Below are 40,424 nucleotides of genomic sequence, written 5' to 3' on the forward strand. Positions count from 1 at the left end.
TGCTGCGGTCGTATTTTGGCCGGTTCTCGGGCGTCCACATGGACGCCCTTCTTCCCGCACCCGCCGCCGGCAGCCAATCACAACCGATTCAAATCACTCGATCTGTTCCCGGATGGACACTTAGAACGAGAGGAACTACAAGCGGTGTGTGGCTTTGTTCCTCAATCTCCGAGCGACATCCTCCCTGGTCCGGTCGACGGCATTGCTACTCGGTCGCTACAGCAGACCGCAGATGCCGCGTTTATTGCATGTGACACCGAAAACCGTAACAGGGTTTGACCGTCGCGCATCCCTCGAGCTGCCAAGCAGAAGGTGTCGACAAGCTCAATTCCGCAACAGGAGCATTCAAAAGATGGCCGATGAATTTCCCGATGTACCAGGCGGCCCGCATCTTCGAACAATTGCGATGCCACGTGACACCAATGCCGGCGGCAGCATCTTTGGCGGCTGGACGTTGTCCCAGATGGACTTGGCAGGCGGCACCTTCGCCGCCGAGCACGCGCATGGCCGCGTCGCTACCGTGGCAATCGAGGCTATGCGGTTCCTTCGTCCCGTCTCAGTTGGCGACGAAGTGAGTTGCTACTGCTCTGTAGTGAAAGCCGGTGACACCTCAGTTGCGGTCAAGGTTGAAACTTGGGCGCGCGGACGCGGGCACGGCAAGGACCCACAAAAGGTGACCGAAGGTGTCTTCACCTTCGTCGCCCTTGACGAGGGCGGGCAGCCCCGAACCTTGACGGTAGGAGATCCAGGCTGACGCGAACCGCTCAAACATTGCTAGGTCTGAAAAGATAAAGGACGCGTGCCGCGACGCACTCGCATCACGCACGGTCCAAGAAGCACGCTTTGGCAAATTGGGTGAGGCGGTAGGAAATGGCTTGCTCCCGATTGGCTGGCCTAGCGCCAACGAAGGCAGGTTTTGGCGCTTGGCTGCCCGACTAGGCAGGCCGATCGGGACGGTGCCCGCGCAGTTCGATGCCTCCCTTCTGAACCTCGCCCTTGTGGCATTTTCCAATGCCGGCGGCGTTCAAACAGTAGGAGCGAGCATTTGAACCGCGGCGGGCAACCCGAACCCGACGGGCGTCGCTTGGTGCACCCGGAGGCGACAAGCAGCCTGGGTTTAATTACGATCGTTCCCACCGTAAGATCCTGCCAGCCTAATTTGGGCGATCGGGCAAAGAGGTACTCGGAATTCAAGAACGGAACGATGCTCCCGCATCGGTTCGATCCGCGGCGCTATCGGTCAGACCCATGCACTAACGCCACCTTCGGCTGCGAGGACGCAGCGCGGATAACAGCGCCACGTGTTCGGAGCACCCATCGTGTCAGACCTGCCTACTCAAGATCATGCCGACCAGCAGCAACTGCGGCTCATTCTGGCAGCGCTACAGGACGGCGTCATCCTCATCGAACCTAACCAGCGTATCTCCTGGGCCAACAAAGCTGCCCTTGAGATGCACGGTGTGCGTGAGATTGAAGAGCTTGGTGCCACCGTTTCGGAATATCGGAAACGTTTCGAGTTACGCTATCGCAACCGGCACCACCTGCCGGACGGTCATTACCCGATGGAGCGGGTACTGGCCGGCGAGGCCTTCGATGAGGTCGTGGTTCAGGTGGCGCCAGCTGGACAGAACGAGGCGCAGTGGACCCATTGCATCCGTAGCCTGGTGCTCAACGACGCCGCAGGCATGCCAGACTGCCTGGTGCTGATACTGAACGACGAAAGTGAGCGCTTCGACGCCGAGGAGCGCTTCGAAGCGACTTTCGGCGCTAATCCGGCACCTGCCGTAATCATGCGCCTGTCGGATCACCGCTATGTCAAAGTCAACCGTGGCTTTCTGGAGATGACAGGCTACTTGGAGGAGCAGGTGCTTGGCCGCTCGGCCTATGAGATAGACGTGCTCGAAGGTGCTGCCCGGCGGGAGCTTGCCATTGAACGCCTGCAGGACGGGCGCACCATCCCGCAGATGGAGGCGGTGCTGCAGCTGCCCGGAGGTGGTGAGAAGCAGATCATCGTTGCCGGGCAGCCGATCGAGATTGGTGACTCGGCCTGCATGCTGTTCAGCTTCGTCGACCTAGAACGCCACAAGCTGACAGAGGTCGCCCTGCGGCAAAGCGAAGCGAACTTCACTACGGCTTTCCGTCTTACTCCCGTGCCGACCTTCGTTGCCGCCCGCGCCGGCTGTCGCCTGATGCTGGCCAACGACGCTTTCGCCCAAGCAAGCGGCTACACGGAAGCGGAACTGGCTGGGAAGAGCGCTGACGAGATCGAGTTGTGGTTTGATAAGACAGCAGGGAAGGAGCTGGAACGGCAACTTCATCAAAATGGCTCCGTGCACAACGTCAGCATGAAGTTGCGCACCAGGGAGGGCGGCGTGCTCGACTGCCTTTTGTCGGCCGAGGCGATAACCCTTGGGAGTCACTTCTGTGTTCTGGTGGCAGTGCAGGATGTCGCAGAGCACCGCCGCACGGAATCCGAGGTCGTGGCCGCCATCGAAGCGGTGATGCAAGACACCTCGTGGTTCAGCCAGGTTGTGCTGGAGAAATTGGCCAAGCTACGGCGGTTTGATGCTCCAGATGGTGCCGCGGCGGAGCTGACCGATCTACCGCAGCGAGCGCGGGAGGTGCTGACGCTGGTGTGCCGCGGAATGGCGGACCCCTCCATCGCTCGCAAGCTTGGGATCTCTCAAAATACCGTGCGCAACCACATTGCTGCGCTCTACCGTCGCACCGGGGTGAACAGCCGGACAGCCCTTGTCATCTGGGCCCGTGAGCGAGGCTTCGACGGCGGTCCCCCGCGGAAAACGGCGAAACCGCTCGATCCGCTGGATTAGGAATGGCGTGTCGTATCGTTTTACAAAAAAAGAAGGCGGTGAGGCAGCTTGGTCGATGGGTAGTAGTGCTTATCCCTCATCCAGCTAGTGCAGATGGACTACCTGGCCCTGGCGATTACCTAGCCGTTCGCTGAACTCTGCACGACGGATCGCAGTTATGCCGACAGCGCTGCGGCGAACCACTTTTGGCTTCGCTAAAGGCGTTTTGGGGAAGCCCAGATGGACAGCGATCGTATCTCCGGTGCGGCCAAGCAGGTGAAGGGCTCCATCAAGGAGGCTATCGGTAAGCTCACCGGTGACACCAAGACCCAGGCTGAGGGCGCCGCCGAGAAGGTTGGGGGCAAGGCTCAAAGCGCCACCAACGATGCCAAGGACGCCGTACGGGACGCCACTAACAAGTAGCATCTCAGAACGATGCAAGGAATGCATCAGCGGTCCGGTATATTCCAGACCGATCCTATGCGCGCGTCTTGTCGAGATGCGCCGTGCGTTGATGAACAGCGGCAACTTCTACAACTCATGCATTAGATTTAGGGGAACTTCGAATATGCAGACACGAACCACAGCTGGCGCTTATGACGGCGCGGCCGCCGCGGTGCTTCCGGAGGGTGCTCCGTCATTGCCCTCGCGCGTGTCATGGGGTGCGGTGTTCGCTGGTGCCGTGGTGGCGGTCACCATCGGCCTGATGCTGAACGCTTTGGGCGCCGGCGTGGGCGCCACGACGATCGATGCCGCAGCGCGTGGGACACCGTCCGCGTCATCCTTCGGCGCCGGTGCAGCCATCTGGTTGCTGGTATCGAATTTGATCGGCCTCGCCGTCGGCGGGTACGTTGCCGCGCGCCTGTCCGGCACTGCCGACAACACCGACGGCACACTGCACGGCTTGGCCGTGTGGGGAACAACCTTCCTGATCTCCGCCGTGTTGCTGGGTAACCTCGTCTCCGGCATCGCCTCCACCGCCACTTCCGGAGCGTCCGGCCTGCTGGGTAGCGTGGCTTCCGGTGCTGGCTCTGCCGTCTCGGCTGCCGGCCAACAGGCAGCCAATCGTACGAGTACCGATACGTTACAGTCGGTTGCCCAGAGCGTTACCGACCGCGTACAGAATGCGCTGAGCGGGACCGGTGGCAATCCAGCCGCGATGACGTCGGATCAGCGTAAAGCGGAGATGAGCCAGCTTGCCACCAAGCGGGTGACGGACGGCCAACTGCCGCAAGCGGATCGCGAGCGGCTGAACCAACTAGTGGCAGCCGAGTACAACATCAGCCCGCAAGATGCTCAGGCGCGCGTCGCTCAAGCCGAGCAGCAAGCCACCCAAGCCGCACGTCAAGCAGAAGAGACGGCCCGCCGCGCTGCCGACGCTGCCGCCGCCGGTACGTCGGTAGCCGCCTTCTCGGTCTTCGGCATCATGCTGCTCGGCGCCATCGCTTCAGTGCTCGGCGCCCGTCGTGGCACGCGTGATCTGCTGACATTGCGGAACAGCCAGCGTGTCGCCTGATCGCAGTAGCCGCAGGGAAGCCGCGATGCTGCCGTAACCTCGAAAGACCGTGTCGCAGGGACTACGTCCCGCCTGCTGAGCAAGACACTCGAACTGATACCAACAGGAGAGATCAACCATGTCGCGAACCATCACCGCCATGTTCGACGATCGTGCCCACGCGGACGCCGCCGTCCAGCAACTGACGCAGCAGCTCAACATCCTCCGCAGTGACGTCCAGCTGCATGCGGCGGACACCGCATCGACGACCGACGGAACCGCCACCACGTCCGGCGACACTGGCTTCTGGGCCTCGCTGAAGGATCTCTTCGTTCCCGACGAGGACCGGACTACCTATGCCGAGGGAGTGCGCCGTGGTTCCGTCGTGCTGTCAGCGAGGGTCGAGGACGGCATGCTCGAGCATGCCATGGATGTCCTGGAGAGCCACGGCGCGGTGGACCTCGACACCCGCGAAGCTGAGTGGCGGCAGGATGGCTGGACGGGTACGCAGGCTGTCGCATCGGACACCAAGGTGGCCACTGTTCCGACCGCAACCGGGCTCGGTGTTGCCGCCACGGACACGGCCATGAATTCCACGACGCCCGCAGTTGCCTCCACTCATACAGCAGCGGCTGCTTCCAATACGGCCACAGGAGGCGTTACGACCGCTCGCGTCGGCGGCGAGGAGGTGATCCCCATCGTTGAGGAAAGCCTGCGGGTGGGCAAGCGCGACGTCGAGCGCGGGCGGGTTCGGGTGCGCTCCTATGTGGTCGAGACGCCGGTGAGCGAGCAGGTGATGCTGCATAAGGAGCATGTGGACGTGCAGCGCCGGACGGTCGACCGCCCGGTGACCGGCGCCGAGGCCGTGTTCCAGGATCGCACGATTGAGGCCACTGAGACCGCCGAGGAGGCAGTGATCGCCAAGGAAGCCCGGGTCACCGGCGAGGTTGTCATCCGCAAGGAGGCAAGCGAGCGGACTGAAACGGTGCAGGACACTGTCCGCCGTACTGAGGTCGATATCGACGACACAACCGGTGACACGGGCCGTGTGACAACTGGCAGTGGTGTTGCCGGCGTTGCTCCTGATGACGCGCCGGGTAACCCGCCCGGTACGATGGCCAGCCGTGCCGTCGACAAGACGCTGGGAACCAACGTCAGCGGCGCCAACCCCGACAAGCGCTGACGAATGCCTGGCGGGGTAGCGGCGGAGAGATCTGCCTCTACCCCGCTCATCAATGCCACCGCCCAGCATGGACGACGAATGCCGGCCGCAACTCCAAGGCCATGTTTCCTTTAAGCCTTCCAACCTCGGAGAATCATTCCAATGTCCATTATCGCCTGGCTCATCCTGGGACTTATCGCTGGTTTCATCGCCAGCAAGCTGTATGCCGGTAGCGGCCAAGGGGTCGTCATAGATATCGTGCTCGGCATCGTTGGTGCCTTCGTCGGCGGGTTCCTGTTCAACATGCTGGGCGGAGCCGGCGTTACCGGCTTCAACCTCTACAGCATGATTGTCGCCGTGATCGGTGCGGTTGTTGTCCTGTGGATCTACCATGCCGTCACAGGCCGGCGGAACGTCTAGAACGATTCGAGGGCAAAGGGCACCGACGCCGCTATGCCGGGAGGCGGCGGCCGGTTCCTGCAAGCCCAACAGCAGTTGAGCGCCATGGCGTTCCCGCGGTGTGAGCGGGCGCGATCATCGGCGAAACGCACCACTATGCCAATGCTGCAGGCAGAACTGGCCTCCGCATGTTCGGAATGCTCCTCGGCAGCTTTTCCGAGGAGGAACTGCGGTCAGCCAAGTGCGTCGCATCCGCCGTGGCTTGGCCATCTGCTTAGGGGGGATAGGAAACCTCGACGTCAGCCGCTGACAACCTGTCCTCCTAAGCAAGCTTCGATCGCAAAGACCTATCAGCCTTTCTGAGGGATGCCTGGCCATGGTGAACGAGCGGATGAACAAGACACCAGCGCCAAAGGATCGGTCAGCACCGGTTCACGGGCTGATCAGCCCAGCCGGCATGTTAGGGCTATCCTGGCCTGTACTGGGTGCCGCGGGGGCAGTGGTTATCCTACTGGTCTTTGGGTGGTCCATCGCCGTGTCCCGTGGCAGTCGGCTGGAGGCCGCCGAGCAGGCGGGCCAAGCCCGCGCAGCACGCGTGGCGGAGTTGGAAGGCAGCCTGGCGCAGGAGCGGCAGGCATCGGGCGATCTCGCCGCCCTGACGCAACGGATCGCCGCGGCGGAGGGGCGGAGCCGCGAGCTTGCGGCTGGCGCAGCGCAGGCGGAGACGCGCCTTGCGGAACTTGGACAGCAGCGCGCAACAGGGGAAGCCCGGGCCGCCGAACTCAAGGCCGCTGCCGACGCGGGGGAAGCTCGGGTTACAGAGCTGCGGCAGGCTGGCGAGGCCGCTACGGCTGCTCTGGCTGGCACACGCGTGGAGGCAGCGGCGGCTGATGCTGCGTTGGCCGAGCGCCGGGGGGAGGTTGAGCGGCTGACCGGGCAACACGCCATCGCTGTCACTGCCCTGCGCGAGGCTGAGGGCCGTGCAACTGATCTGTCCGCCCAGGCCGAAGCGGCGCAGGGGCGCGTGGCAGCCCTGATCGCAGAGGCCGGCCGCGCCCAGGAGACTTTGACGGCCCGGCAGGCCATGATCGCCGGTGCCGAGAGCCGAGCCCAAGTCCTGCGGGAGGGAATAGCGGCCGCCGAGGCCAACCTCGCTGCGCGGCAAGGGGCACTGGCCGGGCTGGAGGCGAGCCTGACCGAGGCCGGTCGTGGCGCTGATGCCGCCGCCGAGCGGGTCCGAGCCAGCGAGGCCCGCGCAGCTGAACTGCTCAATGCGGCAACTACCGCGGAGGGCCGCCTGGCTGAGCTGCGCAATGCATCTGAAGCGGCAGCGATGGCTCTGACCGAGCGTCAGGCCGCGATCGGAGCGGCAGAGACCGAGCGCGCCCGCCTGGCGGCAGCGGTTGAGGCCAATGGCGCCGCACTTGCCGCGGCGGAGGCGCGCCTTGTTGAGGCGAACGCGGCGGTTGGGACGGCGGAGCAGCGTGTCGCTGCCCTGCGGGCTCAGGGCAGTGAGGCCGAGGCGGCACTCGCCGGCAAGCAGCAGGCTCTGACGGAGGCCGAGCAGCGGCTGGCTACATTACGCGACGAGGTTGGCGCGGGCGAGCGGGCCCTTGCCGACCGGCGGGCCGAAGCCGAGGCTGCCACGCAGCGCGCCGCAGCAGCGGATCGTGGTGTGGCGGAAACGGCTGCCCGGGTTCAGTCGCTGGAAGGCCGTGCGACGGCGCTGGAAACGGACCTTAATGCGGGAAGCTCGACGCTTGACCGTTCGCGGGCGGAGGCGGCGGAACTGGAACGTCAGATCGCCCAGCGACGCCAGGAACTCTTGGCTCTCGAGGCCGCGGCTCAAGGAGCGGGCGCTGCGCCCGGTACGCCGGCAACGCGTACTCCGTAGAGCGCTTTCTTCCTGACATGATCACGCCGGCCGCTCTTCGCAGCGGCCGGCATGCTCCTATAGACGAAGGGCGGCCTGGGCCAGCCACGCCGCATGGTGGTCCCATGCATGTCTTCGAGCTTTTACTGGTCCTTCTTGCGGTCTGTGTGGCCCTCGCGGTGCTTGCAGACCGGCTGAACCTTCCTGTCGCCGTCACCCTCGTGCTCGGTGGCATGGGGCTGGCCTTCGTCCCGGGGCTGCCGCCCCTCGTGCTTGATCCTGAACTCGTTCTGGCGCTTTTCTTGCCACCGCTCCTGCAGGTCAGTGCCTACCGGACGGACTGGCCTTCCTTCCGCAATCATCTTCGGCCGATCCTGTTGCTGGCGATCGGGGCTGTGTTTTTCACGGCCGGGCTGGTGGCGATCGTCGCAAAGCTGTTTGTGCCATCCCTGCCCTGGTGGGCTGCGATCACCCTCGGCGCCATCGTGGCCCCGCCGGATGCCGTCGCTGCCGCATCTGTCCTGAGCCGCTTCAAGCTGCCGAAGCGGATCGTGACGGTGCTGGAAGGCGAGAGCCTGATCAACGATGCCTCGTCTCTTGTGCTGTATAAGTTCGCGGTCGCGGCTGTCAGCGTCGGGACCGTCAGCTACGGGCAGGGTGCGCTGCAATTCTTTGCCGTTGGGTTAGGGGGAGCACTGGTAGGCTGGCTCACGGGCCGGGCCGCGATGTGGATTTTCTCCCAACTCGAAAACACTTTGCTCGACATCACGATCACTATCCTTGCCGGCTTCGCCGCGTACCTCGCTGCCGAGGAGATCCACGCCTCCGGCGTACTTGCGGCCGTCGCCTGCGGCCTCGTACTCGGACGGCAGCAGCACACGGAGTTCACCGCGCGTACGCGAATCGAATTGGTGGCGGTCTGGGGCTTTGTGGAGTTTGCCCTTACCAGCCTTGTCTTCATTCTTATCGGGCTGCAGTTGCGCGGCATCGTCGCGCGCTTGGCTGATGATGATTTCTGGCAGCTCGCCCTGTTGGCGGCGGCCATGTCGGCGACCCTGATCGTGAGCCGCTTCGTTTGGGTTTTCGTAGCTGCCTGGCTCCCTCGCGCCCTGTCGCGAGAACTGCGGAACCGGGATCCGATGCCGCCCTGGAGCCACTCGGTCGTCGTTTCCTGGACGGGGATGCGGGGCGTGGTCAGCCTAGCCGCGGCACTCGCGCTGCCGGAGCCGTTCCCGGGCCGCGATATCATCCTGTTTCTCGCCTTCTGCTCGATCTTTGTCACGCTGGTGGTTCAAGGAACGACCCTGGGCGTGGTCGTCAGGCGGCTCGGCGTGACCGAGGAAGAGAGCGTGCTCCCCGAACCCGAGACGGCCCAGGCCCGGGCCGAAATCGCAACGGCCGCGCTTGAGGCCGTCCGGCAACATCTGGACGGCCCGGAGACTACCGAGCACACCGATGCAGCGGCAGAGCTGGTGCAGGAGTACGAGGTCCGTGCCGACCGGGCGAGCATCGAGGGGCAGGATCTCGAGACCAAAAGCAGCCAACTGGAGGCTCAGCAGCGCCTGCGGCTCGTAGCCATTGCCGCGGCACGTGAGAAGTTGGCGGACCGTACCGAGACGATGGACAATGAGGCCCATAGGGCATTAGGCGAAGAGCTGGATCTCGAGGAGCAACAAATCAGGCGTGCCCTCGAAGGAGGATGAAAGGCGGTGGCAAGCAGATTTTGCCGCGTGACAAGTTTTGCCACGCTGATCGGGATATGGCTAAATACCGGCCTTGATGGCAGGTTTACGTCATCAACGGGCCGCTTGCCGCAATAGCCTCTTTGATGTGGCGGTAGGATGCCTAGCCTGTTTCCTGCGCCTTACGCAGCGCATCGAGCACCGCCTCATGCGTCGCCAGGATCCGCCGCAAAGTCGGTTTCCCTTTGTCGCTCGCCTCAGCGATGCCCTCGTGCATTTCCTCGATCCCCGTGGTCATCTGCTCGGCCAAGCCGGATAGCCGCTCCTGTAACTGCTCGTTGTCGTCCTTGAGCTCAGCTGTCCAGATCCCCAGAATACGAGAGAATTCGGCGGCAGCGCGAGCGGGTGGAACGCCCGCTTGCAGGAGCTTGATAAGGGGGGCCAAATCGGCAGCAGGTGAGCGAGACATGTGTGATAAGATAGGTAGTCTGACGGTGGGTAGCTAGACAACGAGGAGCTGCTTTGTATCGACTACAGCAGTAGGTATAAGCCCCCTGAGAGCGGGCTGCCGCTGATAGGTCTGGCTCGAGTGAGCCGTATCGCGGGTAAGAGCCACTACGATTAAGCCCCAGCAGCTATCAAGGATAGATCGCTACCTGTTCGGTCGCTCCCGATGTATGCGCACGAGATCACCGACGTGGATCTGCCCAGGGTGGGCTGTAGCACAGTAAGAGCCGACATTGTTGTCGAAGCGTTGAGCCACGGTGCGGAGGACGGAGACGTCCCGCGACGCGGCGTCGGGGTCCACGGTGACCATCGAGCAGCGCGGGATGGCGTCGCTGACCAGGACGCGCGCGCCTTCTTCGCGGTCGCCAAAGGTGAGTATCTCACCGCGCCAAGTGGCGTCGGATGCTTCGCTTTGGATGACAATGTTGATCCGGAAGCGTCGCGGATCGAGCGGTGCGCCGTGCGCTGCGTCTACCGCTGCGAGAAACGCCGTCGTGGTGAGGGAAACGGGCATGCTGTCGAAGATGCCACGGCCGACCTGGATCAGATCGACGGTAGTGCCGGCGGCCTCCGAAAGGCTGGCGGCGAGTGCCGAATGATCAAGGGGAAGGCACTCGCCTGCGGGAGTTACCACGTCGAGCGGGGAGTGCCGCGGGTCAGCAGGGTTGCGATAGGAAGGACGATGGAGAACAAGCGACGGCATCTCTCGCGCTGTCAGCCATGGAAAGCGCGACCGATTACCGCGCCGCATAAACGCATACTGGCGGTCCCCGTGAGCGCCTGTCCAACCGAGGTCCAATTCCGCCAATGCCTCGCCCGCCATGGACTTCACAGGATAACGGGCAAGGTGCGCGACCCGGCCGACAGTAACGGCTTGCATCATGATAACTTGCCCTCCCTTTTATTGGCGCACTGGTAAACGCAGCTCGCGCCAAGCCAAACAGGTGCGCGGCGTTACCGCTGGTGAGGGCGCGCGGCCCGAATGTCTGCTCCACCCTTCGGGAACGCTTTGGCGCTTCTTCGACCGGTGCCGGATGACATGGGTAAAAGTCTGCCCATGCCGTGGCAGGGCCGCACGGACATCTTGAAGCGGCCCTAGGCCTGGTTCAAGGCGCAGCCCGATCTCGACCCCGACCGTTTTGGTATCTCTCGCTGAAACCTGGGCCTCGATCAACATGGCCTCTGGCTGACCACCACCTTCGTCGCCGGCCTGCGCAACACCGGCATGATCGCGCCTATGGTGCTCGATGGGCCAATCAACGGCTCCCTCTTTCAGAACTGCGTGGAACAGGTGCCGGTGCACCAGCTTTGCCCTAGCGCCATCGTCGTCATGGACAACCTTGACAGCTACAAGGGCGCAGGCGTCGGGGCGGCCATCGAGGCCGTAGGTGCGAGCCTGCTCTACCCCCCCACCCTACAGTCCTGACCTTCGAGGCAGTGCCTCGAAGCCTATCGAGCAGGCCTTTGCCAAGCCGAAGGCTTTGCTGCGCAAGGCGGCCGAGCGCACCCTTGATGATTTCTGGCGCATCATCGACACCTTCACACCAGCCGAATGTGTCGACGGCTTCGCAGCGGCCGGTTACGACGCAGACCCGTGGGAAACGCTTTGAACCTTTGTTCCTCAATCCTGCCGCTTGCCGAACTCCGGCACATTGCTGGACGAAGCCGCTAGCATCTGTGACTTGGTGACCTTCAGCGCCTCGGCAGCAGTCGCGTTCTCGCTGATCTTCGCCATCACCGCTTCCCGTGCTCGGTCGAAATACTCGCGGTTGCTGGCCACGAACTCGCGTGACTTGCGCAATCCGGAGAGGTAGCCGTTGATCTCCGGTACCACGTAGCGTGCCACCATGTCCCAGCTGCGGAAGGTATTCTCTGGGTTCGCCCAATCATGAACGAAACCAACCACGGTGCCAAAACCGCCGCTGATGGCCAACACTTCCTTGATGCGGGCAATGAGGTCGTCCGGTGTCCCGATCGTCGCCACCGCACCCTGGCCGAAGGCGGACTTGTCTACCGCCTCATCCGGGTCGGTGAATGGCTTGGCACCAGGACGCTGCAGGGTGCCGGTGATGTATTCGTTGTGATGTCGCAGCAGGCCATCACGGGCCTCGGTACGGGCCCGCTCGCGTGTCTCGGCAATATGCCAGCTCAGCAGCACGCGCCAGTTCTTCCGGCTCACCACGGTCTGGTGCTTCGCCGCAGCAGCCTCGGCGAAACCCCATTGCGTCGGCAGTGCGTTCAACCCCTCGTTCGAGAGTGAGCCGATCGAGATGATGCCGATGCCATGCTTGCCCGCAAGCGTCATGCCGGATGGGCTGATCTGGGACGCTACCGCGAATGGCATCTCTTCCTGCAGCGGCAGAAGCTGCAGTGCAGCGTCGTTCAAATTGAACCACTCGCTGCGATAGGTGACGCGCTCGCCATGGAATAACCGGCGGATGACGCCGATGGCCTCGTCCTGCCGGTCGCGGAGCAGCATCGGGTCGATGCCGAGCGTGTGAGCATCCGAAGCGAGCGCGCCAGGACCGGAGCCGAAGATTGCTCGGCCGCCTGTCATATGATCGAGTTGCACCATTCGCTGCGCTACATGAAAGGGATGGTGGTACGGCAGCGACACCACACCGGTTGCCAGCTTGATGCGCTTGGTGCGCTCGCCTGCGGCAGCTAGGAACATCTCCGGCGACGCAATCATCTCCCATCCGCTGGAATGGTGTTCGCCGCACCAAAATTCGTCGTAGCCAAGCCGATCCAGGTGCTCCACCAGATCGAGATCGCGGCGGAACTGCAGCATGGGATGCTCGCCAATCGGATGATGGGGAGCGAGGAAGGCACCGAAACCAAGCCGGGGCATGCGGACGTCTCCTGGATGTGGATGCCGGCGGCACACATTTGGCTACCAAGCCGTCATGGCGGATGCGCGTGTGGCGGGGACAGCCCATTCACACGACACATCCAGGCATCGGATGAGAACGATAGGAGGCATACCCTGCCGTCGACAAGATGGGCCGGATCATTTGGAGGCCATGCCGGCATCTAGATGTTCGGCCGCAGCAGTTGTCGTAAAACGCTGCCATCGGCCAGCCGGTCGAATGCGGAATTGATGTCAGCCAAGGGCAAGGTACCCGATTTAAGCCGCTCCACAGGCAGCTTGCCGCGCTTATAGAGGCCGATAAAACGCGGTATATCCCGCTCCGGCACGCAACTGCCCATGTAGCTGCCGAGGATGCTCTTCTCATCCGACACTAGCCCGGCGTGCATATAAGAAAAGTTCGCTCCCTGGGCTGGCAGCCCGGCACTGACGACGCTGCCGCCTCTGGCCGTAATCGCATAGGCCAGTTCCATCGCCTGGATGTTCCCGGCCGTTTCGATGACCGTATCGACGCCGCCATCAGTCGCCGTCCTGATCCGCTCGACACAATCCGCATCGGTGGCAAGGAAAGTGTCGGTCGCGCCCCATTGTCGGGCGAGGCCGAGTTTCTCGACGCTGGTATCAATAGCGATAATGCGTTCCGCGCCACCGGCAACCGCCGCGAACAACGCATTCATGCCGACGCCGCCGAGGCCCAGCACCGCAATCGTATCGCCAGCCTGCATACCCGCCGTGTTCAGAACTGCACCGGCGCCGGTCATCACGGCACAGCCGAAGATAGCGAGGTCGTCCAGCGGAATCGTCGAGTCGACTTTCACCATCGACCGCCGAGCCACAACCGCATACTGGGCAAACAGCGACAAGCCGCTACCGTGGTTGACCGCCTCTCCATTGAGGCGCCGGATGCGCTTCCCTCCCGATATCAGAGTGCCAGCCGCCCGCGCTGCCGAACCGCTTGGGCAGATATTCGGCCGGCCGCGCACGCAGAACCGGCACCCCCCACAGGACGAGACGAATACGGTGACGACATGATCGTCCGGTTTGAGATCGGTGACGCCCTCACCGCATTCACGGACAATTCCCGCACCTTCATGCCCGATGACGACAGGCAGCGGCCTGGGGCGGATGCCCTCGATCGCCGACAGGTCGGAATGGCAGAGGCCGGCGGCGGCGATCTCGATCAGCACCTCGCCTGGGCCTGGCCCTTCCAGTTCCACATCTTCGATTATCAGCGGCGTGCTGCTGGCATAGGGGCGCGGCAACCCGTGTTGGAACATGATGGCGGCCTGCATGCGCATGTCGAAGCGTCCTATTCGATATGGATGTTGGCGGTATCGCGATGGTGTTGGCCTGTGTCGGGAATGAAGCGGCTGGGCCAACCTCGTGCGAGTGACATCAGAGCCCACCTCTTCAGGGTACCGCTCTCAGCCTAAGCGCTCCAGCGCATCCAGTACGGTCGTATCCCGGTGGTGGTGTAGGGGCTGACCGTCAGATCCAAGGCGGTCACCGCGGTGGTCCTGGCTAAGGTTGGGTTGCCAAGACCCGCAACCCCGACTTGGATCAACCGCGATGCCCGACGACCGGACTGCTTTCCGTGATCTGCTTGCAACAGGCTTGGAGGCGGCTTCCTCGGAGAGATGATCGTGTTTTCCGCGAAGCGGCTGATGGAGGTCGAAGTGGGTGCCCTGACCGTGGCGGCCCATGGTGAGCGCAGAGCCCTGTAGGACGGCGGCCCAACTCCGCGCCAAGTGGACGGGATGAAACGCTTCGCCTCGGCGTCGTTGTCCGGGGAGCCCGAATCGTGCGCAACTCTGCCGACGGCAGCGCGCGGCGCTTCCGCCTTTCCCTGGGCAGCGCTGCAAGCCAGGCCTTCATCCCAGCGGCCTGCCAGCATGCCTGTCGGATAGGTTTCGATCTTGAGGCCGGAGCGGCCTCCTCGGCCTGCGACGGAATCGTCCAAGGTGCCCTCTCTGAGAGTGCGACAGGCGGGGGCGGCTTCGACGCAGCGGCTGTGCGCTTTGACTCCTCAGCCTGACTTGGCGATTGGGGAGGCGTGGCAGAGGGCGCAGGTGATGGGCCTCGCGGAGGGCAGGCGAAAGTTTCGTGGCGTTCGGGGCGTGACGGGAGAGGCCAAAGCCCTGCCCGCTCCAGGTCGTACCTCGTGCGGCGGCAAGGCTGACGGCACAGGCCGGCCGCTGCTTGTGGTGCCAGGCGCTGGTCGGAACCCGGAGCTGGTCACGGCGGTTGAGGCGCGGCGCCAGCAGGGCGACGATCGGAAACAGCCCGAGCAGGCAGGGCGTGGCGCGGGCGATAGCCTTGTCCGACCATTGCCGCTGGGTCTCGGCGCCGGGGGGGTGCGAAGCATCCGGAATGCGACCGCGAACTGCCAACGCTGGACGAACCATCGGATGATCCGCAGCGGCTCCCGCGCTGTGTTGGTGCAAGGCAGGGCCAGCGAATCGAAGCGTCGGCTGGGATCGCGCAGCAGCACCCGGCGAACCGGCATGGCGCCGGATGGCGGCGCCGGAGCCGATCTCCACGATGCGCTCGCCTTCGCCATGCCGGCCGGGCACGGTGCCCCGCCGCCTGATCCACAACCCAACTTACCCACACCAGCAAACCCTACAGGCCGCTACAGCAAACACCGATCAGGTGGAATCACCTGATCGGAGTAATTTGCTGGCCCAAACAATAGGCTAGCGAGGGATCTGTGAGCCAATACGAACGGAAACCGTTTTAGAGCGGCCGCAACAGGATCACGCCGGCCCCAATGAGGCAAAGCACGGCGCCGGCGAGGTCCCGTCCGTCCGGCGCCACCCCCTCCACTGCCCACATCCAGCCGAGCGAGGCGGCGATATAGACCCCGCCATAGGCGGCGAAGGCCCGGCCCGCCGCCTCCGTCTCCACCAGCGTCAGCAGCCAGGCGAAGAGGGCGAGCGAGCCCATCCCCGCCGCCAGCCACCAGGGCGAAGCGCCGAGGCGCAGCACGGACCAGACGGCGAAGCAGCCGCCGATCTCGGCCAGCGCCGCGGCGGGATAGGCGAGGGGAGCGATCATGCTTCCCTCTCTCACAGCGCGAAGCGCGTGCCCACCAGCAGGCTCCGCCTCGGCGTGACAAAGCCATTCGCCGGCTCCCAGCGGCTGTTGCCGAGGTTGCGCGCCTCGAGGAAGACCGCCGCCTGCTCGAAAGCCTGCCAGGTGGCAGTGAGGTTCACCACCGTCCCGGCCGGGTTGCTGCGGGCATAGGTGTAGCTGTTGCCCCCATTGTCATAGGAGGCGAAGGCGGCCTCCGGGCTGCGGCCGGTGAAGAGCACCGTCGGCGCGATCACCAGCTTCGGCAGCGGCGCCACCCGCGCGGTGATGCTCACGACATGCTCGGGCCGCCGCGGCAGCCGCCGGTCGGTGGCGGCGTCGAAGGCCTCGGTAATGGTCCAGGCCGCCGTCGTCTCGAACCAGGCGGCCGGCCGCAGGGTCAGCCCCAGCTCCGCGCCGTGGATACGGGCGCGGTCGACATTCACCAGCGTGCTGAAGCCGCCATCGTAATTGATCAGGTCCCGCACCCGGCTCTGGAAATAGGTGAAGCTCGGCGTGGCGAAGTTGGCGCGGCCGAAAGCGGGGATGTCCGTCTCGCTGCCGATCTCCCAGCCGGTGGAGCGCTCCGGCCGAAGGTCGGGATTACCGCGGAAGAAGCTGCTGATGACGCCGAAGCGCTGGTAGAGCGAGGGGGCCGCATAGCCTGTGCCCGCCGAGACCCGCAGCCGCGAGCCGATCTCCGGCACTGCCAGCACCACGCCGACCCGCCAGGTGGTCGCATCGGTGAAACCCGTGGTTGCGTCGTGGCGGAGCCCCGCCGTTAGGTCGAGCCGGCCGAAGGCTCGGTACTGCAGCGTCGCATAGCCGCCGGTGCTGTGCTGGCTGGCATCCACCAGCGTCTGGAAGCCGGCACCGCCGCTGCGGCTCCGCGCCTCCTCGCCCGTATGCGTCAGGCCGAAGCCGAGCGCCCCGTCCTCGAAGGCGCTGAAGGAGGGCAGGCGCAGGGTATTGCCCCAGTCGAGCGTGGTTCGCGTGCCGCGGTAGAAGTCCCGCGTGGTGGCGCTGCCGAGCCGGTCCGGCAGGTTGGAATAGACGCGCCGGTCCTCGGTGGCGGCGATGCGCAGCCCGGTCGTCCAGGCCCCGTCGAGGAGGCGGGTCTCGCCGCGGAGCTGACCGTAGTAACGGCGGTCCTCGCCCGAGTAATTCGGGTCGTCGCCGGGTACGTTGTCGAGGCCGGAATTGGTCTGCCGCCAGCGCAGTAGCGCCTCCACCCGGCTGCCCTGCCTCGGCGTCCAGCCGAGCCGCGCCGTGCCGAAGCCGCCGCGGAAGCCGTCTCGCTCGCCGAGCGAGCGTTCGAAGCGCGGCGCCGTGGCATTCGATCCCTCGGTCGAAGCCGACTGGCCGGAGAGGAGATAGTCGAAGGCGCCGACCGTGCCCGTCGCGCCCAGCCCGCCGCGCAGCGTCCGCTGCGTGCCACCGGCCAGTTCGCCATAGGGCTGGATGGCGCGGTCGGCAGGCGCCCGCCGCGTCACCAAGTTGATGACGCCGCCAACCGCCGAGGAGCCGTAGAGGGCGGAGGTCGGGCCACGCAGCACCTCGACCCGCTCAATGTCGAAGAGCAGGTCATTGCCGAGATTGAAGGCGCCGCTGGCCTCGGCCGGGTCGTTCAGTGGCACGCCGTCCAGCAGCACCAGCACGGCACGGCCCGAATTGCCGCGGAGGAAGGCCGTGGTCTGTGCCCCGAGACCACCGAGCGGCGCCAGCCTCACGCCCGGCACCGAGACCAGCGCCTCGGCGAGCGATTGGTAGCCCCGCTCCTCGATTTGCTGGCGGGTGATGACGGTGACGGCGGCGGGCACGCGTTCGGCCGGGGCTGGTATGCGGGTGCCGGTGACGATGGTGTCGGGGATGGCGGTCTGGGCGCGGGCGTGGGTGGCGAGGGCGGCCAAGCCGCTCGCCAGGAACAGGGACAGGCGTCGCATCGGGTCCTCCGATTGCGCATGACGACAGGGCCCCGGCCCGGCGAGCCGGATCGAGGCGGCGGACGTCGTTCCCGCAATCGGAGGGGCCCCGCAGGACCCCATGCTTCCGGTGCGCCGGTGCACCCCGCCCAGCACGCGCGAGACAACTCTGCGCCGGCCGGTCTCCTGGCTCGCGGTGCGGGGCCTCGGCCCCTGGGCTTCCCGCCTTCTCGCACCCGCAGGATGCAATGGCTTATGGAAAGTCCTCACCGCCCACAGTTGCGAGGGCAGCCGCGGACCGGCGGGGTCGCCCCTGCCTGCCGCATTCCCGTTTCAGCCCTTGCGGGCCACCGGCGCATGCCGGCTCCCTAGCAGGGATTGCCCGGCGTGGGCAGTCGGGATCAGAAGATCCAGCCCAGCGCCTGGACGCCGAGCCAGCAGACGACGGTGAGCACCGCCGTGGCGAAGATGCAGCCGGCGACGGTCAGCCCGACGCCCCAGGCCATCACCCGGTTGTCGTGCTCGACGAGGCCGAGCGCCATGACGATGTTGCCGAAGGCCGGCGGGCCGTTGGTGCCCGGCCCCGGCAAAATCAGCATCAACGCCACATAGGCGGTGAGCCAGCCGAAGATGCGGTCGCCGATGGGCGAGGTGAAGAAGCCCGGCCGCGGCCGCACATAGGTCTCGACTCGTGCCATCCACTTGGAGTCGCCGGCGGTCAGCCGCAGCAGGTCCGTTCGCTTCACGCTCTGCCGGGCGATGAAGGCCGGTAGCTTCGGCGTGCGCCGCCCGAGCCCCATCTGGATGCCGAGCAGCAGCACCGGCAGGCCGAAGACCGAGGCCATGCCCGGCAGCAGCGAGGGCAGCAGCAGCAGCAGGATCAGAAGGCCGAAGGCGCGGTCGCCGAAGGCCTCGGACATCTCGCCGAGGGTGATGCGCTCGCCCGGGAAGCGCGCGGCCACCTCCGCCACGATGCGAGAAATGGGGGCACCCGCCCCATGCGCGCAGCTTTCCTTGGCCGGCAGGACGACCGGCGGCGCGTCGAGGTGTCCATCCATGTGCGGTCAGTGGTCCCTTCGATCCCAGACGCTCAGCGAAGCCCGGCCTGCCACCCAATTGATGAAGGGTGTGTCACGGCTGCCGCATCCTAGGGAAAGAATGCGCATCATGCACCGGGATTTTCGCGCGAAGCTGGACACCGGTGCGTTCCCGGCTCGGTTACGTTCCGGTGAAGGCAGGCTTCCGCTTCTCCATGAAGGCGCGCCGGCCCTCGCGGTAGTCGCTGCTGTCGAAGCAGACGGCCATGGCGGCCTGGAGCCTCGCCATGTCCCGGTCCGCCCGGTCCATCAGCACCGCCTTCACCATCTGCTTGTTCGTGGTGAGCGAGAGCGGCGCGTTGGCGGCCATGGTCGCCGCCAGCTTCGCTACCGTTTCCTCCAGCGCCTCGACCGGCACCACCTTGTTGACGAGGCCCATCCGCTCCGCCTCGCGGGCTTCGAAGCGCTCGCCGGTCATCAGGATCATATGAGCATGGGCCGGGCCGACGAGGTCGGCCAAGGCGCGGACCATGTCGAAGCCATAGGCAATGCCGAGCTTCGCCGCCGGGATGCCGAACTGGCTGTCCTCCGAGGCGATGCGGATGTCGGTGGACATGGCGATGCCGAGGCCTCCGCCCATGCAGAAGCCCCTGATCTGCGCGATCACCGGCTTGCGGTAGGCGGCCAGCTTGGCGCGGCCCGCGCTGGTCAGCTTCTCGTATTCGCGTTGGGCGTCGGCGTTGGCGCGGTTTTTCTCGAACTGGCTGATGTCGGCGCCCGAGACGAAGGCCTTGTCGCCGGCGCCCTGGAGGATGACGCAGCGCACCGCGGCATCCTCGGCGAAGCGGTCCAGCGCCTCGGCCATGCCGTTCCACATGTCGACCGACATGGCGTTGCGCTTCTCCGGCTGGTTGAACACCACCCGGCCGACGCCTCCCTCGACACTGGCGAGGATCTTTCCTTCGGCGAATTCCATTCGGCTCATCCGAGCGCCCCCTTGGCCTTCAGCTCTTTGATCTCAGCCTCGGAGAGCCCGGCCTCGGCCAGGATCTCCGCGCCATGCTCGCCGAGGGCCGGCACGTCGCGGTAGACGCCGGTCTCCAGCCCCTCGATGTTCAGCGGGTTGGCGACGACATTGATGTCGCCCCGGCTCCGGTGGTGCATCGGCATCGCCATCTCCAGGTGCTGCACCTGCGGGTCAGCGAAGACCTCGGCGATGTCGTTGACCGGGCCGCAGGGGATGCCCGCCTCCTCCAGCCGCTCGATCCACCATTCGCTCGACTGCGTCCGGGTGACCTCGGCGATGGTGGCGTTCACCCGCGCCCGGTCCTTGCTGCGCCCCCCGGGGGTGAGCCATTCCGGCACGGCGAGCCATTCCTCCTGCCCCGCCGCCTTGCAGAAATTGGTCCAGAGCTTGGGCGTGGAGGCCGCAATGTTGATCGGCTTGTCGGCGGTCGGGAACACGCCCATCGGGATGTTGACGGGGTGGTCGTTGCCCGCTTGGCCGGCGACCTCGCCATCCATCAGGTAGCGACTTGCCTGGAAGTCCAGCATGAAGACCTGCGCCTCAAGCAGCGAGGTGTGGACATAGCCGCCGCGCCCGGTCCGCTCCCGGTCGAAGAGCTTCAGCATGATGCCGAAGGCCAGCAGGTTGCCCGCCGTCAGGTCGTTGATGGGGATGCCGACGCGCATCGGCCCGCGCCCTGGCTCGCCGGTGATGCTCATCAGCCCGCCCATGCCCTGGGCGATCTGGTCGACGCCGCCACGCTTGGAATAGGGCCCGGTCTGGCCGAAGCCGGAGATGGAGGCATAGACGAGGCGCGGGTTGAGCGGCGCCAGGTCCTCATAGGCGATCTTCAGGCGGTGCTTCACCTGCATCCGCATATTCTCAACGACGACATCTGCGGTCGCGGCGAGCTTGAGGAAGGCCGCATGCCCTGCCGGGTTCTTGAGGTCGAGGGCGATGCCCCGCTTGTTGCGATGGAGGTTGACGCTGTCGAACCCGTCCCGCGCCCCGGCCAGCGCATCGGCCGAACTCGGCGGCTCGATGCGGATGACGTCCGCCCCCCAATCTGCCAGGTGCCGCACGCAGGTCGGCCCGGCCCGCGCCAGGGTCAGGTCCAGCACGCGGATGCCCGCCAGCGGCAGGCGGGTCTCGGCCATCAGCTTCGGGTCGATCGGGCTTTCAGGCATCGGCATTCCTCCCCGCGGTTGGGGGAGACTAGGCCGGGTTCGTCGGCAGGGCCAGGGCAGGGGAGGGCGTCGGCGCGAGCCGCGCCTGCCCTTCCGGGCAGAGGTCAAGCAGCACGCAGCGCCCGCAGGCCGGCCCGCGGAAGAAGCAGCAGCGCTGGCCGTGGCGCATCAACATCTGATGGTTGTCGTAGAACTGCTGCGCGTCCCACTCCGCCGGCAGCTGCGCTTCCAGCACCGCATGCGACGGCCCGACGGGCAAGGAGGCGGGGATCAGCCCGAGCCGCGCCGCCACCCGGTGATGGTGGCTGTCGACCGGGAGGGCCCGGCGCCGCAGGTTGCTGAAGGAGAGCACGGCCGCCGCCGTCTTCGGCCCTACCCCCGGCAGGGCAGCGAGCCAGGCCGTTGCCTCGGCATCGTCCATTGTCTCGAGATTCGACAGGTCGAGCCCGCCGCGCCGCTCCGTCAGCGTGCGCAGGGTCCGCTGCAACGCCGGGGCCTTGGCCTCGGGCCAGGTGACGCCGGCGATGGCCGCTTCGACCTCGGCGACCGGCGCGTCCCGCACCGCCTCCCATTCGGGGAAGGCGCGGCGCAGGCTCTCATAGGCGCGGGCGCTGTCGCGGTTCTTCGTCCGATGAGAGAGCAGGGAGGAGACCAGCTCCGAAACCGGGTCGAGGGCGTGAAAGTAGTTCACCGGGCAACCGTATTCGGCGCAGAGCAGCCGGTGCGCTTCCAGCGCTAGGGCGCGTTTCGCGGGATCGTGCAAAAGGGACCGTGCCATTGTATCAGAACGGCCATGGTCCGCGCCGGATGCCTATTCCGGTTGGAAATTCGCTGCTCGGAGCAGCGCCGTGTTTCGCCGGAGATCCGTCTCGATATAGGCGGCGAATTCCGCCGGGCTCTCCTGCACCGGCTCGAAGCCGAGCTCGGTCAGCCGCTGCACCACGCTCGGCTCCGCCATTCCCTCACGCAGTGCCGCGTTCATCCGCGCAACGACCTCCGTCGGCACACCTTTTGGCCCCCAAACGCCATACCAGGAGAAGAACTCCAACCCTGGCATCCCGGCCTCTGCCGCGGTCGGAATCTCGGGCGCGATGGGGCTCCGCGCCGCGCGGGTGATGGCGAGAGCCCGCACTTGCCCGCCGCGCGTCAGCGGCAGGGTGGCGAGGATCGGGTCCAGCATCAGCTGGACATTGCCCGCTGCGATGTCGGCCAGCGCTGGCGCCGAGCCGCGATAGGGCACCATCGGGATGTCGAGCCCCGCCAGCCGGTTGAACTCGATGGAGGCGAGGTGTCCCGCCGCCCCGAGCGCCGAGACGCCGAAGCTCCAGGCGCCGGGAGATCGCCTCGCCGCCTCCGCCACCGCCTGGATACTCGCCTCGGGCCGCCCCGGATTGGTCACCAGCAACAGCGGCCCCTGCCCGGTGCGGGCGATGGGCGTGAAATCCGCCGCCGGGTCGTAGGGCACGCTCTTCAGCACCTGCCGCCCCATGACATGGACCGAGGCCGTCAGAAGGATCGTGTGGCCATCCGGTGCCGCCTGAGCGACCGCCACCCCACCGACGGTTCCGCTGCCGCCCGCCCGGTTCTCCGGCACCACGGGGACGCCGAGCCGCTCCGAGAGCTTCTGCGCCGCCAGCCGCGACATCGCATCCGTCGCGCCGCCGGGCGTATAAGGAATGACGGCGCGGATCGGCCGGTTCGGCCAGGGGGCCTGGGCGAGCGCCGGGCTGGCGAGCAGGGGCAGCGTCAGCAGTGCGCGGCGTCGCATCGGGGGAAGGGCCTCCATGGTGCGGCGCACACTATAGATGTGTCGTTCCGCCCCGCGCTATGGCTGCGGGATGGAGCCCGTGGACCTCGCCCTCTGCCTCGCCATCGACGTCTCTGCCAGCGTCGATTACGAGGAATTCGGCCTGATGATCGGCGGCCTCGCCGGGGCCTTCCGCCAGGCCGATATCGCCGCCGCCTGTGCCGGCGGCCCGCGCGGCGCCATCGCGGTCTGCGCCCTCTTCTGGTCGGTCGGCAGCGACCTGGCCGTGCCCTGGACCCGCATTGACGGACCCGCCGCCGCCGAGGCCTTGGCCGTCGCCCTGGAGAATGCCCCGCGCCTGCCCGGCCCCGGCGCCACGGCCCTGGGCGATGGGATGGCGGCCGCCCTTGCCCTGCTCGCCCGCTGCCCGGCCGAGGCAACGCGCCTCGCCCTCGACGTCTCTGGCGACGGGCGGAACAACCGCGGCCGGGAGCCGGGACCAGTGCGCGATATCGGCGCGGCGGCGGGCGTCACCATCAACGGCCTCGCGGTGCTGAACGAGGAGCCGGACCTGCTGGAACATTACCGCGCCGAGGTGATCGGCGGGCCGGGAAGCTTCGCCATGGCCTGCCCGAACTATGCCGCCTTCGCCGCAGCGATGCGGGAAAAGCTGTGGCGGGAAATCGGCGGCCTTCTGTTGTCGCGTGCCAATCGGCTATACCTCACCATAGCTTGAAGGTGCTTGTTCATGTTGCTGCTCATCCCCGGCCCGGTGCAGACCCGTCCCGAGACCCGCGCCGCCATGGCCCAGGACATCGCCCCCTGGGATCATGACTTCCGCCCGGTCTATGCCGAGATCCGCGAGCGCGTGCGCGCCATCGCCGGCGGGCAGGAGGGGGTGCATGCCACCCTGCCGCTGCAGGGCTGCGGCCATTTCATCATGGAAGCGGCGATCCGCACCTTCATCCCGGCCGGCGGCAAGGTGCTGATCCCGCAGAACGGCGCCTATGCCGACCGCGCCGTCCGCCTCGCCACGGAATGCGGCCGGCAGGTGGTCGCCGTACCTGGCCCCGACACCCGCTCGGTCACGGCCGAGGAACTCGACGCCGCGCTGGCCGCCGATCCTGCCATCTCCCACGTCGCCGTCGTCCACCACGAGACGGGCAGCGGCATGGTGAACGACCCGGAGGTGATCGGCCCCGTGGTCCGCCGGCATGGCCGGCGGCTGATTCTCGATAGCGTCTCCGCCTTCGGCGCGCTGCCGGTCGACCTCGCGGCGCATCCGGAGATCGACGCAGTGCTCTTCACCTCGGGCAAGTGCCTCGAAGGCCTGCCCGGCATCGGCTTCGCGGTCGCGCGGGTCGACAGCGTGACGGCCGCCGCGGGCAATGCCGGCTCCTGGTCCTTCGACCTTTCGGACATCCATCAGCATGCGCTGCGCGCCGGCTGGGGCAGCTTCCGCTTCACCCCGCCCGTCCAGGCGCTGGCAGCCTTCCGCACCGCACTCGACCTTTACGACGCCGAGGGCGGCCAGCCGGCCCGCCTCGCCCGTTACCGGGAAAATGCGCGCATCCTGTATGACGGGCTGCGTGGCATGGGCCTCACGCCCTATCTGGAGCCGCGGCACCAGGGGCCGGTGATCGTCACCACCCACCAGCCGGCCGATCCGCGCTTCGACCTGCAGCCCTTCGTCGATGCACTGAAGGCGCGCGGGGTGTTGATCAGCAACTTTTTCAACACCAAGGCGCCGACCTTCCGCATCGGCTGCATCGGCGCCGTCACGCCGGAGGACATGCGCGGCGCCGTCGCCGCGATCGGCGGTGCGCTGGAAGACCTCGGCGTGCGGCGGCGCGAGGCGGCGTGAGCCGCCTCGGGCCCTTTGCCCTCAGAAGCGGTAGCGCACCGACGCGCCGACCACCCAAGGGTCGAGGTTGACGCGGGCGTGCACCAGCCCGGAGTTGACGCTTGCCTCCGGGCGCAGGATCAGCTTCTTCACGTCGATATTGGCCAGCCAGTGCGGGGAGACCTCGTAGTCCAGGCCGGCATTGAAGGCGAAGCCGGGCGCGGTATCGACCATCACCCGCCGCACCGGCGCCGTCCGGCTGCCGCCCTCGCCGTAGAAGAAGCTCACATTGATGCCAGCGCCGACATAGGGGCTGAACCGTGACTGCGGAAAGGGATGGTACTGCAGGGTCAGCGTCGGCGGCAGCACCCAGACATGGCCGAGGTTGAGGTTGCCAAGCGCCGAGCCGCGGACGCTGACATCATGCCGCGTGCTCGCCGCGATCAGGTTCAGCGAGACGTTCGGCACCATGAAATAGGTGAGGTCGAGCTGCGGGCTCGCGCTGTTGCTTGCCTGCGGACGCCCGCCGATGGCGTCCACATGGCCGCCGTTGCTCGGCAGCACGCCAATGGCGCCGAACCCCACCACGATGTCGCCGGCCTGCTTGCCCCGCACGCCATCCTCGGCCTGCGCCACGCCCATCATCGCCACCAGCGCCGCCGCAGCCGCCAGCCCAACCGTCCTCGTCATCGCACCCACATCCATCCCTGGCGGCCCATGCCGCGCGGTCGGACCCTAGCCGCGGTGGTGAGATCGTGCCTTGCGCGGAATCAAATCTGCTTTTTCTTTTTGGCCGCCGCCTTGCCGACCCGCTGCCCGGCCGCCGCCAGCGCCAGCAGCCGCCCCGGCAGCGTCTCGCGGATTGCCGGCCGCTGCTCCTTCTCCTTCTTCCAATGCTTCTTGTCCTTGCGGGTCATCCCGCAGCCGAGGCACCAGCCGGTTTCCTCGTCATACTTGCAGATATCGATGCAGGGGCTTGCCATGCCGGTCATATAGGGCCGCCATCCTGCTTGCAGGAGCGCTGCCGGGGCGATAAGCGCGAGCCTCCAACCGGGAGGGACAACGCGCATGGCCACCGACCTCGAGATCGCGCGTTCCGCGACCCTCCGACCCATCGCCGCCATTGCCGCCCGCGCCGGCATCCCGGAGGAGGCGCTGATTCCCTTCGGCCGCCACAAGGCGAAGGTCGACCTACCCTTCCTGCGCAGCCAGGCGGCGAAGCCGGCGGGCCGGCTGGTGCTCGTCACCGGCATCAGCCCGACGCCCGCCGGCGAGGGCAAGACGACGACGACCATCGGCCTCGGCGACGCGCTGAACGCGCTCGGCACTCAGACCATGATCTGCCTGCGAGAGCCCTCGCTCGGCCCCTGCTTCGGCGTGAAGGGGGGCGCGACCGGTGGCGGCCATGCCCAGGTGGGGCCGATGGAGGAGATCAACCTCCACTTCACCGGCGATTTCCATGCCATCACATCGGCCAACAACCTGCTGGCCGCGATGATCGACAACCACATCTACTGGGGCAACGCGCTCGGCATCGATGAGCGCCGAATCACCTGGCGCCGGGCGATGGACATGAACGACCGCGCGTTGCGCGGCATCGTCAACTCGCTCGGCGGGGTCGCCAACGGCTATCCGCGCGAGGATGCCTTCGACATCACTGTGGCCTCGGAGGTGATGGCGATCTTCTGCCTCGCCACCTCGCTGGAGGACCTCCAGGCGCGGCTCGGCCGCATCATCATCGGCAGCACGCGCGAGGGGGCGCCGGTGACGGCGCGCGACCTCAAGGCCGATGGCGCCATGGCCGCGCTGTTGCGCGACGCCTTCGCGCCCAACTTGGTGCAGACGCTGGAAGGCTCGCCCGCCCTCGTGCATGGCGGCCCCTTCGCCAACATCGCGCATGGCTGCAACAGCGTCGCCGCGACGAAGCTTGGGCTTTCGCTCGCCGAGGTTGTGGTGACTGAGGCCGGTTTCGGCGCGGATCTCGGCGCCGAAAAATTCCTCGACATCAAATGCCCTGCGGCCGGCATCGCACCCGCCGCCTCCGTCGTCGTCGCGACGGTGCGCGCGTTGAAGATGCATGGCGGCGTGGCGAAGGCCGATCTTGGTCGCGAGGATGTCGCGGCGCTGCGGCGTGGCGTCGTCAATCTCGCCCGTCATGTCGAGAATATGCAGAAATATGGGCTTGGCGTGGTTGTGGCTTTGAACGCCTTCACAACCGACACGGGTGCCGAGATCGCGGCGGTGCAGGAGGCGATGGCAGCGCTCGGCACCGAGGTCGTGCTCTGCACGCATTGGGCCAATGGCGCGGCGGGCGCCGCGGACCTCGCGCGTGCCGTGCTGCGGCAAATGGAGGATGGCCCGTCGCGCTTCGCCCCGCTCTATCCTCCCGATCTGCCGCTGGAGGCGAAGCTCCGCCGCATCGCCGGCGAGATCTACCGTGCCGCCGATGTTCAAGTCCCTGTCGGCGTCGCCGCCAAATTGCGTCGCTTCGAGGAGATGGGGTTCGGCCATGTCCCGGTCTGCGTGGCGAAGACGCAGTACAGCTTCAGCGCGGACCCGGCGCTGCTCGGCGCGCCGACCGGCCATGTGCTGCCGGTGCGTGACGTGCGGCTCTCGGCCGGCGCCGGATTCGTCGTCGCGATCTGCGGCGAGATCATGACGATGCCGGGGTTGCCGCGCCGTCCTGCCGCGGAATTCATCGGTCTCGATGCCGATGGCGCCATTGATGGACTGTTCTGATTGACCACCCACGCAAGCGTGCATCCGAAGTGGCGTGGATACACGCAAGGGTGTCTCATCCCATTCCCACCCCGGTCCAGGCTTCGGTTAGTGTCCGCCCCCATCGACGGCTGACGCTGCGCAGGGGATGACGGGGACCGCATGCAGGAGGAGGATAGCGCGAACGGGGCGGAGGCTTTCGCAACTGCGATCGCCGCTGAGATCCCCCGCCTGCGCCGCTTCGCCCGCGTGCTCGCGCGCGGCGGCGACGCGGCCGACGACCTGGTGCAGGACACGCTGCTGCGCGCCATCGCCGCTCGCGATCAGTTCGAGCCGGGCACCAATCTCCGCGCTTGGCTTTTCACCATCCTGCGCCATGCCCGTGCGGCCAATCTGCGCCGCGCCTCGCGCAGCCCGATCATGGAGGCGGAGAGCCTGCCTGAATCGCCGGTTTCGGGTGGGCAGGAGGAGCGTCAGGCGATGCGCGACGTGGCGGCGGCCTTCCGCAAGCTGGCGCGCATCCACCGCGAGGCGCTCTGGCTGGTGGTGGTGGAGGGGCTCGATTACGCCGAGGCCGCACGCATCCTGAACGTCCCGCCCGGCACCCTGCGCTCCCGCCTGTCCCGCGCGCGGGAGGCCCTGCGCGAGAGCATCGGTGCCAGTCCGGTCGACTTCACGGCGGACGAGGATTAAAGCCGCCTTCCGCGCAGCGCCTCGATCAGCCGCAGCGGCAGCGGTGCTTCCAGTACCCAGTCGAACGCCTCGCCAAGCCCTCGCCGGAGCAGGTTGTCGAGGTGCTCGTCGTCCATCCTTGGCGCCTGAGCAGGGTGAGGACGGGCCGTCGTGGCAATCTGCATCTTAAGGGTAAGTTCCTGCGCCGCAGATGGTTCCACCTGCGGGCCATCGACGGAGACTGGCTTGCTCGGCATGGGGAAACCGCGGTTGAGGCCCGGGCAGGCCGCCGGGGACTTTTCCAACCTATGGGCGAAGTTGCGCTGCCGCAAGCACCAAAACGTGAGCGTGGCAAATGGGCACCGAAGCGTGGCACGAAAGCGACATTGCCTGTCCGCCATGCGGCTCGCAGACTGCACGGATGTCTCCAGACCCTTCCGCCCTGCTCCAGGCAGGCGTCGCGCGCCATGCTGCGGGCGACCTTGCCGGTGCCGAGCAATTCTACCGACAGGTGCTGAAGTGCCGCCCACTGGATGCCAATGCGCATAACCTGCTCGGCGTGCTGGCACGGCAGCGTGGCGATGCCGCCGGCGCCCTCCGCCATACGGAGCGCGCCCTGGCGCAGCAGCCGGAGGAGCCGGTCTTCCTCGCCAATCGCGGCGCCGCCCTGGCCGAGGCCGGCCGGCTGCCGGAGGCTGTCATCGCCCTCCGCGCGGCCCTGGCCCGCCGGCCGGAGGACGCGGTGACGTTGCGCAACCTGGGCCAAGCCCTTTGCGCCCTGGGCGATCCGCAGGCCGCCCTCGCGCCGCTCGAGGCCGCGGCCCGGCTCCAACCCGGCACTGCGGCGCCGCTGCTCGCCCTCGCCCATGCCCGGCGCGAGGCGAGCGATGCGGCAGGCGCCGCCGCTGCCGCCGAGGCCGCCCTCGCCGCCGCCGCCCAGCCTGCGCTGGCCGAGCAGGCCCGCTTCCTCCTCGCCGCCCTCGGCCGGAGCGGCGCCCCCGCCCGTGCGCCGGCGGGCTATGTGCGCGAGCTCTTCGATCAGTTCGCACCGCGCTTCGAGGCTGAACTCACCGGCCGGCTCGGCTACCGTACGCCGGCGCTGCTCGCCGGGCTGCTGACGGAGGCCGGCATTGCTCCGCGCCGGGCGCTGCGGGTGCTGGACCTCGGCTGCGGCACCGGGCTTTCGGGCGTGGCACTGGCGCCTTTCGCCCGCAGGCTCGAGGGGCTCGACCTCTCGCCGCGCATGCTGGCCGAGGCCCGCCGCCGCCCGCTCTACGACGCGCTGCACGAGGCCGACCTGCTCGACTGGCTCCCCACCCGCCCGGCCGGCTTCGACCTCGTCGCCGCCGCCGACGTGCTGAACTACCTCGGCGACCTTGCCCCGGCGCTCGCCGCCATCGCCGCGGCGCTCGCGCCCGGAGGGCACGCCGCCTTTTCGGTCGAGGCAGGGGAGGGGGCGTCCTTCGCCCTTGCCGAGGCGATGCGCTACCGCCACGATCCGGCGCATGTGGCGGCGCTCGCCGCGGCCGCCGGCCTCGCCCTGGTCGAGCAACGCGCTGGCGTGCTGCGGATGGAGCGGGGCGCCCCGGTGGAGGGCGCCCTATTCCTGCTCAGCCGATGATCCGGGCCTCGGCCAGGATCCGCCGCATCCGCTCGGTATCGACGGCGCCGGCCTCGACAGCGGCGATGGCCTTGGCCTCCGCCGCCCGCACCGCATCCAGCCCCTCTGCCACGGCCTCTGCCTGGTCGAGCGGCACCACGACCACGCCATCCGCATCGCCGACGACGATGTCGCCGCTGCGCACCGCGAGCCCGCCGCAGATGACCGGCGCCCCGACCGTGCCCGGCCCGTTCGCCGCCGGCGAGGTCGGCACCACGGCTGCGGCGAAGACCGGCAGGCCGGTTGCCAGGATGCCCGCCTTGTCCCGCGCCGCGCCCTCGGTGACGAAGGCGGCGATGCCCTTGTTCTTCATCATCCCGGCGACGATGTCGCCGATCGCCGCCGCACAGAGATAGGCATCATTCGCCACTACGATCACGTCCCCGGCCTCCGCCTCGGCCAGGGCGCCGTAGACACCGACGATATCGGCCGGATAGGCGAAGGCGGTCAGCGCCGGCCCGATGAAGGCGGCGTTGGCCGGGTCGAGCGGCTTCACCGCCCAGTGCATCGCTCCGCGCCCCGCCATGACATCGACCAGATGCGAGGTCTGCGCCCCGCGGAACCGCTCCAGAAGGGCAGGGGAGGGACGCCGGTGCCCCCGGTGGATGGTCAGCAGCGGCGGGTTGTCGAGCATGGAAGGTCCTCCTCACAATGGACCGCAATTACTCCGCATAGATCATCTTCCGCGTCATCCCGCCATCAGTGAGGAATTCCGCTCCGGTGACGAAGCCGCTCTCCGGACCGACCAGCCAGGCGACCAGCGCCGCCACATCCTCCGGTCGGCCGACCCGCCCGGCCGGGTGCTGCGCATGGTCCTCCGGGCGCAGCGCCTCGCCCCTGGTGTCGATCCAGCCGGGGCTCACGCAATTCGCCCGCACCTCCGGCCCGAGGCTGATGGCGAGCGCATGGGTCAGGGCGAGCAGCCCGCCCTTAGAGGCGCTGTAGCTCTCGGTATCCGCCTCCGACTGGTGCGCCCGGGTGGAGGCGATGGTGACGATCGCCCCACGCACCTGTCGCAGCATCGCCTCTGCCGCCCGCGCCAGGAGGAAGGCGCTGGTGAGGTTGGTGCCGAGGACGGCGTTCCACTCATCGAGGCCCAGCTCGCGGATCGGCTTGCGGATCATGAAGCCGGCATTGCAGACCACGGCGTCGAGCCGGCCTTCCTGCGCCGCGATCCCGTCCACCAAGCGCCCGACCGCCGCCTCGTCCGAGACGTCCGCCTGCACGAGGCGTCCAGGGGTGCCCTCCGCCGTCTCCCGGTCGGCGACGACCACGCGCCAGCCATCGCGCTCGAGCCTGGCTGCCACCGCGCGGCCGATCCCCCGTGCGCCGCCCGTCACCAGCGCCACCCTCTGCCCCTGCTCCATCGCCAATCTCCCGCCGCCGCCCGTAAGCTCCCGCCGAACCATCGGGGAGCGTCCGTCCATGACCGCACCATTGCTCTTCACGCCGCTGACCATCCGCGGCGTGACGCTGAAGAACCGCATCGTGGTCGCGCCGATGCATCAATATGCCGCCAACCGCGGCTATGCGACGGACTGGCACCTGATGAATGCCGGCCGCTACGCCGCTGGCGGCGCCGGCCTCGTCATCATGGAGAGCACCAAGGTGGAGCGGCGCGGCTGCGGCACCCATGGCGATCTCGGCCTCTGGGAGGACGGGCAGATCCCCGGCCTCGCCCGCTGCGCCGCCTTCATCAAGGCGCAGGACGCGGTGCCCGGCCTGCAGCTCGGCCATTCCGGCCGCAAGGCCCGGCGCTTCCGCCCCTGGGAGGGCGGCGGCCCGCTACCGGCCGAGGCCGCGGAGGACGACTGGGAGCTCGTCGCCCCCTCGGCGCTGGCCAGCCCGGAGAGCGACCCGCTGCCCCGCGCGCTCACCCGCGCCGAGGTGCAGGACCTCGTCCAGCGCTGGGCCGATGCCGCCCGCCGCGCCGACCAGGCCGGCATCGAGGTGCTCGAGGTCCACGGCGCGCATGGCTACCTGATCCACCAGTTCCTCTCGCCCTTCAGCAACCTCCGCAACGACGAGTACGGCGGCAGCGAGGAGGGCCGCATGCGCTTCTGCCTCGAGGTGGTGGAGGCGGTGCGCGCCGTCTGGCCGGCGGAGAAGCCGCTCTTCCTGCGCCTCTCGGTCGAGGACGATGCCGGCTGGGACGTGGCGCAGTCGGCCCGGCTGGCGGCGCTGGCGCGGCCGCTCGGCGTCGACGTGGTGGACTGCTCCTCGGGCGGCATGCGCGGCGCCCCGGTGGTCGGCACCGGCCCGATCACCTACGGCTACCAGGTGCCCTATGCCGAGCGGCTGCGGCGCGAGGCCGGCATCGCCACCATGGCCGTCGGCCTCATCGTCCATGCCGACCAGGCCGAGGGCATCCTCCAGCGCGGCGAGGCGGACCTGATCGCGCTCGCGCGGGAGCTTCTCTACAACCCGCACTGGCCGATGGATGCTGCGCAGAAGCTCGGCGCCGACCCACGCTTTGCCCTGGTGCCGCCCGCCCAGGCCTACTGGTTGGAGAAGCGCGCCCGTCAGGTGAAGGAGCTGGTGCCGAGCACCTGGCGCGAGCGGCTGGACGGATAGCGGGGGTGGCGTGGGCCCTCGCCCATCCCGCGCAGGTCGGGCCTATACTCCCCGGCATGGCCCCACGCCGCACCCCCGACCCGCCCACCGACCTCTTCGGCGAGGCTGCCCCGCCGCCCCGCGCCGAAGCGCCCAGCGGCCCCCGCCCGCTTGCCGACCGGCTCAGGCCGGCGGAACTGGAGGAGGTGGTCGGCCAGGACCATCTGGTCGGCCCCGCCGGCGCGCTGACCGGGATGCTCGCCCGCGGCGCATTGGCCTCGCTGATCCTCTGGGGCCCGCCCGGCGTCGGCAAGACCACCATCGCCCGGCTGCTCGCCGAGCGCGCCGGCCTCGTCTTCGTGCAGCTTTCGGCGGTCTTTTCCGGCGTCGCCGATCTCAAGCGCGCCTTCGACGAGGCGCGGCAGCGCCGCCGGGCAGGGCAGGGGACGCTGCTCTTCGTCGACGAGATCCATCGCTTCAACCGCGCCCAGCAGGACGGCTTCCTGCCCGTCGTCGAGGACGGCACGGTGACGCTGGTCGGCGCCACCACGGAGAACCCGAGCTTCGCCCTCAACGGCGCGCTGCTCTCCCGCTGCCAGGTCCTCGTCCTGCGGCGCCTCGACGAGGCGGCGCTCGACCTGCTGCTGACCCGTGCCGAGGCCGAGGCCGGCCGCGCCCTGCCGCTCGACCCGGCGGCGCGGGCCAGCCTCAGGGCGATGGCCGACGGTGACGGGCGCTACCTGCTGAACCTCGCCGAGCAGCTCCTTGCCCTGCCCCCCGGCCAGCCGCCGCTCGACGCCGCGGCGCTGGGCGAGCTGCTGGCGCGCCGCGCCGCGCTCTACGACAAGGACCGGGAGGAGCACTATAACCTCATCTCCGCCCTGCATAAGTCGCTGCGCGGCTCCGACCCCGATGCGGCGCTCTACTGGTTCGCGCGTATGATCCAGGGCGGCGAAGACCCGCGCTACATCGCCCGGCGTCTGACCCGCTTCGCCGCCGAGGATGTCGGCCTCGCCGATCCGCGCGCCCTGCCGCTCGCCATCGCCGCCTGGGAAACCTATGAGCGCCTTGGCTCACCGGAAGGCGAGCTGGCTCTTGTCCAGCTCATCCTGCATCTCGGCACCGCGCCTAAGTCGAACGCCGCCTATGTCGCCTGGGGCGAGGCGCAGCGGGCAGCGCGCGAAACCGGCAGCCTGACGCCGCCGCAGCACATCCTCAACGCACCGACGAAGCTGATGAAGAACCTCGGCTATGGCCGCGGCTATGCCTACGACCATGACGAGGCGGAGGGCTTCTCGGGCCAGGACTACTTTCCGGACGGGATGGGGCGCCGCGCCTTCTACCGCCCGACCAACCGTGGCGCGGAGTCCGCGATCGGCGAACGGCTGGAGCGCTGGACGGCTCTCCGCGCTGAAAAGAGGGGGGGCGGTTAAGCTACCGCTGGGCCACTCGCTGGTCGCGGTCCGGCATCTGCACCGGCGTCACCACCACCGGCGCGGTGCCCTGCTCGCGCATGCCGAGGTCCTGCGCCGTCTTCGGGCTCAGGTCGATCACCCGGCCCCGCGCATAGGGGCCGCGATCCTCGACCGTCACCTCAGCCGTCCTGCCATTCTCCAGGTTGGTGACCCGCGCGGTCGTGCCGAGCGGCAGGGTACGGTGCGCTGCGGAGTTGGAGCGAGCATCGAAGCGGCGGCCATTTGCCATGCGCCGGCCATTGAATTTCTGCGCGTAATAGCTGGCCGTGCCCCGCTGTGGCCGCGCCTGGGTCCGGGACTGATGTTGAGGGGCTCGCGCCTGCTCGGCGGCATGGGCGGAGAGGACATGGTCCGGGGTGCCAACACCGAGGACCATGAGGGCCGCGGCTGCGGCCATCGCTGCTATCCGTGTCATGCACTCTATGACGCCCTGCCGGTGCGAAAGTTCAACCCGCCCCGCTTCGCACCTGGTGGGCCCCTGGGCTACAGGGAACGCATGACCATAGAAACCCGGATCGTGGCCGAGGCAGAGGCGGATACCCGCCTCGACCGCTGGTTCCGCCGCCATTTCCCGCAACTCACCCAGGGCGCGTTGCAAAAGATGCTGCGCACCGGCCAGGTCCGCATCGATGGCCGAAGGGCGGAGGCCAACACCCGCCTCGCCGCCGGGCAGGAAGTACGCATCCCGCCGCTGCCGGATGGGCCGCCGCCGGAGCGCGACCAGCGCCCCGTCTCGGAGGAGGATGCGGCGATGCTGCAGCGCCTCGTCCTCCACATGGATGCCAGCCTCATCATCCTCGACAAGCCGCACGGATTGCCGGTGCAGGGCGGCCCCGGCATCACCCGCCACCTGGACGGCATGCTGGATGCGCTGCGCTTCAGCTTCGAGGAGCGGCCGCGGCTGGTCCACCGCCTGGACCGCGACACCTCCGGCCTGCTGCTGCTCGCCCGCACGCCCGTGGCCGCCGCCTTCCTCGCAAAGGAGTTCCGCGGCCGCGGCGTGGAGAAGACCTATTGGGCCGTGGTCACCCCGCCGCCGCAGATCGAGGATGGCCGCATCGACATCCCGCTGGCGAAGCTCGACGGCCCGCGCGGCGAGCGGATGCAGGCGGTGGAGGATCCATCGGAGGGCGCCCGCGCCGTCACCGATTTCCGCACCCTCGATGCCGTCCGCGGCCGCGCCGCCTGGCTGGAGCTGAAGCCGCTCACCGGCCGCACCCATCAGCTCCGCGTGCATTGCGCCGAGGGGCTCGGCACCCCGATCCTCGGCGACGGGAAATATGGCGGCGGCGCCGCGCATCTGGACGGGCTGCCGGGCGAACTCCATCTGCATGCCCGTGCCCTTCGCCTGCCGCATCCGGAGGGTGGCACGATGGAGGCCTTCTCCGCCCTGCCGCCCCATATGAAGGAGACTTTCGCCTTCTTCGGCTTCGAGGCGTCGAAGACGCCGAAGCCGCGCCGCCTCGCCGCCGCCCGGCGCTGAGCGCCCCCAGCCGGGAGAGACCGCCATGCCCGCCGCCACACCTCGCCGCCGCTGGCTTCGCTGGACCCTGATCGCCCTGGCCGTGCTGGTGCTGCTGCCCGCCGCGGGCCTCGCCGTACTGCTGCTGACCTTCGACCCGAACAACCAGAAGCCGCGCATCCAGGCGGCGGTGGAGGCGGCGACCGGCCGCAGCCTCGCCCTCGGCGATATCGGGGTGAAGCTGGCCCTGGCGCCGACGTTGACGGTGGAGGATGTCGCCCTCGCCAACGCCCCCGGCGGCAGCCGCCCGCAGATGGCGACCATCCGCCGGGTCGAGGTGGAGCTGGCCCTGCTCCCGCTGCTTTCCCGCCGGGTGGAGGTGCGCCGCCTGGTGCTGCGGTCGCCCGACATCCTGCTGGAGACGGATGCGGCGGGGCGCCCGAACTGGGCTTTCGCCCCGCCTGGTCGCCCCGCTGCCCCAGCACCCCAGGCGGCACCCGCCAGCGCCGCCCGCGAGGCTGACCCGCGCCTCGGCATCGCCGTCGACCGGGTGGAGCTGACCGACGGTCAGGTGGCCTGGCGCGACGGCCGCACGGGCGCCACCCGCGGCCTCGCCATCCCGCGGCTCGAGTCCCGTGCCGACACGGCCGGTGCGCTCCGGTTGAACGGGCAGCTTGCGCTGAATGGCATTCCCGTCGCCCTTTCCGGCGAAACCGGGCCGCTCGACCGCCTGACTGACCCCGCGGCGGCAACGCCCTGGCCCCTGCGCCTGGCGCTGGAGGCGGCCGGCGCCCGCCTCGCCGCCGAGGGCGCCATCGCCCGGCCGATGCAGATGCGGGGCTGGCAGATGGCGGTCGAGGCCCGGGTGCCGGAATTGCAGAAGCTCGCCCCGCTGCTGCCCGATGCCCCGCTGCCGCCGCTGCGTGACCTCGCCCTCACCGCGAAGCTGGACGAGGCATCGGTGAGCGACCTCCGCCTCACCCTCGGTGCCGCGGTGCTGGATGCTGTGCTGCCCGGCCTGCGCCTCGCCAGCCTCACCGCCACCCTGCCGCGGCAGGACCAGCCCCTCGCTCTCGAGGTCGAGGCCGCGCTGAACGACGTCCCGCTCCGCCTCGCCGGCACGCTCGGTGCGCCGGGCCTGCTGCTGCCCGGCGCGGCGCCGCAGCCCTTCCCGGTCGATCTGGGCCTTGCCGTGGCCGGTGCCACCGGCACGGCGAAGGGGGCCATCGCCGATCTCCGCCGCCTGGCCGGCGTCGATCTCGCCCTCTCCTTCCGGGCGCCGGACCTTGCCCCACTGGCGCCGCTCGCCGGGGCGCCGCTGCCGCCGGTGCGGGACCTCGCCCTTGATATGCGCCTCGCCGAGCGCACGCCGGGCTTCGCTGGTGGCGCCTTTCTGCGCGGGCTGCGGATTGCCTCCTCGGCCGGTGATGCGGCGGGCGACCTCACCTATGTCATCGGCCAGCGCCAGGGCGTCGATGGCGCGCTGACCTCCACCCGCCTCGACCTCGATGCGCTCCGTCCGCCGCCCGCCGCCCCGGCCGCCGCAGCCCCGGCCGCCCCGCCGCCGCCGGCGGACCGCCGCGCCATCCCGGACGTGAAGCTGCCGCTGGAGGCGCTGCGGATCATCGATGGCGACCTCCGCTGGCAGATCGGCAGCCTGGTCGCCCAGGGCGTGACCTTACGGCAGGTGCAGGCGCGCCTGTCGGTCCAGAACGGCCGCGCCCGGCTCGACCCCTTCGCCGCGCAAATGCCGGGCGGGCCGGTTACGCTGCGCGCCGCCGCCGACCTCACCACCACGCCGCCCACGGTGCAGGTCGCGGCGCAGTCGCCGGGCCTCGACCTCGCCCCGCTGCTGGCGGCGCTGGGGCAGGTGCCACCCCAGGCGACGGGCCAGCTCGGCCTCGATGCTGACCTCCGCGGCCAGGGCGCCGACCTCCGCACCGTGGCCGGCACCGCCCACGGCCATCTTGGCCTATCCGTGGTGCGCGGCACCCTCACCGGCAGCCTCCTGGAGAAGCTCCCCACCGATCTTCGCCGCCTGCTGCCCGGTGGCGTGTCCGGGCGCGACATCCCCCTCCGCTGCCTCGCCCTCCGTTTCCAGGCGGAGGACGGCATGGCCCAGTCCCGCGCCCTGCTGGTCGACACCGCGCTAGGCCGTCTGGGCGGGGAAGGGGGAGCCAACCTCAAGACCGAGGCGCTGGCCTTCCGCCTCCTGCCCGACCTCCGCCTTGGCGGCATCGAGCTGCGGGCGCCGATCAACATCGCCGGCACGATGCGCGCGCCGCGCATCGGCGTCTCGCCGGAAGCCGCCATCGCGGGCGGGCTCGGCGCCTTCCTTTCCTTGCAGAGCACGCCGGACCGTAGCCTCCAGGCGCTGGCCGGCGCCTTGGGCGGCGGCGGGCCGGCCCTGCCGGACTGCGAGGCACAGCTTGCCATCGCCCGTGGCGGCCAGCCCGGCGCGGCCCCCGCTGCCCTGCCTACTCCAACCCCGGCTCATCCAACCCCAGCTCCGGCCCAGGGCCTGCCCGCCCCGGCGCAGGAGCTGCTGCGCGGCCTCTTCGGCCGAGGACGATGACATGAAGCGTTTCTGGACCAGCGCCACCACTACCCCCCAGCCCGGCGGCTTCGGCGTGAGCCTCGACGGCAAGCCCGTCCGCCTGCCCGGCGGCGCCCCCCTGGTGGTCGACCGCGCGCCGCTCGCGGAGGCGATCGCCGAGGAGTGGTCCGCGGCAGGTGGCGGCGCCCCTGGCGGCGAGATGAGCATGAACGACATGCCGCTCACGCGCCTTGTCGGCACCGCGCAGGAGCGTATCGTCCCTGACCCGGCGGCGATGATCGATGGCCTCGCCCGCTATGCCGAGAGCGACCTGCTCTGCTATCGCGCCGAGGATCCGCAACTGGCCGCCTTGCAGGCCGCCGAATGGCAGCCCCTGCTCGACTGGGCCGCCCTGCGGCAGGACGCGCCGCTGCGCGTCACCGCCGGCATCATGCCGGTTCGCCAGGAGGCCTCGGCCGTCGCTGCGCTCCGTGCTGCCGTCGCCGCCCGCAACCCGGTGGAACTGGCCGCCCTCGGCGTTCTGGTGCCTGCCCTCGGCAGCCTGGTGCTCGGCCTCGCCGTGGTGGAGGGGCGGTTGGAGGCAGCGGAGGCGCATCGCCTCGCCATCCTCGACGAGACCTTCCAGGAGGAATTCTGGGGGCTCGACCAGGAGGCGGCGGATCGCCGGGCCCGCATCGCCGGGGAGATCGCCGTCGTCGGCCGTCTGCTGGCCCTGGCGAGGCCAACATGAACGCGCATCATCTCCGCATCGAGGGCCGCGTCCAGGGTGTTGGCTACCGCGCCTGGATGGTCCGCGAGGCCCGCCGGCTCGGCCTCACCGGTTGGGTCCGCAACCGCACGGATGGCAGCGTGGAAGCGGTCGTCGCCGGCCCGGAGCCAGCCGTTCAGACCCTGCTGACCGCCTGCCGCCGCGGCCCCTTGGCAGCGCGGGTGGATCGCATCGTGGAGGCTCTCACCGATCTGCCGGAGGGGGAGGAGTTTCAGCAACGGTAGGGCGATGCCTGATAGTGCCAGGTATCGGGCGGTGCTTTGCGGGACGAGGCTGGGCCAGCGCAACGCGTCGCCGCGAACTAGATGGCAGCGCCATCGCGGCGGGCTGGCACAGTCTGCGTCCCTACGCGCTGTTTCAACCCGGTGGCCCGTCAAGCTCATAGCCTAAAGGTCACAGGTTCAAATCCTTTCCCCGCATCCCACGTTCCCAACACAGCGAAACGGCCGGCCTTCACGTAGGGCGGCCGTTTCGCTGTTCGCGCTCCCGTCACTGGTCAGACGCTCTGGCGCGTCGCCAAGATGGAGGAAGGCAACGAGGTCACCATGCAGCTGGACGCTGACCTCACCCTGGCGTTCGCCGGGAACACCGCAATCACGTCGATCAGCCTGCGCAGCGCCTCGGCCGCTGTGTGCGGCTCCTGAAGCGCTGTCCCAAGTACCTCGATCTTGCGGCGACAGAGGTCGGGTAAGTTCGGATGCAGCATTGGCACCAGCTCAGGCGTGCCGCTCGCAGCGATCTCGCTCGTTAGGGCTGCGTGGCGCTGCTCCAAGTCGCGCAACTCGCCGACCAATGCTAGGCCTACCGTGTCCGTCTGGGTTTGGGTTTGCCCCGTTTCGGTGGACATCAACAACGCTTTCGCGTGAGGTGTCCTGATCCCCAAGACCCATCCCGCCCACGCGCCAGAGTTCCGGCGCCAGATGGTCAAGTTGGTCCGTGCTGAACGCGACTTGGCCGATCTTGCCCGCGAGTTCGAACCCTCTGCCTAGGCCATTCGGAACTGGGTCGCCGCGGCGGACCGGCAGGAGGGTCGGCACGAGATAAAGCCCGCCCCAGCCGAGGCTGTGCTGACCACGGCCGAGCGCGAGGAACTCGCCCGACTGCGGCGCGAGAACAAACAGTTGCACCAGAAGCGCGACATTCTCTCTCGAGCGGCGGCCTGGTTTGCCCGGGGGACCGGCACGATCCCCTCCGGGCTTTCAAATTCATGAAAGTAATCCAGGCCTTCCCGATTGCCCGGATGGCACACTTGCTCGGCGTCTAGCAGGCTGCTGAAATTCCCGCTCGCGACTGGCTGCGGATCGTGATTCGCTGATCCTCGTCAACGGGACGAGGTCGGGATGCGGGGCAAGGACGAGGTGCGGGGCTCGCTCTTCAGCTACGTGGAGCTGGAGCAGCGGGTCCGTCCCGACCACCCGCTGCGGACGATCCGGGCGATCGTGAATGCGGCGCTGGCGGAGATGTCGGCCGAGTTCGACGCGCTTTACCCGCCGACGGGCCGGGATTCGATCCCGCCCAAGCGGCTGCTGCGGGGGCTGCTGCTGCAGGCCTTCTACTCGATCCGCTCTGAACGCCAGCTGGTCGAGCGGATCGACTTCGACCTGCTGTTCCGATGGTTCGTCGGCCTTGGTGTGGACGACCCGGTCTGGGACGCCACGACTTTCACCAAGAACCGCGACCGGCTGCTGGGCGGCGAGATCGCCGGGCGCTTCCTGGCCACCGTGGTGGCGCAGCCGAAGGTGCGCGCTCTGCTCTCGACCGAGCATTTCTCGGTCGACGGCACGCTGCTTGAGGCCTGGGCCAGCACCAAGAGCTTCCGGCCGAAGGACGGCTCCGGCCCGCCGCCCGATGCGGGGCGCAACGGCGAGCAGGACTTCCGCGGCCAGAAGCGCCGCAACGAGACGCACGCCTCCACCACCGACCCCGATGCCAAGCTGTTCCGCAAGG

The 40,424-nt window shown here is 68.3% G+C and carries 38 protein-coding genes, 1 pseudogene and 1 riboswitch; of the genes and pseudogenes, 22 read left to right on the forward strand and 17 right to left on the reverse strand.

What is annotated here, in order from left to right; all coding sequences use genetic code 11:
• The 9 genes from JMJ56_RS34240 to JMJ56_RS26750 form a co-directional block, all read left to right on the forward strand.
• Nucleotides 1-279, forward strand: a 279-nt coding sequence (locus JMJ56_RS34240; RefSeq protein WP_236038637.1) for a hypothetical protein, incomplete at its 5' end; no start/stop codon positions are given.
• A 73-nt stretch (nucleotides 280-352) separates the two neighbouring features.
• Nucleotides 353-754 carry an acyl-CoA thioesterase gene (locus JMJ56_RS26715; protein WP_202834806.1) on the forward strand — a complete coding sequence of 134 codons (402 nt, stop codon included), beginning with the start codon at nucleotides 353-355 and terminating at the stop codon, nucleotides 752-754.
• Nucleotides 755-1,319: 565 nt separating this feature from the next.
• Nucleotides 1,320-2,831 (forward strand): helix-turn-helix transcriptional regulator, encoded by a 1,512-nt coding sequence (locus JMJ56_RS26720; protein WP_328702480.1) that lies wholly within the window; start codon nucleotides 1,320-1,322, stop codon nucleotides 2,829-2,831.
• Nucleotides 2,832-3,050: 219 nt separating this feature from the next.
• Complete coding sequence (locus tag JMJ56_RS26725; protein WP_202834808.1) at nucleotides 3,051-3,233, forward strand: CsbD family protein; 183 nt, start codon at nucleotides 3,051-3,053, stop codon at nucleotides 3,231-3,233.
• A 145-nt stretch (nucleotides 3,234-3,378) separates the two neighbouring features.
• Nucleotides 3,379-4,326, forward strand: a complete 948-nt coding sequence (locus tag JMJ56_RS26730; RefSeq protein ID WP_236038639.1) for a hypothetical protein — start codon at nucleotides 3,379-3,381, stop codon at nucleotides 4,324-4,326.
• Nucleotides 4,327-4,444: 118 nt separating this feature from the next.
• Complete coding sequence (locus JMJ56_RS26735) at nucleotides 4,445-5,488, forward strand: YsnF/AvaK domain-containing protein (RefSeq protein WP_202834809.1); 1,044 nt, start codon at nucleotides 4,445-4,447, stop codon at nucleotides 5,486-5,488.
• Nucleotides 5,489-5,629: 141 nt separating this feature from the next.
• The gene (locus JMJ56_RS26740) at nucleotides 5,630-5,887 is read left to right on the forward strand and encodes a GlsB/YeaQ/YmgE family stress response membrane protein (protein WP_202834810.1); all 258 of its coding nucleotides are present in this window, start codon (nucleotides 5,630-5,632) and stop codon (nucleotides 5,885-5,887) included.
• 514 nt (nucleotides 5,888-6,401) lie between these two features.
• Complete coding sequence (locus JMJ56_RS26745; RefSeq protein WP_202834811.1) at nucleotides 6,402-7,760, forward strand: coiled-coil domain-containing protein; 1,359 nt, start codon at nucleotides 6,402-6,404, stop codon at nucleotides 7,758-7,760.
• A 104-nt stretch (nucleotides 7,761-7,864) separates the two neighbouring features.
• The gene (locus JMJ56_RS26750; RefSeq protein ID WP_202834812.1) at nucleotides 7,865-9,442 is read left to right on the forward strand and encodes a Na+/H+ antiporter; all 1,578 of its coding nucleotides are present in this window, start codon (nucleotides 7,865-7,867) and stop codon (nucleotides 9,440-9,442) included.
• Nucleotides 9,443-9,584: 142 nt separating this feature from the next.
• Here the strand turns inward: JMJ56_RS26750 and JMJ56_RS26755 are convergent, their stop codons facing one another.
• Together JMJ56_RS26755 and JMJ56_RS26760 are read right to left on the reverse strand one after the other, a co-directional pair.
• On the reverse strand, nucleotides 9,585-9,866 hold the full coding sequence (locus JMJ56_RS26755) for a hypothetical protein (protein ID WP_202834813.1): 282 nt from the start codon (nucleotides 9,864-9,866) through the stop codon (nucleotides 9,585-9,587).
• A 207-nt stretch (nucleotides 9,867-10,073) separates the two neighbouring features.
• Complete coding sequence (locus tag JMJ56_RS26760; RefSeq protein ID WP_202834814.1) at nucleotides 10,074-10,811, reverse strand: MOSC domain-containing protein; 738 nt, start codon at nucleotides 10,809-10,811, stop codon at nucleotides 10,074-10,076.
• A gap of 118 nt (nucleotides 10,812-10,929) precedes the next feature.
• Here JMJ56_RS26760 and JMJ56_RS35675 point away from each other — a divergent pair.
• Nucleotides 10,930-11,538 (forward strand): annotated as a pseudogene (locus JMJ56_RS35675) (transposase); the annotation flags it as partial.
• Nucleotides 11,539-11,549: 11 nt separating this feature from the next.
• Here the strand turns inward: JMJ56_RS35675 and JMJ56_RS26770 are convergent.
• From JMJ56_RS26770 to JMJ56_RS26810, 9 genes are all read right to left on the reverse strand, one after another.
• On the reverse strand, nucleotides 11,550-12,779 hold the full coding sequence (locus tag JMJ56_RS26770; RefSeq protein WP_202834815.1) for an LLM class flavin-dependent oxidoreductase: 1,230 nt from the start codon (nucleotides 12,777-12,779) through the stop codon (nucleotides 11,550-11,552).
• Nucleotides 12,780-12,961: 182 nt separating this feature from the next.
• Nucleotides 12,962-14,095, reverse strand: a complete 1,134-nt coding sequence (locus JMJ56_RS26775; protein ID WP_202834816.1) for a zinc-dependent alcohol dehydrogenase family protein — start codon at nucleotides 14,093-14,095, stop codon at nucleotides 12,962-12,964.
• Nucleotides 14,096-15,533: 1,438 nt separating this feature from the next.
• Nucleotides 15,534-15,854, reverse strand: coding sequence for a YnfA family protein (locus JMJ56_RS26780; RefSeq protein WP_202834817.1), 321 nt, complete (start codon nucleotides 15,852-15,854; stop codon nucleotides 15,534-15,536).
• A gap of 11 nt (nucleotides 15,855-15,865) precedes the next feature.
• Entirely contained in the window at nucleotides 15,866-17,812 is a 1,947-nt protein-coding gene (locus JMJ56_RS26785) for a TonB-dependent receptor plug domain-containing protein (RefSeq protein ID WP_202834818.1), read from the reverse strand.
• 138 nt (nucleotides 17,813-17,950) lie between these two features.
• A riboswitch (cobalamin riboswitch) is annotated at nucleotides 17,951-18,161 on the reverse strand.
• Nucleotides 18,162-18,192: 31 nt separating this feature from the next.
• Entirely contained in the window at nucleotides 18,193-18,849 is a 657-nt protein-coding gene (locus JMJ56_RS26790; protein ID WP_202834819.1) for an exopolysaccharide biosynthesis protein, read from the reverse strand.
• 160 nt (nucleotides 18,850-19,009) lie between these two features.
• Entirely contained in the window at nucleotides 19,010-19,804 is a 795-nt protein-coding gene (locus tag JMJ56_RS26795; RefSeq protein ID WP_236038643.1) for an enoyl-CoA hydratase, read from the reverse strand.
• A gap of 5 nt (nucleotides 19,805-19,809) precedes the next feature.
• Nucleotides 19,810-21,021, reverse strand: coding sequence for a CaiB/BaiF CoA transferase family protein (locus JMJ56_RS26800; protein WP_236038645.1), 1,212 nt, complete (start codon nucleotides 21,019-21,021; stop codon nucleotides 19,810-19,812).
• Nucleotides 21,022-21,049: 28 nt separating this feature from the next.
• Nucleotides 21,050-21,799, reverse strand: a complete 750-nt coding sequence (locus JMJ56_RS26805) for an endonuclease III domain-containing protein (RefSeq protein WP_202834821.1) — start codon at nucleotides 21,797-21,799, stop codon at nucleotides 21,050-21,052.
• Between the two features lie 33 nt (nucleotides 21,800-21,832).
• Nucleotides 21,833-22,789, reverse strand: a complete 957-nt coding sequence (locus JMJ56_RS26810) for a Bug family tripartite tricarboxylate transporter substrate binding protein (protein ID WP_236038647.1) — start codon at nucleotides 22,787-22,789, stop codon at nucleotides 21,833-21,835.
• A 70-nt stretch (nucleotides 22,790-22,859) separates the two neighbouring features.
• Here JMJ56_RS26810 and JMJ56_RS26815 point away from each other — a divergent pair, with 70 nt between their 5' ends.
• Nucleotides 22,860-23,504: a DUF1194 domain-containing protein gene (locus tag JMJ56_RS26815; RefSeq protein ID WP_202834840.1), complete on the forward strand. Its 645-nt coding sequence runs from the start codon at nucleotides 22,860-22,862 to the stop codon at nucleotides 23,502-23,504.
• A 12-nt stretch (nucleotides 23,505-23,516) separates the two neighbouring features.
• Nucleotides 23,517-24,632 carry a 2-aminoethylphosphonate--pyruvate transaminase gene (locus JMJ56_RS26820; RefSeq protein ID WP_202834823.1) on the forward strand — a complete coding sequence of 372 codons (1,116 nt, stop codon included), beginning with the start codon at nucleotides 23,517-23,519 and terminating at the stop codon, nucleotides 24,630-24,632.
• Nucleotides 24,633-24,653: 21 nt separating this feature from the next.
• On the opposite strand, the gene JMJ56_RS26825 is transcribed toward JMJ56_RS26820, so the two are convergent.
• Nucleotides 24,654-25,301, reverse strand: coding sequence for an OmpW/AlkL family protein (locus JMJ56_RS26825; RefSeq protein WP_236038649.1), 648 nt, complete (start codon nucleotides 25,299-25,301; stop codon nucleotides 24,654-24,656).
• A gap of 80 nt (nucleotides 25,302-25,381) precedes the next feature.
• Nucleotides 25,382-25,603, reverse strand: a complete 222-nt coding sequence (locus JMJ56_RS26830) for a DUF1289 domain-containing protein (protein WP_202834825.1) — start codon at nucleotides 25,601-25,603, stop codon at nucleotides 25,382-25,384.
• Between the two features lie 76 nt (nucleotides 25,604-25,679).
• On the opposite strand from JMJ56_RS26830, the gene JMJ56_RS26835 reads away from it, so the two are divergent.
• From JMJ56_RS26835 to JMJ56_RS26845, 3 genes are all read left to right on the forward strand, one after another.
• On the forward strand, nucleotides 25,680-27,350 hold the full coding sequence (locus tag JMJ56_RS26835; RefSeq protein ID WP_202834826.1) for a formate--tetrahydrofolate ligase: 1,671 nt from the start codon (nucleotides 25,680-25,682) through the stop codon (nucleotides 27,348-27,350).
• 141 nt (nucleotides 27,351-27,491) lie between these two features.
• Nucleotides 27,492-28,022 carry a sigma-70 family RNA polymerase sigma factor gene (locus JMJ56_RS26840; RefSeq protein ID WP_236038651.1) on the forward strand — a complete coding sequence of 177 codons (531 nt, stop codon included), beginning with the start codon at nucleotides 27,492-27,494 and terminating at the stop codon, nucleotides 28,020-28,022.
• Nucleotides 28,023-28,422: 400 nt separating this feature from the next.
• Entirely contained in the window at nucleotides 28,423-29,622 is a 1,200-nt protein-coding gene (locus JMJ56_RS26845; RefSeq protein ID WP_202834827.1) for a class I SAM-dependent DNA methyltransferase, read from the forward strand.
• Here the strand turns inward: JMJ56_RS26845 and JMJ56_RS26850 are convergent.
• Nucleotides 29,612-30,295 (reverse strand): RraA family protein, encoded by a 684-nt coding sequence (locus tag JMJ56_RS26850; RefSeq protein WP_202834828.1) that lies wholly within the window; start codon nucleotides 30,293-30,295, stop codon nucleotides 29,612-29,614. The two genes, JMJ56_RS26845 and JMJ56_RS26850, sit on opposite strands and share 11 nt — an antisense overlap.
• 28 nt (nucleotides 30,296-30,323) lie before the next feature.
• Nucleotides 30,324-31,028, reverse strand: coding sequence for an SDR family oxidoreductase (locus tag JMJ56_RS26855; protein ID WP_202834829.1), 705 nt, complete (start codon nucleotides 31,026-31,028; stop codon nucleotides 30,324-30,326).
• 58 nt (nucleotides 31,029-31,086) lie between these two features.
• Between JMJ56_RS26855 and JMJ56_RS26860 the strand changes: the two genes are divergently transcribed.
• Nucleotides 31,087-32,235, forward strand: a complete 1,149-nt coding sequence (locus JMJ56_RS26860) for an NADH:flavin oxidoreductase/NADH oxidase (RefSeq protein ID WP_202834830.1) — start codon at nucleotides 31,087-31,089, stop codon at nucleotides 32,233-32,235.
• Nucleotides 32,236-32,291: 56 nt separating this feature from the next.
• The gene (locus JMJ56_RS26865) at nucleotides 32,292-33,647 is read left to right on the forward strand and encodes a replication-associated recombination protein A (protein WP_202834842.1); all 1,356 of its coding nucleotides are present in this window, start codon (nucleotides 32,292-32,294) and stop codon (nucleotides 33,645-33,647) included.
• Nucleotide 33,648: 1 nt separating this feature from the next.
• On the opposite strand, the gene JMJ56_RS26870 is transcribed toward JMJ56_RS26865, so the two are convergent.
• A complete protein-coding gene (locus JMJ56_RS26870) occupies nucleotides 33,649-34,086 on the reverse strand; it encodes a septal ring lytic transglycosylase RlpA family protein (RefSeq protein WP_236038653.1) in 438 nt (145 codons plus the stop codon).
• A 99-nt stretch (nucleotides 34,087-34,185) separates the two neighbouring features.
• Here JMJ56_RS26870 and JMJ56_RS26875 point away from each other — a divergent pair, with 99 nt between their 5' ends.
• The 4 genes from JMJ56_RS26875 to JMJ56_RS26890 are packed head-to-tail and all read left to right on the forward strand — an operon-like array spanning nucleotide 34,186 to nucleotide 38,701.
• On the forward strand, nucleotides 34,186-35,172 hold the full coding sequence (locus JMJ56_RS26875; RefSeq protein ID WP_202834831.1) for an RluA family pseudouridine synthase: 987 nt from the start codon (nucleotides 34,186-34,188) through the stop codon (nucleotides 35,170-35,172).
• 25 nt (nucleotides 35,173-35,197) lie between these two features.
• Nucleotides 35,198-37,726, forward strand: coding sequence for an AsmA family protein (locus JMJ56_RS26880; RefSeq protein WP_202834832.1), 2,529 nt, complete (start codon nucleotides 35,198-35,200; stop codon nucleotides 37,724-37,726).
• A 1-nt stretch (nucleotide 37,727) separates the two neighbouring features.
• Complete coding sequence (locus JMJ56_RS26885; RefSeq protein WP_202834833.1) at nucleotides 37,728-38,438, forward strand: ATP12 family chaperone protein; 711 nt, start codon at nucleotides 37,728-37,730, stop codon at nucleotides 38,436-38,438.
• Nucleotides 38,435-38,701, forward strand: coding sequence for an acylphosphatase (locus JMJ56_RS26890; RefSeq protein ID WP_202834834.1), 267 nt, complete (start codon nucleotides 38,435-38,437; stop codon nucleotides 38,699-38,701). The genes JMJ56_RS26885 and JMJ56_RS26890 overlap by 4 nt, the downstream gene beginning before the upstream one ends.
• A gap of 272 nt (nucleotides 38,702-38,973) precedes the next feature.
• Here JMJ56_RS26890 and JMJ56_RS26895 read toward each other — a convergent pair whose 3' ends face one another.
• Nucleotides 38,974-39,324 carry a hypothetical protein gene (locus JMJ56_RS26895; RefSeq protein WP_202834835.1) on the reverse strand — a complete coding sequence of 117 codons (351 nt, stop codon included), beginning with the start codon at nucleotides 39,322-39,324 and terminating at the stop codon, nucleotides 38,974-38,976.
• 493 nt (nucleotides 39,325-39,817) lie between these two features.
• Between JMJ56_RS26895 and JMJ56_RS26900 the strand changes: the two genes are divergently transcribed.
• A partial coding sequence (locus tag JMJ56_RS26900) for a transposase (RefSeq protein WP_202834836.1) occupies nucleotides 39,818-40,424 on the forward strand: 607 nt, incomplete at its 3' end.

It is taken from the genome of Belnapia arida (assembly GCF_016773205.1).
GTDB lineage: Bacteria > Pseudomonadota > Alphaproteobacteria > Acetobacterales > Acetobacteraceae > Belnapia > Belnapia arida.

Bases quoted from the DNA above. Each gene is read 5' to 3' on its own strand.
- JMJ56_RS26835 (WP_202834826.1), top strand. From the start codon at position 25,680: ATGGCCACCGACCTCGAGATCGCGCGTTCCGCGACCCTCCGACCCATC.
- JMJ56_RS26895 (WP_202834835.1), bottom strand. From the start codon at position 39,324: ATGTCCACCGAAACGGGGCAAACCCAAACCCAGACGGACACGGTAGGC.
- JMJ56_RS26780 (WP_202834817.1), bottom strand. From the start codon at position 15,854: ATGATCGCTCCCCTCGCCTATCCCGCCGCGGCGCTGGCCGAGATCGGC.
- JMJ56_RS26800 (WP_236038645.1), bottom strand. From the start codon at position 21,021: ATGCCTGAAAGCCCGATCGACCCGAAGCTGATGGCCGAGACCCGCCTG.
- JMJ56_RS26865 (WP_202834842.1), top strand. From the start codon at position 32,292: ATGGCCCCACGCCGCACCCCCGACCCGCCCACCGACCTCTTCGGCGAG.
- JMJ56_RS26880 (WP_202834832.1), top strand. From the start codon at position 35,198: ATGCCCGCCGCCACACCTCGCCGCCGCTGGCTTCGCTGGACCCTGATC.
- JMJ56_RS26820 (WP_202834823.1), top strand. From the start codon at position 23,517: ATGTTGCTGCTCATCCCCGGCCCGGTGCAGACCCGTCCCGAGACCCGC.
- JMJ56_RS26775 (WP_202834816.1), bottom strand. From the start codon at position 14,095: ATGCGCATGCAGGCCGCCATCATGTTCCAACACGGGTTGCCGCGCCCC.
- JMJ56_RS26845 (WP_202834827.1), top strand. From the start codon at position 28,423: ATGTCTCCAGACCCTTCCGCCCTGCTCCAGGCAGGCGTCGCGCGCCAT.
- JMJ56_RS26875 (WP_202834831.1), top strand. From the start codon at position 34,186: ATGACCATAGAAACCCGGATCGTGGCCGAGGCAGAGGCGGATACCCGC.
- JMJ56_RS26870 (WP_236038653.1), bottom strand. From the start codon at position 34,086: ATGGCCGCAGCCGCGGCCCTCATGGTCCTCGGTGTTGGCACCCCGGAC.
- JMJ56_RS26740 (WP_202834810.1), top strand. From the start codon at position 5,630: ATGTCCATTATCGCCTGGCTCATCCTGGGACTTATCGCTGGTTTCATC.
- JMJ56_RS26785 (WP_202834818.1), bottom strand. From the start codon at position 17,812: ATGCGACGCCTGTCCCTGTTCCTGGCGAGCGGCTTGGCCGCCCTCGCC.
- JMJ56_RS26855 (WP_202834829.1), bottom strand. From the start codon at position 31,028: ATGGAGCAGGGGCAGAGGGTGGCGCTGGTGACGGGCGGCGCACGGGGG.
- JMJ56_RS26830 (WP_202834825.1), bottom strand. From the start codon at position 25,603: ATGACCGGCATGGCAAGCCCCTGCATCGATATCTGCAAGTATGACGAG.
- JMJ56_RS26890 (WP_202834834.1), top strand. From the start codon at position 38,435: ATGAACGCGCATCATCTCCGCATCGAGGGCCGCGTCCAGGGTGTTGGC.
- JMJ56_RS26715 (WP_202834806.1), top strand. From the start codon at position 353: ATGGCCGATGAATTTCCCGATGTACCAGGCGGCCCGCATCTTCGAACA.
- JMJ56_RS26725 (WP_202834808.1), top strand. From the start codon at position 3,051: ATGGACAGCGATCGTATCTCCGGTGCGGCCAAGCAGGTGAAGGGCTCC.
- JMJ56_RS26730 (WP_236038639.1), top strand. From the start codon at position 3,379: ATGCAGACACGAACCACAGCTGGCGCTTATGACGGCGCGGCCGCCGCG.
- JMJ56_RS26810 (WP_236038647.1), bottom strand. From the start codon at position 22,789: ATGCGACGCCGCGCACTGCTGACGCTGCCCCTGCTCGCCAGCCCGGCG.
- JMJ56_RS26760 (WP_202834814.1), bottom strand. From the start codon at position 10,811: ATGATGCAAGCCGTTACTGTCGGCCGGGTCGCGCACCTTGCCCGTTAT.
- JMJ56_RS26840 (WP_236038651.1), top strand. From the start codon at position 27,492: ATGCAGGAGGAGGATAGCGCGAACGGGGCGGAGGCTTTCGCAACTGCG.
- JMJ56_RS26885 (WP_202834833.1), top strand. From the start codon at position 37,728: ATGAAGCGTTTCTGGACCAGCGCCACCACTACCCCCCAGCCCGGCGGC.
- JMJ56_RS26825 (WP_236038649.1), bottom strand. From the start codon at position 25,301: ATGACGAGGACGGTTGGGCTGGCGGCTGCGGCGGCGCTGGTGGCGATG.
- JMJ56_RS26795 (WP_236038643.1), bottom strand. From the start codon at position 19,804: ATGGAATTCGCCGAAGGAAAGATCCTCGCCAGTGTCGAGGGAGGCGTC.
- JMJ56_RS26815 (WP_202834840.1), top strand. From the start codon at position 22,860: ATGGAGCCCGTGGACCTCGCCCTCTGCCTCGCCATCGACGTCTCTGCC.
- JMJ56_RS26770 (WP_202834815.1), bottom strand. From the start codon at position 12,779: ATGCCCCGGCTTGGTTTCGGTGCCTTCCTCGCTCCCCATCATCCGATT.
- JMJ56_RS26790 (WP_202834819.1), bottom strand. From the start codon at position 18,849: ATGGATGGACACCTCGACGCGCCGCCGGTCGTCCTGCCGGCCAAGGAA.
- JMJ56_RS26750 (WP_202834812.1), top strand. From the start codon at position 7,865: ATGCATGTCTTCGAGCTTTTACTGGTCCTTCTTGCGGTCTGTGTGGCC.
- JMJ56_RS26805 (WP_202834821.1), bottom strand. From the start codon at position 21,799: ATGGCACGGTCCCTTTTGCACGATCCCGCGAAACGCGCCCTAGCGCTG.
- JMJ56_RS26850 (WP_202834828.1), bottom strand. From the start codon at position 30,295: ATGCTCGACAACCCGCCGCTGCTGACCATCCACCGGGGGCACCGGCGT.
- JMJ56_RS26735 (WP_202834809.1), top strand. From the start codon at position 4,445: ATGTCGCGAACCATCACCGCCATGTTCGACGATCGTGCCCACGCGGAC.
- JMJ56_RS26860 (WP_202834830.1), top strand. From the start codon at position 31,087: ATGACCGCACCATTGCTCTTCACGCCGCTGACCATCCGCGGCGTGACG.